A 55,460-nucleotide genomic window follows, 5' to 3' on the forward strand; every position below is an offset into this window, starting at 1 on the left:
AGTGGGCCGCTGTCGTTCATGGATATCTACGACAAGATGTGCTTCACCGTCAGCTCTGCCGGCGGGCGGCGCGGTGCGCAGATGGGCACCTTCGATGTCAGCCATCCGGACGTGCGCGAGTTCATCCGCGCCAAGCGCGAAGACGGCCGCCTGCGCCAGTTCAACCTCAGTCTGTTGATCACCGATGGTTTCATGAACGCCGTGGAGGACGACGAGGACTGGCCGCTGGTGTTCCCGATTCACCAGAAGGAACGCGACGAGGTCGACCTCAAGAACGCCGAGGAAGTGGTCTGGCGCGACTGGCCGCTGCACGACGACTACCTGGTGGGTGACGACGGCCGCGTGGCCTGCAAGGTCTACGGGCGGGTCAAGGCGCGGCACCTGTGGGACATGATCATGGTATCCACCTACGACTACGCCGAACCCGGCTTCATCCTCATCGACCGGGTCAACGAGATGAACAACAACTGGTGGTGCGAGGCGATCCGCGCCACCAATCCCTGCGGCGAGCAGCCGTTGCCGCCCTATGGTTCCTGCCTGCTGGGCTCGGTGAACCTGACCACCTTCGTGGTCGACGCCTTCGGCGACAATGCGCGCTTCGACTGGGAGCGCTACCGCGAAGTGGTCCGGGTGTTCACCCGCATGCTCGACAACGTGGTGGAGATCAACGGCCTGCCGCTGGAACAGCAGCGTGCGGAAATCCTCGGCAAGCGTCGCCACGGCATGGGCTTCCTTGGCCTGGGCTCGGCGCTGACCCTGCTCAAGCTGCGCTACGGCAGCCCGGAAGCCTGCGTGTTCACCGAGGAAGTGGCGCGCGAGATGGCCCTGGTCGGCTGGGAAGTGGCGCTGGAGCTGTCCCGCGAGAAAGGCCCGGCGCCGGCGCTGGTGAAGGACTATGAAGTCACCGCCGAGATGCTGCGCAAGCGCCCGGAAATGAAGGCCGATGGCCTCAAGGTCGGCGACAAGGTCGCGGGCCGCGTGCTGCACGCCAAGTACTCGCGCTACATGCAGCGCGTCGCCGAGCATGCACCGCAGCTGATCGAGGAACTGGCCGAGCACGGCGCGCGCTTCACCCACCACAGTTCCATCGCGCCCACCGGCACCATCAGCCTGAGCCTGGCGAACAATGCTTCCAACGGCATCGAGCCGAGCTTCGCCCACCACTATTCACGCAACCTGATCCGCCCCGGTCGCAAGACCAAGGAGAAGATCTCGGTCTTCAGCTACGAACTGCTGGCCTACCGCGACCAGGTGGACCATCACGCCGTACCGGGTGCCGAGGAAGAGAAGCACCGCCTGCCGGACTACTTCATCACCGCCGACGACATCACCCCGCAGCAGCACGTGGACATCCAGGCCGCCGCGCAGAAGTGGATCGACTCGTCGATCTCCAAGACCGCCAACGTCCCCACCGACTACCCGTTCGAGGACTTCAAGGACATCTACCTCTACGCCTGGCGCCAGGGCCTGAAGGGCTGCACCACCTTCCGCTTCAACCCGGCGGCCTTCCAGGGCGTGCTGGTGAAGGAATCGGACCTGGAAAAGACGGTGTACCGCTTCGAGTTGGAAGACGGCAGCGTGGTGGAACTCAAGGGCAACGAGGAAGTGGAGTACGACGGCGAGATCCATACCGCCGCCAACCTCTTCGACGCCTTGAAAGAAGGCTATTACGGCAAGTACTGATACCCCTGGAGAATGCTATGAGCGTCAAGATCAACCAGAAGATCAAAGGCTTCCAGGTGGTGGATGTGGCCGAGGAAAAGGCCCGCGTGGAAGCCGCTGCGGCCGCCGCCGTGGTGAAGATGGACGAGACCCTGCAGCGCCCCGAGCTGCTGGTGGGCGCCACCTACAAGATCAAGTCACCGCTGTTCGAGCACGCGCTGTACGTGACCATCAACGACGTGGTGCTCAACCCGGACACTCCGTACGAGCAGCGCCGGCCCTTCGAGATCTTCATCAACTCGAAGAACATGGACCACTTCCAGTGGATCGTTGCGCTCACCCGGATCATGTCCGCGGTGTTCCGCAAGGGCGGTGACTGCACCTTCCTGGTGGAAGAGATGAAGGCGGTGTTCGACCCGCGCGGTGGCTACCTGAAACGCGGCGGCATCTATATGCCGTCGATCGTCGCCGAGATCGGCGCCGTGGTGGAGCGCCACCTGGTCGCCATCGGTCTGATGGAAGGCCCGCAGCTGGACGAGGAGCAGCGCCTGTACCTCGCCGAAAAGCGCGCCGCCTACGAAGCCGCCCAGGGCACCAACAAGGCTGAACCCGGCGAAGGCTTCCCCGCCGGCGCCCAACTGTGCGGCAAGTGCAACACCATGGCGGTGGTGCAGATGGATGGCTGCGCCACCTGTCTGAACTGCGGGCATTCGAAGTGCGGGTGAGCCCGCTCAAAACGCATGCGTTTTGAAGGGCGAACGACCGGCCATGGATGGCCAGGCCGGGGCTGACCTTGAGTATAGGAGCACCGGCAGGGATGCCCGCTCCGAGTTAGATCTTTACGCCGCCCGCTTCATACCGGACTGTTCTTCTGTAGGAGCGAGCTTGCTCGCGAACCAACTCCGCTGCGGGGCTTGTTCGCGAGCAAGCTCGCTCCTACGAAGAGCCGTCGGAGCGTTTACAGCGCAAACGGCAAATGAATCCCCACCGTCTGCCGCAGGGCCAACCGTCGTTCGAACTCACTAGGGTCATGGATCAGCACATCCTGCCCGGCGAACGCCTCGGCGGCGATCAGCCGCGACAGCCAGAAGCGCACGCAAGCCACCCGCAGCATCTCCGGCCACAGCTCTGCCTCCAGTGCGGTGAACGGCCGCCTGGCCGCGTAGGCCGCCAGCAGAGCACGGGCGCGTGGGCCGTCGAGGGCGCCATCGTCGGTTGAGCACCAGTCGTTCACGGTGATCGCCAGGTCGTAGAGCATCCAGCCGGAGCTGGCGTTGTAGAAGTCGATTACTCCAGCCAGGTGCGGGCCGTCGAACAGCACGTTGTCGCGGAACAGGTCGGCGTGCAGGTTGGCGCGCGGCAGTGCCGGTTGTTCGGCGAGCAGGCGGGCAATTTCTTCCAGGGCATCGCCCAGCAGGGTCGCGGCGTTGCCGGAAAGGTGCGACTGCATCGTCTCGCCCTCATGCAGCATCCAGCTCAGGCCACGGTCGCTGGGGCGCTCGATGATCCGATCGCGGGTCGCCAGGTGCAGGCGAGCCAGCAGGTTGCCGACCTCCTGGCAGTGATGGTTGTTCGGTGAGCGTTCGTGACGGCCGGCCAGGCGCGGTTGCAGTAGCGCCGGCTTGCCTTCGAGCTGGCGCAGCGCCTCGCCGTCTTTCGTGCGCAGAGCGTAAGGCACCGGCAGGTCAGCTTCGTGCAGGACGTCGAGCAGTTCGATGAAGAACGGCATCTCCTGCACCGGGCCGCGCTCCACCAGGGTCAGGACGAATTCGCCCTGTTCCAGGCTGACGAAGAAGTTGCTGTTCTCCGACCCTTCCGCGATGCCGCGAAAGTCCCGCAGGCGGCCGAGACCGTAAGGGGCGAGGAAGTCTTCCAGGACCGGACGTTCCAGAGGCGTGAATACCGACATGCTCAATCCTCTGGAGCGTCGTGGAGGGGAGGGTTTACCAGCTGAAGATCTGCCACTGCGGAATCAGCTTGTCGGGCTGGTCCGAGCGGATGAAGTTGCCGTCGCTGCCGTCCTGGCGCACCAGGAAGTACGGCTTGCCGTGCTTGGGCACGACCTTGATGGCGTAGAGGAATCCGTTCACGCGGTATTCCTGGATGGTCTTGTCGCCTTCCTGGCGGATGGTCACATCCGGTTCCGGCGTCGGGGCATCGTCCGCCGCCATGACGGAAGTCGCGCCAAGACCCAGTAGAGCGGCGAGCAACAGGCGGTTCAACGTACGCATGATAACCTTGTCCCTTTGTCGAATTGGCTACGGACATTTTAGCCCGAGCCCTTCTGAAAAGGTTGATTCCCCTCATGAGCCAAGCACCCCTCGTCCTCGTGGACGGCTCGTCCTACCTGTATCGCGCCTTCCATGCCCTGCCGCCGTTGATGACCTCCACCGGCATGCCGACGGGAGCGGTGAAGGGCGTGCTGAACATGCTCAAGAGCCTGCGCAAGCAGTACCCGGACAGCCCCTTCGCGGTGGTCTTCGATGCCAAGGGCGGGACCTTCCGCGATGAGATGTTTGCCGAGTACAAGGCCAATCGCCCCTCGATGCCGGACGACCTGCGAGTGCAGGTGGAGCCTCTGCACGCCACGGTGCGCGCCCTCGGCCTGCCACTGCTCTGCGTGGAAGGCGTGGAAGCGGATGACGTGATCGGCACCCTGGCTCGGCAGAGCGCGGCCGGCGGTCGCGCAGTGGTGATCTCCACCGGCGACAAGGACATGGCGCAGCTGGTCGACGGGCACATTACGCTGGTCAACACGATGACCGGTAGCACGCTCGACGTGGATGGCGTTAAGGAGAAATTCGGTGTCGGTCCTGAGCTGATCATCGATTACCTCGCGCTGATGGGCGACAAGGTCGACAACATTCCCGGCGTGCCCGGTGTCGGCGAGAAGACCGCCCTCGGTCTGCTCACCGGCGTCGGTGGTGGCCTCGATGTGCTCTACGCCAGCCTGAACAAGGTGCCCGAATTGCCGATCCGCGGCGCCAAGGGCTTGCCAGCCAAGCTCGAAGAGCACAAGGACATGGCCTACCTGTCCTACAAGCTTGCCACCATCAAGTGCGACGTTGAGCTGAACATCGAGATCGATGCCCTGCACCCCGGCGAGCCGGACCGCGAGGCGCTGACCGAGCTGTACCGTACCCTGGAGTTCAAGACCGGGCTGGATGACCTGCAACGCCAGGCGGCCAAGGTCGGCAGCCCCCAGCTAACGCTGGAAGAAGCCCCGGCTGCTGCCGCGGAGAAGAGCTATGAGATCGTCCTGGAGCAGCCGCAGTTCGACGCCTGGCTGAAGAAGCTGGACGCCGCCGAGCTGATCGCCTTCGACACCGAGACCACCAGCCTCGACCCGCAGCAGGCGCAGGTGGTGGGTGTGTCATTTGCGGTGAAAGAGGGCGAGGCCGCCTATGTGCCGCTGGCCCACAGTTATATGGGTGTACCGGCACAACTCGACCGCGACGCCGTCCTCAAGGCGCTCAAGCCGCTGCTGGAAGACCCGAAGAAGCGCAAGGTCGGCCAGCACGCCAAATACGACATGAACGTCCTGGCCAACGCCTCGACGCCCATCACCGTGCAGGGCGTCGCCTTCGACACCATGCTCGAGTCCTATGTGCTGGACTCCACCGCGACCCGCCACGACATGGACAGCCTGGCGCTCAAGTACCTGGGCCACAGCACCATCCGCTTCGAGGACATCGCCGGCAAGGGCGCCAAGCAGCTGACCTTCGACCAGATCGCTCTGGAACAGGCCGGCCCCTACGCGGCCGAAGATGCCGACGTCACCCTGCGTCTGCACCAGACCCTGTGGCAGAAGCTGGAGGCCATCCCGTCGCTGGCCAAGGTCCTCACCGAGATCGAGATGCCGCTGGTGCCGGTGCTGGCGCGTATCGAACGCAACGGCGCGCTGGTCGATGCCAACCTGCTGGGCAAGCAGAGCGTCGAGCTGGGCGAGAAGATGGTCGAGTTGCAGCGCCAGGCCTATGACCTGGCGGGTGAAGAGTTCAACCTCGGCTCGCCCAAGCAACTGGGCGCCATCCTTTATGAAAAGCTGGGCCTGCCGGTGCTCTCCAAGACCGCCACCGGCCAACCGTCCACCGCCGAGAACGTTCTTGCCGAGCTGGCCGAGCAGGATTACGAGCTGCCCAAGGTGATCATGCAATACCGCTCCATGAGCAAGCTCAAGAGCACCTACACCGACAAGCTGCCGGAGCAGATCAACCCGCGCACCGGTCGCATCCACACCAGCTACCACCAGGCGGTGGCAGCGACTGGCCGGCTGTCCTCCAGCGACCCGAACCTGCAGAACATCCCGATCCGCACCGCCGAGGGCCGGCGCATCCGCCAGGCCTTCGTCGCGCCCAAGGGCTACAAACTGTTGGCGGCGGACTACTCGCAGATCGAGCTGCGCATCATGGCTCACCTGGCCAAGGACGAAGGTCTGCTGGATGCCTTCCGTCATGACCGCGACGTGCACCGCGCCACCGCCGCCGAAGTCTTCGGCGTGCCGCTGGACGAGGTGACGGGCGACCAGCGCCGCAGCGCCAAGGCGATCAACTTCGGCCTGATCTACGGCATGAGCGCCTTCGGCCTGGCCAAGCAGATCGGCGTCGAGCGCAAGGAGGCCCAGGCCTACATTGACCGCTACTTCGCTCGCTACCCTGGCGTGCTGGCGTACATGGAGCGCACCCGCGCCCAGGCCGCCGAGCAGGGCTTCGTCGAAACCCTGTTCGGCCGTCGCCTGTACCTGCCGGAAATCGCCTCGAAGAACGGCGCCATGCGCAAGGCCGCCGAGCGCACCGCGATCAACGCACCGATGCAGGGCACGGCGGCGGACATCATGAAGCGCGCGATGGTGGCTGTGGATAACTGGCTGCAGGAGAGCGGCATCGATGCCCGCGTCATCCTTCAGGTACACGACGAACTGGTGCTGGAAGTGCGCGAGGACCTGGTCGAGCAGGTGCGCGATGGCATTCGGCCGCTGATGAGCGGCGCAGCGGAACTGGACGTGCCGCTGGTCGTCGAAGCCGGTGTCGGGGCGAACTGGGACGAGGCCCACTGACGACTGGACGAACGGTCGTAAGGCCCGTCAGCCGGGCCTTCTGGCACGATTGTTCAGGCGCTTTCAGGCCAGCCCGAAAAAATCTTTTGTGACCCGCTGAACTTTCCCGCGAGGAGCCGAGTCAGAACTCGTGAATGGCTGGTGAAGCCCTTCGATGCTCCTTTGCAGTGTTTAGTGTTGGCAGATTACTGGACCCCGCCCTAGCGGTCCGGACTTAAACCCCGAACTTCCCCCTCCCCATACGAAGCTCGGGGTTTTTTTTGCCTGCGATTTGGCCTCAGGCCTCCTCGCCGGCTTCCTCTTCTTCCTCGTCCAGCAGCCCCAGCCAGCCGGCCAGGACCAGCTGCGCCTCTTCCACGCCCTGGCGCTTGGGTGCCGAGAACAGCTGCAGGGTGGCGACATCGCCCCAGCCGTCGAGAATTTCCTTGCGAGTCTTGAGCAGCGCGTTCTTCGCCGCGCCGTAGGCCAGCTTGTCAGCCTTGGTCAGCAGCACGTGGATCGGCAGCTGGCTGGCCTGCGCCCAGTCGAGCATCAGGCGGTCGAAGTCGGTCAGCGGGTGGCGGATATCCATCATCAGCACCACGCCGGCTAGCGCATTGCGGCTGGAGAGATAAGCTTCCAGGTGCTGCTGCCAGTGCAGCTTCAGCGGGATCGGTACCTTGGCGTAGCCGTAGCCGGGCAGGTCGACCAGGCGGCGTTCGTCATCCAGGCGGAAGAAGTTCAGCAACTGGGTGCGACCGGGGGTCTTGGAGGTCCGCGCCAGGTTCGCGTGGGTCAGCGCGTTCAGCGCGCTGGACTTGCCCGCGTTGGAGCGGCCGGCGAAGGCGACTTCCAGGCCGGAGTCTTCCGGGCACTGGTTCACCTTGGCGGCGGAGATGAGGAAGGTGGCCTGTTGGCAGAGGCCGAGAATCGGGTTTTTCGTAGCGTTATTCGAGGGCATGGGTAACTTCGCGGCGGGTGCGACGCGGTGTCGCGGGGGGCGGTTTCGTTTCCGTTTGGGCATCTGAAGTATATAATGCCGCGGATTTTGTGTGCGCTTTATCCCCCAGGGTCGAGCCACACGGGAACGTTGGAGTCCGCGCAATCAAGAACGCGGATGTTCCCTGCGATGAGGATAATCATGAAGAAACTGCTGTTCGCAGCCATCGTTGCCGCGCTGGCATCCAGCGCCCTGGCGGCCCAGGATCCGGAAGCCGTTTTCAACAGAGCCTGTGGCGCCTGCCACAATGGTCAGTTGCCAATGGCGCCGAAAAAGGGCGACGCCGCCGCTTGGAAGCCACGCCTGGACAAGGGCATGGACACGCTGGTGCAACATGTGACCAACGGTTTCAACGCGATGCCGCCTCGCGGCCTGTGCACCGACTGCAGCGCCGAGGATTACCAGACAATTATCCACTGGATGTCGAAGTAACTCCCAGGCCTTACTCTTTCACCCTTAGCCGTTATTGGATTAGCTGATGAACAAATTGATCGTGAGTCTGCTGTTGACCCTGGGTCTTGTCGGTGTGGCGAACGCCGCTGGCGATGCCAAGGCCGGTCAGGCGAAAGCTGCTGTCTGTGGTGCCTGCCACGGCGCCGATGGCAACAGCATGGCGCCCAACTTCCCGAAACTGGCCGGGCAGGGTGAGCGCTACCTGCTCAAGCAGATGCACGACATCAAGGACGGCAAGCGTACCGTGCTGGAAATGACTGGCCTGCTGACCAACCTCAGCGATGAGGACCTGGCAGACATCGCCGCCTACTTCTCCAGCCAGAACGGCAGCGTCGGCGCCGCCGATCCCAAGCTGGTCGCCCAGGGTGAAGCCCTGTTCCGTGGCGGCAAGCTCGCCGAAGGCATGCCGGCCTGCACCGGTTGCCACAACCCGGCTGGCCAGGGCAACGCCGAAGCCGGCTTCCCGCACCTGGGTGGCCAGCACGCCGCCTACACCGCCAAGCAGCTGACCGCCTTCCGCGAAGGCGAGCGCACTAACGACGGCGACGCGATGATCATGCGCAGCATCGCCGGCAAGCTGTCCAACAAGGACATCGCCGCGATCTCCAGCTACATCGAAGGCCTGCACTGACAGGCGGCTGGCGGAAACGCCAGATCGAAAAACTGCTTCGAAAAAAAGGGTGGCTTCGGCCACCCTTTTTTGCGTCCTCCGCCACTACAATGCTGGAACCGTGTCTGGCCCCTCCGGTCAAACCGCTTCATCCCGCCGCGCTGTAGCGTGGCGGTTCCGCTCAGCCAAGGAGTGAACCATGCGTAACCTGATTTTCACCGCCGCTCTTGCCTTCGCCGGCCTGTTCGCCGTCAACGCGAACGCCGCCGACTTCGAAGCTGGCAAGAACTACACCGAGCTGAACCAGGCCGTCCCGGTCTCCCAGCCCGGCAAGATCGAGGTGGTGGAGCTGTTCTGGTACGGCTGCCCGCACTGCTACGCGTTCGAACCGACCATCAACCCGTGGGTCGAGAAGCTGCCGGCCGACGTTCACTTCGTGCGCCTTCCGGCCATGTTCGGCGGCCTGTGGAACATCCACGGCCAGCTGTTCCTGACCCTGGAATCCATGGGCGTGGAGAAGAAGGTGCACCACTCGATCTTCGAGAAACTGCATAACAACCCGAAAGCCCTGACCACCCCGGAAGAAATGGCTGACTTCGTCGCCGAACAGGGCGTGGACAAGGACAAGTTCCTCAGCACCTACAACTCCTTCGCCATCAAGGGCCAGATCGAGAAGGCCAAGAAACTGGCGATGGCCTACCAGATCAGCGGCGTGCCGACCATGGTGGTCAATGGCAAGTACCGCTTCGACATCGGCTCGGCCGGTGGCCCGGACGAGGCGCTGCAGCTGGCTGACCAGCTGATCGCCAAGGAACGCGCCAGCGCCAAGGCTGCCCAGTAAGGGCTGATGACGATGCTGCGCCGGCGGACTCGTGAGCGTGTCGCGGGGGCCTGCGTCCCGCGGGAGAATCCCGCGCCCGGGGCATCCGCCGGCCTGCCCGACGACGGCCGGCTCCGCCTGCTCAGCTTCAACATCCAGGTCGGTATCAGTACCGAAAGGTACCGCCACTACCTGACCCGCGGCTGGCAGCACCTGCTGCCGGCCGCCGGGCGCGCCACCAACCTGCAGCGTATCGGCGAACTGCTCCACGACTACGACGTGGTCGCCCTGCAGGAAGCCGACGGCGGCAGCATCCGCTCCGGCAACATCAATCAGGTCGAACACCTGGCCCAGCTCGGTGCCTTCCCTTACTGGTACCAGCAGCTCAATCGCAATCTCGGGCGCATCGCCCAGCACAGCAACGGCCTGCTCAGCCGCCTGCAGCCCACCGCCCTGGAAGACCACCCGCTGCCCGGCCCGCCCGGACGCGGTGCGATCCTCATGCGCTTTGGTGAAGGCCAGGACGCGCTGGCCGTGGTGATGATGCACCTGGCCCTCGGCGCGCGGACCCGCACCCGTCAGCTCGCCTACATCCGCGAGTTGCTGCAGGACTACCGCCACCACGTGCTGATGGGCGACATGAACACCCATGCCACCGACCTGCTGGAAAGCTCGCCGCTACGCGACCTCCAGCTCATCGCCCCGCAGGTCGAGGCCACCTTCCCCAGCTGGCGCCCGCAGCGCTGCCTGGACCACATCCTGCTCAGTTCCGAGCTGGCGCTGGAACGCGTCAGTGTCCTCCCGCACCCGATTTCCGACCACCTGCCCGTGGCCGTGGAAATCCGCCTGCCGGATGCCCTGCGTTCGTCCTCGTCGCTCGCCTTGCGCGGCGAGGACCCTGAATGAGTCGCGACGACGACCAACGCTGGAAACAGAAGTACCTGGACAACCTCGAGCAGCAGGAAAAGCTCGAACGTCGCTGGGATGCCCGTCTCGACCTGCTGCGCCGTGGCCTGGTGCGCAGCAGCCTGGCCGCCGAGGGCAGTGACAAGGCGGTAGACGCCTGCATGAAGGAGCTGCGTGAAGTATTGCGCCGCGATGAGATGGACGCTGGTCTGTCGCGCCTGATCCCGCAGCTGGAAAAGGCCGTGCTCGACTCCGAGCAGCGCCGCCAGCAGCGCATCGAGCAGAACGTTGCGGCCCTGAGCCAGTTGTCGCAGCAACTGCTGTCCCTGGAGATGCCCGGCGACGTGCGCAAACCGCTCAAGCGCCTGGCCAAGGACATTCCCAGCCGCGGCAGTTCCTCCCGCGAACTCCCCGCCCTTCTGGCCGAGCTGAGCCGCCTGCAGCGCCAGGTGCTGGACCATTTCGGCAGCGCTGGTGGCGAACAGCGCCCCGGCTTCCTGCAGCGGCTGTTCGGCAGCCGGGACAACGACGACGCAGACTCGCCGGAATCGACACCCTCTGCACCCGCTGCAACGGCAGAAGCTGCGTTCATCGACGAAGCGAGGATGGCTGAGCCATTGCCCGTTGCAGTACAGCCTGCTGCACCTGCACCTGCACCTGCACCTGCTGAGTCGGTGGTCGCTGAAGCGGTTGCCGTGCCCGTCATGGAGCCAGCTGACGCCGTGGCGCTGGCCCCAGCACCAGAACCCGTCGCCAAGCCATCGCCGGCCGTGCCGCCCGAACCTGTCGTCTTAGCGGAGGCAATGGCCCCAGCGCCCGTGTTGGAGCCTGTCGCCCACGACGATTCCAAGCTGCTCGACAGCCTGCCGGTACCGCCCGGCCTGTTCGGTACACCGGAAGACGCGCGCCAGGCCAACGACCCCTACGCCCTGCCGCCGCGCCCGGAGCCTGGCTACAGCGCCGTGGCGCCGCACATCGAGGCGAGCCTGCTGCGCCTGCTGGACGAGATGCACCTGCCGGCCGCCCAGCAGATCCAGGCCGAGGAGCTGCGCTCGCGCATCCATGGCAGCCTCAACTGGTACGAACTGGTGCCGGTGCTGGATGATCTGGGCGTACTGGTTCTGTCGCTCAACGACGGCGGCCAGCGTGAGTTCGAAGGCTACCTGCACCAGCTCAATGAACGCCTGGGCACTTTCCTCGATGGCCTGCAGGCAGTCCAGGAGAACCACAGTGGCTCCAGCTCCAGCGCCCGCGACCTGGATGACACCCTGCGCGAACAGGTCAGCGGCCTGAAGGAAAGCGTGCTGGAAGCCACCGACCTGGAAGGCCTCAAGCGCAACGTCGAATCACGCCTGCAAGGGCTGGTCGGCACCATGGACCGCTTCCGCGAGGAGCGCGAAACCCGCGAGCGCGAAGTGGGCGAGCGCATCCAGTCGCTGGTGACCCGCGTTGCCAGCATGGAAGAGGAAGCCCGCACCTTCCAGGCGAACATCGAGGACCAGCGCCAGAAGGCCATGACCGACGCCCTGACCGGACTGCCCAACCGCGCCGCGCTGAGCGAGCGGCTGGAGCTGGAAGTCTCGCGCTGGCAGCGCTACGGCGGCGACCTGCTGCTGGCGGTGCTCGACGTCGACCACTTCAAGCGCATCAACGACGACTTCGGCCACCTCGCCGGTGACAAGGTGCTGAAGATCATCGCCAATGAACTGGCCAAGCGCGTGCGCAAGACCGACTTCATCGCCCGCTACGGCGGCGAGGAGTTCGTCGTGCTGCTGCCTGCCACGCCGCTGGAGGGCGGACAGCAACTGCTCGACGCGCTGCGCGGCGCCATCGAAGCCTGCCCGTTCCACTTCAAGGGCGAACGCCTGAGCATCACCTGCTCGGCAGGCCTGACGAACTTCCGCGAGGGCGAACGCGCCGAAGCCGTGTTCGAGCGCGCCGACCAGGCGCTGTACCGCGCCAAGCGCGGCGGGCGAAACCGTCTGGAAGTCGACTGACAACGTGCGCCGACCGGTAGGAGCAGGCCATGCACGCGAATGGCGGGCTTGGCCCGTTCCTACGGAAGAACATTTCATTTCGGCCGAAAATTCTTGACGAATGAAAGAACCTAGGTTTTGATTTGCACCATTATCTTTCGAATCGAAACTTGATCGTTCATGTCGAAACGCAATACGCCTCAACGCCGCCACGACATCCTGGCGCTGCTCGCCGAACAGGGCGAGGTCAGCGTGGACGACCTCGCACGCCGCTTCGCCACCTCCGAGGTGACCATCCGCAAGGACCTGGCCGCCCTGGAAGGCAACGGCCTGCTGCTGCGCCGCTACGGCGGTGCGGTGCCGATGCCCCATGAGCTGATCGCCGAGCCGAGTCAGCCGCTGTCGCGCTACAAGCAGGCCATCGGTCGCGCCGCGGCTGCCTGCATCCGTGAGCACGCGCGGATCATCATCGACAGCGGCAGCACCACCGCCGCGCTGATCCCGGAGCTGGGCCGCAAGCCGGGGCTGGTGGTGATGACCAACTCCCTGAGCGTGGCCAACGCCCTGCGCGAACTGGAGCGCGAGCCGGTGCTGTTGATGACGGGCGGCACCTGGGACCCACACTCCGAGTCGTTCCAGGGCCAGGTGGCCGAACAGGTGCTGCGCTCCTACGATTTCGATCAGCTGTTCATCGGCGCCACCGGACTGGACATCGAGCGTGGCACGACGACCTTCAACGAACTGCTGGGCCTGAGCCGGGTCATGGCCGAGGTCGCCCGCGAGGTGATCGTCATGGCCGAGGCCGACAAGCTGGGCCGGCGCATTCCCAACCTGGAGCTGCCCTGGAGCAGTGTCCAGACCCTGATTACCGACGAACGCCTGAGCGATGAAGCGTTCGAACTGATCCAGGCGCGTGGCGTGAAAGTGATCCGCGCGCGCTGCGAAGACTGACAGGAGACTCAAGCCATGTGTGGAATCGTAGGCGCCATCGCCGAGCGCAATATCACCCCGATCCTCGTCGAAGGCCTCAAGCGCCTGGAATACCGTGGTTACGACAGCGCCGGTGTGGCGGTCATCGACGGCAATGGCGTGCTGGATCGCCGTCGCCGTGCAGGCAAGGTTTCCAGCCTCGAGCAGGCCATCGCCGAGCAGCCGCTGCCTGGCCGCCTGGGCATCGCCCACGTCCGCTGGGCCACCCACGGCGCGCCTACCGAGGCCAACGCCCACCCGCATTTCTCCCGTGGCGAAGTGGCGGTGGTGCACAACGGCATCATCGAGAACTTCGAGCCGCTGCGCGAAATGCTCAAGGCGCGTGGCTACGAGTTCACTTCGCAGACCGACACCGAGGTCATCGCCCACCTGCTGCACCTGCGTCTGGGGGAACTGGGCGACCTGACCGTCGCGCTCAAGGCCGTGGTCAAGGAACTGCACGGCGCCTATGGCCTGGCGGTGATCAGCAGCAAGCAGCCCGACCGCATCCTTGCCGCCCGCAGCGGCAGCCCTCTGGTGGTGGGCCTGGGTCATGGCGAGAACTTCCTTGCCTCCGACCAGCTGGCGCTGCGCCAGGTCACCGACCGCTTCATCTACCTGGAAGAGGGCGACATCGCCGAAATCCGCCGCGACGGCCTGCAGCTGTGGGATGTCAACGGCAACCCGGTACAGCGCGAGGAAGTGCGCTACCACGAAGGCGCCGAGGCGGCCGACAAGGGCGGTTATCGCCACTTCATGCTCAAGGAGATTCACGAGCAGCCGGCCGTGGTGCAGCGCACCCTGGAAGGCCGACTGGGTAACGAGCAGGTGCTGGTGGACAATTTCGGCCCGCAGGCCCGCGAGCTGCTGGCCAAGGTGCGCACTGTGCAGATCGTCGCCTGTGGCACCAGCTACCATGCCGGCATGGTCGCCCGTTACTGGCTGGAGAGCCTGACCGGCATCCCCTGCCAGGTCGAAGTCGCCAGCGAGTTCCGCTACCGCAAGGTCGCGGTGCATCCGGATTCCCTGTTCGTCACCATTTCCCAGTCCGGTGAGACCGCCGACACCCTGGCCGCGCTGCGTTACGCCAAGGAGCTGGGCTTCCTGTCCAGCCTGGCGATCTGCAACGTCGCCACCAGCTCGCTGGTGCGCGAGTCGGACATGACCCTGCTGACCAACGCCGGCCCGGAAATCGGTGTGGCCTCCACCAAGGCCTTCACTACCCAGCTGGTCGCCCTGCTGCTGCTGACCCTAGGCATCGGCCAGGTGCAGAAGCGCCTGAACGACGGGGTCGAGGCCGAGCTGGTGAACGAGCTGCGCCGCCTGCCAACCCATCTGGAAGAAGCCCTGTCCATGGACAAGGTGGTGGAAAAGATCAGCGAGCTGTTCGCCGAGAAGCACCACACCCTGTTCCTCGGCCGTGGCGCGCAGTACCCGGTGGCGATGGAAGGTGCGCTGAAGCTCAAGGAAATCTCCTACATCCACGCCGAAGCCTACCCGGCCGGCGAGCTCAAGCACGGCCCGTTGGCGCTGGTCGACGCCGACATGCCGGTGGTCACCGTGGCGCCGAACAACGAGCTGCTGGAGAAGCTCAAGTCCAACCTGCAGGAGGTCCGCGCCCGTGGCGGCGAGCTGGTGGTCTTCGCCGAGGGTGGCAGCGGCATCGCCAATGGTGAGGGCACCCATGTGGTGGGGATGCCGGCGATCCACGATTGCCTGGCGCCGATCCTCTACACCGTGCCGCTGCAGCTGCTGTCCTACTACGTTGCCGTGCTCAAGGGCACCGACGTCGACCAGCCGCGCAACCTGGCCAAGTCAGTGACGGTGGAATAAGCGGAACAGCGCGCAGGCGCAGTGAGAAAGGTCCCTTCGGGGGCCTTTTTTCGTCTCAGGGCTGGGGAACTCGCGAGAGGTGGCAGGGGAGATCAACATTCCCCCGGTGCCTGCTCGTCCGGGGGTGTGGACGGGGCACCGAGGCCAGGCGGCAGAGGCCGCTACACGAGGGGAATGGAAATCGACCTTGTCTTGTGGACAAGGTCGGGCTCCGGCCCTGCGAGGGGTACCTGACAAGTCTCCCGCAGGGCCGGGAGCGGGCCAACGATAGAAGCTGGCTAGTGGCCGGTCAATCGGAAACGACAAACGCGCGTTCGCCAGTGTCCGATATTCGAACCAAAAGGGCCGGTCGACCCCGCGATTTCGTTAGCCGGCTATCGGAAGTGGCTATACTGTTTCTGATTGTGTCGGTGAAAAACGCCTGATGGCATTTCACTGGCAAGGGCGGCGAGGGAGTTCCGTCCTCCCGTCCGGGATGCAGTTAAACCGACAAGAGAATCCCCATGAACGCACCTGCCGCACCGCAGTATTCCGCCCACGAGCGCCGCTCGCGCATCCTCGCCATCGTCGGCGCCTCGTCGGGCAACCTGGTGGAGTGGTTCGACTTCTACGTCTACGCCTTCACCGCGCTGTACTTCGCCCATGCCTTCTTCCCGTCGGACGATCCGACGGTGCAACTGCTCAATACCGCCGGGGTCTTCGCCGCCGGCTTCCTGATGCGCCCGATCGGCGGCTGGCTGTTCGGCCGCATCGCCGACAAGAAGGGCCGCAAGACCGCGATGATGATCTCGGTACTGATGATGTGCGGCGGCTCGCTGGCGATTGCGGTGATGCCGACCTACGCCACTATCGGTGTCGCGGCGCCCGCGCTGCTGCTGCTTGCGCGGCTGTTCCAGGGCCTCTCCGTGGGCGGCGAGTACGGCACCAGCGCGACCTACATGAGCGAAGTGGCGCTCAAGGGGCAGCGCGGTTTCTTCGCTTCCTTCCAGTACGTGACCCTGATCGGCGGCCAGTTGCTGGCCGTGCTGGTAGTGGTGATCCTGCAGCAGTTGCTGACCACCGATGAGCTGAAGGACTGGGGCTGGCGCATTCCCTTCGTGGTGGGCGCGATTACCGCAGTCATCGCCTTCTACCTGCGCCGTTCGCTGAGCGAGACCGCCAAGGAGTCCAACCTCAACCGCAAGGAGTCGGGCACCCTCACCGAGCTGTTCACCCACCACAAGCGCGCCTTTTTCACCGTGCTGGGCTTCACCGCTGGGGGCTCGCTGATCTTCTACACCTTCACCACCTACATGCAGAAGTACCTGGTGAACACCGCCGGGATGGACCCGAAGGTGGCCAGCGGCGTGATGACCTTCGCCCTGTTCTGCTACATGTGCATGCAGCCGATCTTCGGTGCGCTGTCCGACCGTATCGGCCGCAAGACCTCGATGCTCTGGTTCGGTGCCCTGGGCATGCTGTGCACCTGGCCGATTCTCGCGGCGCTGAAGACCGTCAGCAGCCCTTACGCCGCGTTCGGCCTGATCATCCTGGCCATGGCCATCGTCAGCCTGTACACCTCGATCAGTGGCCTGATCAAGGCGGAGATGTTCCCGCCGCAGATCCGCGCGCTGGGGGTAGGCCTCTCCTACGCGGTGGGTAACGCGATCTTTGGCGGTTCGGCGGAGTACGCCGCGCTGGGCCTGAAGAGCATTGGCCAGGAAGAGGTCTTCTACATTTACGTTTCGGTCATGTGCGGCGTGGCGTTGCTGGTCTGCCTGCTGCTGCCGGACCTGCGCAAGGTCAGCTACCTCAACGACGAGGACTGACCCGGTCAGTCCTTTGCCCGGCCGCGCAAGGCGTGGTCGGGCAACGACAGCGCAATCAGCAGGGCGAGGGCACCGAAGCCGGCGTTGACCAGGAACAGGTGCCCGAAGACCCCATCCAGCGCCTGCCGCTGTGCCTCATGGCCGTCGCCGCTCAGGCTGGCCAGCAGCGCGCTGGCCGCCAGCCCGTGCCCGGCTTCGCCCGCCAACGGCTGCAGCATCGCCAGCAGCAGCGCGGACATCAGCGCAATGCCCACCGCGCCGCCCAGTGAGCGGAACAGCGTGATGTTGCTGGTGGCCACGCCCAGGTGCTTCATCTCCACCGCGCTCTGCGCCGCCACCAGGCTGGTGGGGAACTGCGTGCCAGCGGCGATGCCGGTGAACAGCATGCAGACGCCCGAGAAGAAATACGCGCTCGGTGGCGTCAGCGCCAGGCCAGCAATCGCCAGCGGCATCAGCAGCGCACCCCCGACGATCTGTGGCTTGTAGCGGCCGATGATCGCGGTAAGCCGACCGCAGCAGTAGGCACCGATCGGCACGCCCATGGCCAGCGGCAGCAGGTGCAGCGCCGCACTGTCCGCGCCGGCGCCGGTCACCGACTGAAAGCGCAGTGGCACCAGCACCGACAGCGAGATGACCTGGAAGCTGGCGAAGAAGCTGATCAGCCAGCTCAGGGTGGCCGCGCGAATACCGAACAGGTGCATGGGCACCAGCGGTTCCGGTGCGCGGCGCTCCTGCAGGACGAACAGGGCGATCAGCACCAGCGCGGCGACGAACAGCGCAAGCATCTGCGGGTCATTCCAGCGTGCGCCCTGGCCGACTTCGGTGATTGCCAGCAGCAGGCTGCCCAGGCCGGCAATCATCAGCATCGTGCCGAGGTAGTCGATCACCGGCTTGCGCCCCGGTACCGGCAGGCCGCGCAGGGTCTGGCGCGACACTGCGAGGGCCACCAGGCCCACCGGCAGGTTGATCAGGAACACCCAGCGCCACGACAGGTACTCGGTGAGCAGCCCGCCCAGCACCGGGCCGGCGATGCTCGCCACTGCGTACATGCTGCTGAAGTAGCCCTGGTAGCGACCGCGTTCGCGTGGCGGGACGATGTCGCCGATGATCGCCTGGCTCACCGACATCATGCCGCCGGCGCCGATGCCCTGCAGTACGCGGGCGAGCACCAGCTGCTCCATGCTCTGGGCCGCGCCGCAGAGCAGCGAGGCGAAGGTGAACAGGCCGATGGCGAAGAGCATCAGCCTGCGGCGGCCGTAGAGGTCACCGAGCTTGCCGTAGATCGGCATGGAGATGGTCATCGCCACCATGTAGCCGGAGATGACCCAGGCCAGCAGGTCGAAGTCGCCGAAGCCGGCGGAGATCGCCGGCAGGGACACGGCGACGATGGTCTGGTCGAGTGCACCGAGGAAGATCGCCAGCATCAGCCCGACCAGCACGGTGCGGACCGCCGGACGCGGCTCGGACAAAGTATTCAAGGAAGGCCCCCTTCACTGCAGAGGTGCTCCGGCCGGGATGGGCGCGGGCGAGCCCAGTGTAGTGCAAGGCAGCGACGAACTGTCACGCCGGCGCGATAGTTGCCAGGCAGGAAAGGCTCTATCTCAGGGCTGGCAAAGATAGCCAACGCAGCGGCTGCTACGCTTTACAGGCGAGCTATCTTGCCGTGCTGTCCTTTTTGGGAACGCAACCCGCCGGGGCGTACTCCACTGCAGAGATACTGTCAGGTTCACTGCAGGGATCGGCGCCCGATAGTTTTTCGCGGGCCAGGCCATAGGCGAAGACTATGGAGGTGCTGGTCTATAGTTCTTCAGCCCTGTGACCAGGAGGTTTGCATGAAAGCCAATCTGCCCTCTGAGTTGCTGTCCCTGCAGCTGCCGTTGCGTATCCGCATCGGCGAGGCCCAGGCTTTCGACCTGGGCCCCGACCCGCAGGTAACTCTGGTTGTCCGCGATCCCACGCTGCTGACCGAGATCACCCATCCCAACCTCGATATCCTCGGTCGCGCCTACGTAGAGGGCCGCATGGACATCGAGGGGCCGATGCAGGAAGTGATCGCCACTGCCGACGCCCTCAGCGCTGCGCTGGGCGATGCCGACGACGATGCCGACTACGTGCGCAAGAGTCACGACAAGGCCACCGACGCCGAAGCCATTCACTACCACTACGACCTGTCCAACACGTTCTACCAGCTCTGGCTCGATCCCGAGATGGTGTACTCCTGCGCCTACTACGAGACCGGCAACGAAAACCTGGCCACTGCCCAGTTGGCCAAGCTGCGCCACCTGTGCCGCAAGCTGCGCCTCAAGCCTGGCGAGAAGCTGCTCGATGTCGGTTGCGGCTGGGGCGGACTGGCGCGCCTGGCGGCGCGGGAGTTCGGCGTGGAAGTGCATGGCATCACCCTCAGCGAGGAGCAACTCAAGCTCGGCCGCGAGCGGGTCGAGGCGGACGGGTTGGAAGGTAAAGTGACCCTGGAATTGCGAGATTACCGCGACCTGCCGCGTGACGGCCGCTACGACAAGGTGGTCAGCGTCGGCATGTTCGAACACGTCGGCCACGCCAACCTGGGCCTCTACTTCCAGCACCTGTACGACGCGGTACGGCCGGGCGGTCTGGTGATGAACCACGGGATCACCTCCAGCAATACCGACGGCCGTCCGGTCGGGCGCGGCGCCGGTGATTTCATCGACCGCTACGTGTTCCCCCACGGCGAGCTGCCGCACCTGTCGCTGGCCGTCGCGCGCATGAGCGAGGCGGGGCTCGAAGTGGTCGACGTCGAAGGCCTGCGCATGCATTACGCGCGCACCCTGGACTTCTGGAGTGCCAATCTCGAAGCCAAACTGGCTGAAGCGGCGAAACTGGTGCCCGACCAGGCTCTGCGCATCTGGCGCCTATACCTCGCCGGTTGTGCATACGGGTTCAAGAAGGGCTGGATCAATCTGCACCAGATTCTCGCCAGCAAGCCGCATACGGACGGCGGCCACGAGGTGCCCTGGAGCCGCCGCGACCTCTACACCTGAGCCTGTTCAGGGACTGCCATCGGGCCCGGCTTGCCGGGCCCGATGCATTTCCGGCGTGGAGCAAAAGGCTTGCATCGAGGGGCTCGGGAGGCTAAACCCCCTTTCCCCACTGACTCTTTGGTAGACGAATCATGGTGAATTTCTTCCCGGACCTGTCCCTTGTCGAACTCTCGCCCGCGCAGGCGCCCTGGTCGCTGTTGCTCAAGGCCGATCCCAGCCGCGAACAGATCGAGAGCTACCTGCCTGACTCCCGCCTGCTGGCGCTGAACGAGGCGGACTCCGTCCGTGGCGTACTGACGCTGACGCCCCGCGAGCCTGGCGTCGCCGAGATCACCAGCCTCGCGGTGGAGGACGAATGGCAAGAGCGCGGCCTGGGCCGGCGTCTGCTGCTGGCGGCCATCGAGCAGGCACGCGAGGCCGGCTTGCAGCGCCTGACCATCGCCACCGGCAACTCCAGCCAGGCCCAACTCGGCCTGTACCAGCGCCTGGGCTTCCGCATCGTTGGCATCGAGACGGATCACTTCGTGCGGCATTATCCCGAGCCGATCTACGAGAATGGCATCCAGTGTCGCGACCAGATTCGTCTGGCGCTCGACCTCGGCGCCTAGTCGCGCCTCCAGCGACTCACCGCTACCGCATCGTGGGCGTGCAGGCTTTCCGCATGCACCACGCGCACCTCGAAACCTGACACTTCTTCGCGCTGCAGCAGCGCCCGGTGCAGCCGGCGTGCGGCGTCCTCGCAGAACATCAGGTTCTGCCCGTTGGCCAGGGCGAAGGCCTGTTCGTCGGCGCGTTTCACCGCCGTCTGCACGGCGGTGCCGAGGGCTTCTTCGGCTTGGTCGATCAGCTCGCTGAAGGCGAATGCCCGCGCGGTCGGACCGAGTTGCACCTTCAGCTGTGCCTCGCTGCGCTGGCTGTGCGGCGTGGCGACTATGCCCTGCGGGCTGCCTAGCCAGGCGCGGACCTCGCTGGCCTTCAGTGGTCGGCCGGCGAAGTCGCTGTCGAAGCGCTCCTGGATCAACTGGCGAGCGAGTGCCGCCGAGCACGGGCAGGTCGAGGAATAGGGCAGGCTCAGACGCAACTCCAGCTGCAGCGCATCGTCCTCAAGCTGCACATGGATCTCGCAGGGATAGCGCTTCCAACCGCTCAGCGGGCTGACCAGTGCCGGTCGTCGCAGCATCAGTTCGAAACGCAGTGCCAGGCTGGCGCGGCGGGAGAGCTGCGCGTGGCTGCGGAGAAACTGCTTGAGCAGGTCACGCAGCAGGGTGGGTGAAAGCTCCGCTTCCGCCAGTGCCTCCAGCGCCAGGTACAGCCGTGACATGTGGATGCCGCGCGCCTCCGCTTCGTCGAGGCTGACGCCGGCATCGGCATACGCGGCAACGCGCTCGCCCGCGATACGCAGCGGCGCGGCGATGCCTTGCATGCCGACCCAATCGAGCGGAATGGGCAGGCGGGTGGATTGGCAGGCGATGTCCGGGAGCAGGGAGGTCATGGGCGGGTCACGATCGGCAATTGTTATAATATAACGTATTTGCTTCCCGGCGATCCCGCAATGGTCTTTAGCGCGGCTGCTGCTTGCAGCCGCTGACCCGGCCGCAGGTCAGGCGCGCGCTGTCGCCCGAGGAACTGCTGAAGCGGCTGATGTTGGTCCAGCCGATACCGCGGCTGGTACCAACCCACACCTGGCCATCGCTGGTTACGCCGCTGAAGAAGGTCAGGCTGCCGTAGCGCGTGCCGGTCTGCGCCCAGCGCCGTCCGCTGCTCGCCTCGAAGCCACGCAGGTAGGTGTCGTGGCCCTGGGTGGCGACGCTGTAGAGATTCCCTGAATCGTCCATGCAGGCCAGCACCGAGGCTGACCAGGCGCAGCGCGCCGGCTTTTCGCCGGGAAACGGCAGCGGCGCGGTACCGCTGCCATGGGCGAAGGAAGCGAACAGGCAGAGAAGCAGGGTGCGGCGCAGCATCGAGGGTCTCGGCAGGCGGGTGGAGCGAAGCGTCGATATCGCACGTCGGCAGGCTATTGTCGAGCATGCATTGTTATAATATAACATAAAAGATCACTCCCTTCCGGAGACGGTCATGACCGAACAGGAACTGCTCGCCCAGCCCGGCGAGGCCTACATGAGCGAGGCGCAACAGGGCTATTTCCGCGCATTGCTGCTGGACCAGCGCGACGAGCTGCAGGTCCGCATCGAAGAAGAATTCCAGGCACTGCAGGACCCCGAGCGGGCCAGCGACGAAGCCGATGTCGCCAGTCGCGAGGAGTCGCGCCAGTGGCAACTGCGCCTGCTGGAACGTGAGAAGAAGCTGCTCGACAAGATCGACCAGGCGCTGGAGCGCCTGGCCCGGGGCGATTACGGCTGGTGCGAGGAAACCGGCGAACCGATCGGCTTGCGCCGCCTGCTGCTGCGCCCCACCGCCTCGCTGTGCATCGAGGCCAAGGAGCGCCAGGAACGGCGCGAACTGCACGTCCGCGAAGCCTGAATTTCCTGGAGAAGCCCACCGTGAACGCCCCACTTCCCGTTACCGTCCTGTCCGGCTTCCTCGGCGCCGGCAAGAGCACGCTGCTCAACCACGTGCTGAAGAACCGCGAAAACCTCAAGGTCGCGGTCATCGTCAACGACATGAGCGAAATCAACATCGACGGCCGCGAGGTACAGCGCGATGTCAGCCTCACCCGGGGCCAGGAGCGCCTGGTGGAGATGAGCAACGGCTGCATCTGCTGCACCCTGCGCGAAGACCTGCTGGAAGAGGTGAGCCGCCTCGCCGGCGAGGGCTGCTTCGACTACCTGCTGATCGAGTCCACCGGCATCTCCGAACCGCTGCCGGTGGCCGAGACCTTCACCTTCCGCGACGAGCAGGGCCGCAGCCTGTCGGACCTGGCGCGGCTGGACACGCTGGTCACGGTGGTCGACGGGCTGAACTTCCTCGCCGACTACCAGGGCGCCGACAGCCTTGCCGAGCGTGGTGAAACCCTGGGCGAGGACGACGAGCGCTCGCTCAGCGACCTGCTGGTGGAGCAGGTGGAGTTCGCCGACGTGATCCTGGTGAGCAAGATCGACCTGATCGGCAGCGCCGAGCGTGACGAGTTGCTGGCTATCCTGCGCCGACTCAACCCCGATGCCGACATCCAGCCCATGGTCATGGGCCAGGTGCCGCTGGCGCGCATCCTCGACACCGGCCGTTTCGACTTCCAGCGCGCCGAGCGGGCGCCGGGCTGGCTCAAGGAGCTGCGCGGCGAGCACCTGCCGGAGACCGAGGCCTATGGCATCTCCTCGGAGGTCTACCGGGCGCGCCGGCCTTTCCACCCGCAACGCTTCCATGACTTTCTCGCCCAGCCCTGGAGCAACGGCCGGCTGCTGCGTTCCAAGGGCTTCTTCTGGCTGGCCAGTCGCTACCGCGAGGCCGGCAGCTGGTCCCAGGCCGGCGGCCTGATGCGTCACGGCCTGGCCGGGCGCTGGTGGCGCTTCGTCCCGCGCGAGCACTGGCCGCAGGACACCACCGAGTTGCAGGGCGTGCTGCGCCACTGGCGCGAGGACAGCGGCGATTGCCGCCAGGAGCTGGTGTTCATCGGCCAGAACCTGGACTTCCCGCGGCTGTTCGGCGAACTGGACCATTGCCTGCTGGACGACGAGGAAATGGCCGCCGGCACCACCGCCTGGAAGCGTCTGCCCGACCCCTTCGAACCCTGGGAGGCCAGCGCCTGATGCTCGCCCTCCAAACCCCTGCCTGGCCGCGCCAGGTGCTTGGCGACGACCCCCAGGTGCTAGCCGAAGTGCTCAAGGAAGATGTCAATCTGGCGGTCTGGCAACGCACGCTGTACCCGGAAATCAGTACTTTCGCGGGTTGGTTGAGCACCCAGGGACTGGACCTCAGGCAAAGCCTGGAAGTGCTCGATGAGCGCGTCGAACTGGGCGACCTGCTGTGCCAGTACGCGATGCTCGATGGCTGCACGCTGTTTCGCAGTGACCTGCAATGGCTGGCCGAAGCCTTCGCCTGCCTGACCGGCGCAAGGCGTATCGGTTTGCGCCTGCGTAGCCTGGACAAGGCCATGTGTCCGCGCTTCCACGTCGATCACGTGCCGCTGCGCCTGGTCACTACCTATGCCGGGCCCGCCAGCCAGTGGCTGGAGGAGTGGGCCATGGCCCGTGCGCGGCTGGGCGATGCGGCGGCAGAACCGGTCAGCCGGGCCGAGATACGTCAGATGTCCGCCGGCGACGTGGGGCTGTTCAAGGGCGAGAAATGGGCCGGCAATCTGGGCGCAGGCATCGTCCACCGCTCGCCGCTGCCGGCGCCGGGTGAGCGCCGCCTGCTGCTGACGCTCGACTGGCTCGGCTGAGGTTTCCCGCGGGCAAAAAAATGGGCCACCCGGGGAGAGCGGCCCAATTCACCAAGATCATGTCCGGCGTGGGGTGCCGGGAGGGTGTGAGGTACCCGCCGACAGTAAGCCCGAGCCGTGTGACAGGGCGATGACCGCTACAGTGGTTTGCGCCAGTGGCCATTGCTCTGCTGCTCGCAGAATGGCTGGAGGACGCGCGCGTCGCTGGCTACGCCGTAGTAGTGGATGTCCTGGCGGTAGGGCACGCCCTGGGTCTGGGCGTTCTCGCAGACACCGAAGGCGCCGCTGGGACAATTTTCGGCGTAGGTCACCTCGACCTTCTGGTCTTTCAGCTGCGGCTGGCAGAAGCCCTCGCGGAAGAGTTTTTCCGGGATGGTGCGGTTCTGCTGGCAGACTTTCACGTCGACGTCCTTGCCCTGGGTGTGCACCACGCAGGCCTCGCCGTGGGCAAGCAGGGGCAGGCAGGCGAGGGCGAGGGGCAGCAACAGGCGCATGATCGATCCGGGGGTGGCGTGACGAAGCCGCGACTCTAGCGCTTTTCCCGGCGAGCGTCAGGCGGCACCATGGGCGAATGTTGAAGCAGATCCCGACTCATCTCATTGCCGGCCCCCTCGGGGCGGGCAAGACCAGCCTGCTGCAGGACTTGCTGGCGCAACGCCCGGCAGGCGAACGCTGGGCTGTGCTGGTCAACGAATTCGGCCAGGTTGGCTTGGACGCCGCGCTGTTATCCCGCGACGAGGATGGCATCGCCCTGGGCGAAGTCGCCGGTGGCTGCCTGTGCTGCGTGAATGGCGCGCCGTTCCAGGTCGGCCTCGGCCGGCTGCTGCGCAAGGCCCGGCCGCAACGTGTCTTCATCGAGCCGTCCGGCCTGGGTCATCCCGCGCAGCTGCTTGCGCAACTGCACGCCGCGCCCTGGCAGGGCGTGCTTGCCGTGCAGCCGCTGGTGATGGTGCTGGATGCCGCCGCACTGGCCGCCGGGCAACTCTTGCCCGAAGCGCAGCAACAGGCGCTGGGCGACGCAGCGCTGTTGCTGATGAACAAGTCCGAAGCCCTGGATGGTGCGGCGCGTGCGGCACTGGTGGCGCGCTTGCCGGAGCTGCCGTTGCGCTGGACGACTCAGGGCCGGCTGTCTCTGGATGAGCTGCCGAGTGCATCGATCGAAGCGGTGGGCGCTGATTTGCCGCAGGGCACTTCGCCAGGTGAACCGGCGATGCTATTGCGCCGTGAATCGCCGTTGCGCCAGGTCCGCGTCGAAGAGGGCCGACAGGCGGTCGGCTGGCGCTTCCACCGTGACTGGCGGTTCCGCACCGCCGAGCTGGATGCCTGGCTGGCCGGGCTTCCTGGCCTGTTGCGTGCCAAGGCGGTGCTGCACGGCGAGGACGCCTGGCTGGCCTGCAACCGTACCGTCGGTCCGGCGCCGTGGACGCCCAGCGCCTGGCGCAAAGACAGCCGGATAGAGCTGATCCTGGCCGCTGAGCTTGATCCACAGGCCTTGCAGGACGACCTTTTGCGCTGCGCCATCGCACCGATCTGACAGAGAAGGTTGCCCTCGCGTAACGAGTGAATGATAATAATTATCAGCAGATACTGCTTCGTGAACTCTTCCCGCAGGCTTTCTCATGTCGTTACCCCAACCGCGTAAGGCGGCGGACGCAAGTCCTGCCGTAGACGCTGAGGAACAGCTGTTCACTTCCGCCGCGGCGGATGACGGCGCCCATTTGCCCAGCGTGAACGCCCAGCGCGTCAATGAGGCCACCTTGCGACTCGTCAGTTGTGCGGGCCCCCGCCGCGACGAGGAAGTGGTTCCCGAAGAGGTCCTGATCCCCTATGCCGCGCCGGTTGAAGGGGTGGAAGAAGGCGACCAGCCGCCGCCCCCCGGTGGCTGGTGGAAGTCCTCGGGCCTGGCGATCGCCATGCACGTGGCCATCGTCGCCGCGCTGGTCTGGGTGATGCCCACTCCGGCCGAGCTGAACCTGGGCGCCGGCGAAATGCCCAAGGCCATGCAGGTGAGCGTCGTTACGCTGCCACCCAAGCCCGAAGTTCAGCAGCCTCCCGCCGCCGCACCGACCCCGCCGCCGCCGGAACCCGAGCCGCCCAAGCCGATCGAGCCGCCCAAGCCGGTAGAAAAGCCCAAGCCCAAACCCAAGCCGCCCGAGAAGGCTGTGCCCAAGGTGTCGCCCAAGCCCAAGCCGAAACCCAAGCCCGAGCCGGACCCGGAGCCCGCAGAGGAAGCCGCCGCGCCGCCGACCCCGGCCGCCCCGCCGCCGCCCGCCGCGCCGACCGTCGGCCAGTTCACCCAGGGCGCCCAGGCTGCGCCGACCGGCTCGCAAGGCCCTGCCGGCCTGCCCACTGGTAGCCTGAACGACAGCGACATCAAGCCGCTGCGCATGGACCCACCGGTTTACCCGCGCATGGCGCTGAACCGCAGTATCGAAGGCCGGGTGAAGGTGCTGTTCACCATCACCAGCGATGGTCGCATCGCCGATATCCAGGTGCTGGAGTCCTCGCCGCCGCGCATGTTCGACAACGCCGTGCGCGACGCCATGGACAAGTGGCGCTTCGAGCCGCGCGTCAGCGGTGGCCGGATCGTCGCCCGCCAGGCGACCAAGGTGTTCTTCTTCAAGCTCGAAGGGCGTCGCTGACGGCCCTTGCGAGCCCAACAAAAAACGCGCCCAAGGGCGCGTTTTTTGTTGTCAGGCGAACGGCTTCTACAGATGTGGCAGCTCCCTTCGAAGGAGTTGCAGCGCCTCGCGCGCCCCGCCCACGGCGATCTTCGCCGGCACGCCGAGCATCAGGTTCAGCGGCAGGCCGAAGCCCTCGATCTGGTTGCCGTCGCGGTCGCGACCCGGCTCTTCGCCTTGCCACTCACAGGGCAAGCGTTCCGCGCAGCTACCGCCTTCGTCGATGTAGCCGAACAGCGGTTTGCCCAGCGCGGCGGCGTAGCCCAGTTCGAAGGCCGTGCCGCTGTCCGGCTCGGCACCGCGGAAGGGGTTGAGGTTGGCCAGCACCGCATCCGCCTGGCGGATCAGCTCGAGGTTCGCCTGGTAGATCCAGCGAGCCTGTTCGACCGGCTCGACGACTCCCTCCGGCACCGAATGATCCAGCGGGTAGAGCCCCTGCACGCCGAATTCGGCGCACAGGGCCTTGAGCCGCTCGCCCTGCTCGAAGGCATCGGGAAGGAACACGTCGGGGCCGGCGAGGTACAGCTTGAGCATGGTCAGAGTCCCATGAACGACAGCATCAGGAAGGTGGCGAACAGCACGAAGTGGGTCATGCCCTCGATGGCGTTGGTCTTGCCATCATGCAGGTTGTAGCCGGCGACCATCAGGGTGATGAACATCATGCCGGTCTGCAGCGGGGTCATCGCCATCTGGATCGGCTGGCCCTTGAACAGCGCCAGGGCCTCGATCACCGGCACGGTGAGGATCACGGTCGACAGCGAGGCACCCAGGGCGATGTTGACCACCGGCTGCATGCGGTTGGCCATGGCCGCGCGCAGGGCGGTGAGGATTTCCGGGCTGGCGGAGATCGCCGCCACCAGCAGCGCCGGCACGATAGGCGGCACGCCGCTGCCTTCCAGGCCGACGTCGAGAGCCTTGGACATCACCTCCGCCAGCGCGCCGATCAGCACCACGCCGACTACCAGCAGGCCCATGGACTGCTTGCTGTTACCGGGGGCCTCGTGGCCTTCGCCGTGCTCGCCGTGGGTGGCGTAGTTGTAGCTGAAGAAGTAGCTGTGCTGGCCGGTCTGCATGCGCAGGAACAGCGCGTAGAGCATGACCATGCAGCCGATGGTGAAGAACGAGTAGAGCTTCCACTGCTCGGCCGGGATCAGCTCCGGCACCACCATGGAGATGCCCACGGCGGTGAGGATCATGGTCACGTAGGTCTTGCCCGAGTCGTCGTTGTACGACTGCTCGCCGTGCTTCAACCCGCCGAGCAGCGCGGCCAGGCCGAGGATGCCGTTCATGTCGAGCATCACCGCGGCGTAGATGGTGTCGCGCGCCAGGGTCGGCGAGTGGTTGTGGCCCATCATGATCGCCAGGATCACCACCTCCACCAGCACTGCCGCCAGGGTCAGGATCATGGTGCCGTAGGGCTCGCCGACCTTCTCCGCGAGGATCTCGGCGTGGTGCGCCACGCGCAGCGAGACGCCAATGATCACCGCCAGCAGCGCACTGGCGGTGATCCCCGCGAGCAGCTTGCCGCCGCCCAGCAGGCTGTGTTCCAGCGGGTACACCGCAATCGCCACCAGCAGGGCGAGGAGGAGGAATTTTTCTTCTTTGAGCGCGCGCAGCATCGAGGGGGATGTCCATTCCGTAAGAGGCGAGTGCGCCATCTTAGGCAATGCTCGGAAGCCGCACCAGCGGACGCCGGTGCGACAGGGCGGCAGCCCCTCAGTGAGGCAGGCTGGTGCGCTCCAGGAATTGCTTCTGCACGGCGAAGATCTGCTCCGGCAGTGCCCGCAGCGTCTGGTAAGCGCTCGCCAGGTCCTGCGCGAGGAGCTCCTTCTGCGCCTTGTCATCGGTCTCCACATAACGCTTGAGTTGCTGGTAGTAGCCGATCTGCAGTTCGTAGTAATGCGAGAGGCTGCTGGCAAACTTGCTGGCTTCTTCGCTGTGCTGGAGCTGCTGCACCCGGTTCAGGTTCTTCTCGAGTTCGACGATGTGGTCGCCGGGGTTCTTCACCGGTGGAGTGGAGGGCGTCGTGCGACGGGTGTCGAAGTCGCCGTTGATCAAGCCCTCCATGTCCCGGTCAATCCGCTGCAGGTCGCGCAGGAAAGCCGAGGTCACCGCCTCGTTGTACTCCAGGTCGCCAGGTTGCCCGCAGGCCGCCAGGGCCAGGGCCAGCAGCAGTGCCAAAAGAATCTTGTTCATCGGATGGGCCGGGTGAAGGAGGAAACGCGATTCTAAGAAGCGACCCGGTCGGAAGATTTCGCGGATATCTGTCTTTTGCGTCAGAATTATCCCTGTCCACAGCGTGATGGGGCTCGCCGCCCCGCTGCCAATTGCTTGCCGGGTCGGCCTGTGTGCCAATGGCGACGCCTGACCCACCCATAACGAGACCTCACCCATGTACGACTGGCTCAATGCCCTGCCCAAGGCCGAACTGCACCTGCACCTGGAGGGTTCGCTGGAGCCCGAGCTGCTGTTCGCCCTGGCCGAGCGCAACAAGGTCGCCCTGCCGTGGGGTGACGTCGAGAGCCTGCGCAAGGCCTATGCGTTCAACAACCTGCAGGAATTCCTCGACCTCTACTACGCCGGCGCCGATGTGCTGCGTACCGAGCAGGACTTCTACGACCTGACCTGGGCGTACCTGCAGAAGTGCAAGGCGCAGAACGTCATCCACGTCGAGCCGTTCTTCGACCCGCAGACCCACACCGACCGGGGCGTTCCCTTCGAGGTGGTGCTGCGCGGCATCCAGGGCGCGCTCAAGGACGGCGAGAAGCAACTGGGCATCAGCCATGGCCTGATCCTCAGCTTCCTGCGCCACCTGTCCGAGGAAGAGGCGTTCAAGACCCTTGACCAGGCCATGCCGTTCCGTGATGCCTTCATCGCCGTCGGCCTGGACAGCTCCGAGGTCGGCCACCCGCCGAGCAAGTTCCAGCGCGTGTTCGACCGTGCCCGTAGCGAAGGCTTCCTGACCGTCGCGCACGCCGGCGAGGAAGGCCCGCCCGAATACATCTGGGAAGCCCTGGACCTGCTCAAGATCGAACGCATCGACCACGGCGTGCGCGCCATCGAGGACGAGCGACTGATGCAGCGCATCATCGACGAACAGATCCCGCTGACCGTCTGCCCGCTGTCCAACACCAAGCTCTGCGTGTTCGACCACATGCGCGAGCACAACATCCTCGACATGCTCGAGCGCGGCGTGAAAGTGACGGTGAACTCGGATGACCCGGCTTATTTCGGCGGCTATGTCACCGAGAACTTCCATGCCCTTCACGAGCACCTGGGCATGACCCAGGACCAGGCCAAGCGCCTGGCGCAGAACAGCCTGGATGCGCGGTTGGTGAAGTAATGAGGTCCGGCGTCGGCCTGTAGGACCCTCTCCCTAGCCCTCTCCCTGAAGGGAGAGGGGACTGTCCGTGCCGAGTTCGAATACACCGCTCCCCTTCACTTCCTCAAAGCCGCTGGAGAATGTCCGGTGCATGCCGGCATTCCCAAGCACTCCGAACGGCCCCTCTCCCGTTAGGGAGAGGGGCGCGCAGCACCGAAACTCCCCGAGCTTCCTTCCAAAAGCTCCCGTCCCGATCCGTCCCCTCATCTGGCGCCCGCGACCTTTCGCGCAACCCCTGCTACCCCTATAAGAACGGCTCTCCCACCGTCACGAGGTAGCAGCATGAACAGGATCGTCGCCATCACCGGCGGCTTCGGCCATCTGGGTAGCGTGGTCGGCCAGGCGTTCGCCGAGGCCGGCTGGCAGGTCGCCCTGCTCGATCGCGCCGTCGGCCCGCGTTATCCACAGGCAGGTGCGCTGTCCATCGGCGGTATCGACCTCACTGACTCTGCCGCCGCACGCGCCGCGCTGGAGCAGGTCAACGAGCATTTCGGCGGCCTGGACGCGCTGATCAACGTGGCCGGCGGCTTCCACTGGGAAACCCTGGCTGACGGCGACGTCGACACCTGGGACCTGATGTACCGCGTCAACCTGCGCACCGCCGTGGTCTCCAGCCAGGCCGCGCTGGCTCACCTGAAGGAACGCGGGCACGGGCGTATTCTCAATATCGCCGCGGCAGCGGCGACACGCGCGGCGCTGGGCATGGGCGCCTATGCGGCGGCCAAGGCCGGCGTCATGCGCCTGACCGAGGCGCTGGCGGAGGAGCTGAAGGACGCGCGCATCACCGTCAACGCGCTGATGCCGAGCATCATCGATACCCCGCAGAACCGCGCCGATATGCCCGACGCCGAGTTCGACCGATGGGTGAAGCCGGAGCAGTTGGCGGCGACCTTGCTGTTCCTCGCGTCGGATGCGGCGGCAGCCATCACCGGCGCGTGCATACCGGTGACCGGACGGGTGTGATTGCCTGGTTCTACGCAGGGAGCAGCTCTTCGTAGGAGCGAGCTTGCTCGCGAACGGATTTCCCGGCGACTCCAGTGTGTCGGCGGTTCGCGAGCAAGCTCGCTCCTACAGGGGCCGCAGGGCCAGGATCAAACTGCCCCCACGCTACGCAGGAAAGCCGCCAGGCAAGGGTTGTCGTTGTGCGGGCTCCAGGCCGCGCCGTATTCCACCTGCGGCGATTGCGCGATGGCGCGGAAGGCCACGCCGGGCAACTGCATTCGGCGCATCGAGTCCGGTACCAGCGATACACCCAGCCCCTCGGCCACCAGGTTGACGATGGTCTGCTGCAGATGCGTCTCCATGCGCACCGCCGGGGCGAAGCCATGCAGGCGGCAGCAGCCCATCACCGACTCGTGCAGCGCTGGCGCAGTGGCCGGCGGGAAGGTGATGAAGGGTTCGCCGGACAGCTCCGCCACGTCCAGCTCCGCTTCCTGCGCCAGGCCATGATCGGCTGGCAGCACCGCGCACAGCGGTTCGCGCTGCAGCGTGCGATAGAGCCGCTGGCCCGGTTCGCGCTCGGGGAAGGTCAACGCTACGTCCACTTCGCCGCTATCCAGTGCCGGGCCCAGGTCGCGCGGGAGCATCTCGTTGAGCACCAGCTTCACCTCCGGGTGGCCGTCGGCGAAGGCTTTCAGCAGGCGCGGCAACAACGTCCACGCGGCCAGCATGGTGAAGCCGATGCGCAGCTCGCCGCGCTCTCCGCGTGCCGTGGCGCTCGCCGAACGCACGGCGAGGTCGAGGCCGGCGAGCAGCGCTCGGGCGTGCTGCTGGAAGTCGCGGCCGGCGGCGGTCAGCTCCACCGAGCGCGAATGCCGGGCGAACAGCGGCGTGCCCAGTTCTTCTTCCAGTGCGGCGATCTGCCGGCTCAGCGGTGGCTGGGTGATGTGCAGCGCCTCGGCGGCGCGGCCGAAGTGCAGGTGCTCGGCAAGGGCGATGAAATAGCGCAACTGGCGGAAGTCGATCATCGATACGGATTGGGTATGAATGGGCATTCTAGTAAGCATTGGACGGTATCGATTGGCAACCCTATTCTCGCCTGCCGCTCCCGCTCTCCAGGTTCCCTGCCATGCACACCGTGTTCGCCGTCGTCCTGCCGATCTTCGCGCTGATCCTGGTGGGCTGGCTGTGCCGGCGTACCAACCGACTCGGCCCGCAGGCGGCGTCGGAGGTGAACAAGCTGGTGGTCTGGCTGTGCCTGCCGGCGCTGCTTTTCAAGGTCACCGCCACAGCAACCTGGGCGGAAATCTGGCAGCCAGGTTTCCTTGCCGCTTTCACCGGCGGTTGCCTGCTGGTGTTCTTCGCCACATTGGTCTGGCGCCTGCTGCAGGGGCGACCGCTGCCGGCGGCCAGCATCGACGGCCTCAGCGCGTCCTACGCCAACACCGGCTACATGGGCATCCCGCTGTGCCTGCTGGTGTTCGGCCAGGACGGCCTGGAGCCGGCGCTGATCGCCTCGCTGCTGGTGGTCTGCGTGCTGTTCGCCATCTCGGTGGTGTGCATCGAGGTCGGCCTGCAGGAGGAAAAGCACATCGGCCGCGCCGTGTGGGTGGTGACCAAGGCGCTGGGCAAGAACCCGCTGGTGGTGTCGCCGATCATCGGCGGGTTTTGGGCGGTGGCGGGCATGGGTCTGCCTGCGCCGTTGCTGCACTTCCTCGACATGCTCGCCGCTGCCACCACACCCTGCGCGCTGGTCTCCCTCGGCCTGTTCCTGGCGCAGCGCCAGGAAGGCGGCGAGCAGGTCGGTGCCTGGCCGCTGGTGGCGATCAAGCTGATCGGCCAGCCGCTGCTCACGGGTTTCCTTGCCTACAAGGTCTTTGACCTGCCGCCGTTGTGGGCGGATTCGGCGCTGCTGCTCAGCGCACTGCCCACCGGCACCGGGCCGTTCATGCTCGCCGAGTACTACCAGCGCGAAGCGGCGGTGGTATCGCGGAGCATTCTGCTGTCCACCCTGGGCTCGTTGGTGACGCTCTCGCTGTGCCTGCTGTGGATTGCCCGCTGAGCCCTGGCGCAATCGTTCGGGAGGGGATTGATCGTAGGATGGGTGGAGCGCAGCGATACCCATCGATTCGGCGCGCGGACAACATGGGTATCGCAAGCTCCACCCATCCTGCAAAGCCGCGTCGCCGGGCATAAAAAAACGGACCGGCCATCGCGGGGATGGCGGTCCGTTGCGCAAACGCAGGGGACCGTCACCGGGGAAAGGTGACGATCCAGACGCAGCCCCTCAGGCGTATGGCCCGAATTGCGTCAACGTTGCGATCAAGCCGGTTCGGTCAGCGCGCCCGAAGCGCGCTCGGATCGTTGGCGGCCGGAGATCCGGTGGGCGTCGCCCGCCGGAGCTGTGCCCTTGTCGTAGGGCTTGGCCAGCAGCATGTAGAGCCAGCCCGCGCCCAGCACCACGACGGTGGTGAGGATCATCGAGTAGTTGATGTACCAAGGTGCATCCGGGCTGCGCGGCCAGACCATGTTGACGATGGCGCCCAGGCCGTAGATCAGCGCGCCGACGTTCACCAGCGTGCCCCACGGGCCGAGGGTGAACTGGCCGCCGGGCACCCAGCCCTTGGCACGGGCGATCAGCGCAGCGATCACGATCAGCTGGAAGGCCACGTAGATGCCGATGGCGGCGAAGCCGACGATGGTCGCGGTCGCATCGGCCATGAACAGGCCCAGGCAGACGATGGCCGCCGGCACGACGCCGCTGACCACCAGCGCGGTGGACGGCACATGATTGGCGGACAGGCGCTGCAGTACGCGGCTGCCGACGATCATCTCGTCGCGGGCATAGGCGAACAGCAGGCGGCTGGCGGCGGCCTGCAGGCTGAGCACGCAGGAGATGAACGACACCAGCACCACTGCCATCACCAGGCGCGAGCCCACCGGGCCGAACGCGTTGGCCAGGATCGTGGAGACCGGATCGGTATCCTCGCCGTTGAGCACCTTGTGCATATCCGGCACCGAGAGGATCAGCGCCAGGCAGGCGAACATTGCGGCGGCGCCACCGATGTAGATGGTCATGCGCATCGCCTTGGGAATGCGCTTGCCGGGGTTGGGGGTTTCCTCGGCGACGTCACCGCAGGCCTCGAAGCCGTAGTACTGGAACAGGCCGGCGAGGGAGGCGGCGAGGAACGCCGGCAAGTAGGAGCCGTTGCTGCCCAGATCGAAGGTATCGAACAGCACGCTGAAGCTCTGGTGGCGCTCGAAGATCAGCAGGTAGCCGCCGACCAGGATTGCGCCGATCAGCTCGCAGAGGAAGCCGAACATCGCGACCCGCGCCAGCAGCTTGGTGCCCACCAGGTTCAGGCCGGTGGAAACCAGGATTAGCACCAGGGCAATGTAGATGCTGACGTCGGCGCTCGGCTCGAAGCCCAGCAACGCGGCAAGGTACGGACCGGCGCCGACGGATACGCCGGCAATGGTCGCGCACAGCGCCCAGGCGTAGACCCAGCCGACCATCCACGCCCAACGCTTGCCCACCAGGCGTCGCGCCCAGGGGTAGACGCCACCGGAGATGGGGAACTGCGAGACGATCTCGCCGAAGATCAGGCACACCAGCAACTGGCCCAGGCCGATCAGCAGGTAGGACCAGAACATCGGCGGCCCACCGGCGGCCAGGCACAGGCCGAACAGGGTGTAGACGCCCACGACGGGCGACAGATAGGTGAAGCCCAGGGAGAAGTTCTCCCACAGGCTCATGCTGCGTTCGAAGTTGGAGCTGTAGCCGAGGGCGGCGAGCTGCTCGGCATCTTGATCGGTAACGCCAGCGGCACGCTTGGCAGGGGACCCACTCATCGTTGTTTCCTCTCAGGGGGTTGATGGGCAGAAGGCAATCGGCCGGCGGGCCTCACGACGCCCGCCGGTTCCCTTTTCGGGTTTGTAGTTGTGTGTTTTTGCTAGGCGCTTACTGGCCGTCGTCGTACTGCGAGAGCCACTCCACGGCCTGCTGGTGGTAGCGGGTGAAGCCCTTGTAGTCGACCAGCTGCTGGTCGAGGGACTTGAGCACGCGGTGCATGCGCTTGGCCCACGCCGGGTTGGTGGCGATGTCTTCCAGGCTCAGCAGGTAGGTGCGGATCGGGAACACGATGGCGTTGCTGCGCGGCAGACGGTGCAGCGGTTGCAGCTCGATGCGCAAGTAGACCTTCTGCCCTGCGTTCTCGGCGGTCACCGTGGTGCGGTCCGGCGCCCATTCGGGCAGGGACTCGGCGGACACATCCAGGCGCGGGTTGACGGTCAGCGACCAGTTCAGGCGGCGCACCGGGTGGCCGTTGCGCAGGCGCAGGAGGAACTTCAGCGCGCGGTCGAGCATGCCGGTTTCCTTTACCAGCGGCACCGGGCCGTGGAACTCGTGCCAGGCCATGCCCAGGTTGAAGCGCAGCGAATAGTCGGCGCGCTGGGTGGCGATGCCCGCGCCCCAGTACAGGGTGCCGTCGCGCTCTTCCTGCAGCACCCAGTCGCCCTGGGCCTGGCGGGTGACGTACTCCATCGGCTCGTAGGGCAGGGTCGACGGATCACCGAAGGTGAAGGTGTCGTCGATGTTCAGCAGCTTGTTGGTCCAGTGCCAGCGGGTGCCGTCCTTCTCCAGGGAGAAGTACTCCGGGTAGTCCTTGGCGTAGGCCTCCATGATCAGCTCGAGCAGGTCCCACTGCGCCTCCATCATGTGCGGCGCGGAGACGTAGTGCATGCCCGGGTCCTTCTCCAGGGTGATCGCACGGTCGCGGCACTCGCTGATGTAGTGCTCGTCGATGTCGAACACCGCGCGGAAGGCGTCATTGCCCACGCTGACGTGCGGCTCCAGGTTCATCGAGTACATGTACTCATCGTCCGGGAAGGGCCAGGGCGCGCGGTCGATGCAGGCCTGGCTGTTGGCGTAGGTGTAGTCGTCGCGGTAGGTTTCGTCGGGGCGGAATTGGATGGTCATGGTCGTTCTCCGGCTCAGCAGTCGATGACCAGCCGCGAGCACTTGGCACGCGACACGCAGGGCATGATCTTGTTGTTGGCGGCCTTGTCCTCGTCGGACAGCCAGTCGTCGGTGTGGAGGATTTCGCCATCCAGTTCGAGGACGTTGGTCTCGCACATGCCGCAGGCGCCGCCGCGACACAGGTAGGGGATTTCGTGGCCGGCGGCCTCGGCGGCCTCCAGCAGGCTCTGGTCGGGCGACACGTCGATGGTCGCGCCGCTGCGCGCCAGGGTGACCTGGAACGCCTCGCCGACACTGCCCTGTTCGAGGAAGCGCTCGTAGTGGATGTGGCTGTCGGTCCAGCCGTGGGCGTGGGCGGCATCGATGGTCGCCTGGATCATGCCCTCGGGGCCGCAGACATACACGTCGCTGCCCAGCGGCCGGTCGGCCAGTACTTCGGAAATGTTCAGGCGTTCGCCACGCTCGTCGCGGTACAGGCGTACGGCATCGCCGTATTCCTGCAGCAGCTCTTCACCCAGGCGTGCGTGGGCGTCGCCGCGCACTGCCAGGTGTACTTCGAAGGGCGTGCCACGCAGGCGCAGTTCGGCCAACTGCGAGCACACCGGGGTGATACCCACGCCGCCGGCGATGAACAGGTGCAGGCGCGCATGCTTGCTCAACGGGAACAGGTTCACCGGGCGGAGGATTTCCAGCTCGTCGCCTTCCTTCACCACGTCGTGCATGTGCTTCGAGCCGCCACGGCCTTCTTCCACGCGGCGCACGGCGATCTGGTAGGCGCTGGCGTCGTAGGGCGAACTCATCAGCGAGTAGGCGTTGCGGTAGGTGCCGCTGGCGTGGGGCATCAGCACCACGACGTTGCTGCCGCCGGAGAACGGGGTCAGGTGCGCGCCGTCGGTAGAGGCCAGGGTGAAGCGCTTGATCTCCGGGGTCACCTGCTCGATTCGGGTGACGCGGACATTCAGGGTTCCGTTGGACTGGCTCATGTGTCGAGCTCCTCGGCTTCCGGCAGCTCGCCGGGGACTTCGGCGTCGGCCTTCACGGCCTGGAAGGCGGCGAGGCGGCGGGAGTAGTGATCGCGGACCACCAGGGTGCGGGCGCAATGCGGGCAGTCGAATACGCGCTGGGTGACGTTCTCGGTGTAGCCGTCGCAATGCACGCACCAGACGCGACGCACGAAGGAGCCGGCGTGCTCGCGCAGCACTTCGTCCCTGTTCAGGTTGATCGCGTCGGCGGCCTGCATGGCGGTGCCGATGAAGCTCTCGGAGCCGGCCAGGTACAGGCGGGTACCCATGCGTGACTGGCCCAGCAGGGCGTGCAGGTCATCGACCAGCGCGCGGTTGCTCGGGTAGATCGACAGCTCGATGTCAGTGATGTCGCGCAGCGCGGCGAGGTGATCCTGGCCGGAGAACGATTCGCTGGAATACAGCACGCGGATGGGCGCGGTGCGCGGCATCTCGGCGAGCAGACGGAGCATGGCGCCGCCGCCGCTGCCCTGGCCGGCGATGATGTGGTGGTTGCCACCGTCGAGCGGGCGCAACTGGTCGTAGACCGGCCGGCTCTTGATACCTGTGATGAGCATTATTCTTGTGCCTCCAGAACTGCCGGCGCTCTGTGGTCAGAACGCCAGCGCGATTCGAGGACCCGTGCACGGTCACGGGTCGCAGGAGACAGGGCACAGACTGTGCCAAATAGTTAAGTTATTGAAATTAAAGGATAAAGTTAAAAATCCAATTCACAGGTGTAAGCAGAAATGACAACGCCTGTAGGCAGGCTTGCAGCGGTGGATTGTCGCAGGGGCACTTCTGCCGGACGCAGCAACGCGGCGTGACCGAATGGTCCAGCGCAGGTATTGAAGGGAGGCGTAACCGTAGGATGGCGTGGAGCGTAGCGATACCCATCGATTCGATGCGTAGACAGCATGGGTATCGCTCCGCTCCACCCATCCTACGGGAGCGGAGGACGTTCAGTCGTCGCGCTGCAACTTGCGAATCAGCGTGCCGACGTCGATGCCCAGGTGGATCGCTGCCTTGCGCTTGCTGCCGCACAGGCGCACCGCGCGCAGGATCACCTGGCGCTCGTAGCGTTGCACCTGGGTCTTGAGCGGCTGGTCGTCGATGGCCGCAGCCGGCTCGTCGAGCGCGACGGGGCTGCCGGCTGGCGGTGCGCCGAGCAGTTCCGGCGGCAGGTGCAGCTCTTCCGCCACGTCGTCGGCCAGCACGGCGAGGCGCTCGAAGATGTTCACCAGCTCGCGGATGTTGCCGGGGTAGTCGTAGCCCAGCAGGCGCTCGCGGCAGCCCGAGGCAAGTCGCAGCGGCGGCTGGCGGTCGCGGTTGATGCGGGCCAGGAGGATGTCCATCAGCACCGGCAGGTCGTCGCGGTGGGCGCGCAGCGGCGGAATCTCCACCGGCAGTACGGCCAGGCGGTAGTAGAGGTCGGCGCGGAATTCGCCGGCCGCCACCTGGGCGCGCAAGTCCTTGTTGGTGGCGGCGATCACCTGCACCTGGACCTGTTTCGACAGCGGCGAACCCACCGGCTGGATGGTGCCGTCTTCCAGGAACTTGAGCAGCTTGGCCTGCACCTGCAGCGGGATCTCGCCGATCTCGTCGAGGAACAGCGTGCCGCCCGAGGCGCTTTCGATATAGCCGCGCTTGCCCGACTGCAGCGCGCCGGTGAAGGCGCCGCGCTCGTAGCCGAACATCTCCGACTCGAACAGGGTTTCCGGGATGCTCGCGCAGTTCACGTCGATGAAGGGCCGGTCGCCCCAGCCGGCGGCGCGGTGGATGTGCCGGGCGATGGCGGTCTTGCCGACGCCGGGCTCGCCGAGCAGCAGCAGGCGCGCGCGGCGGCGGAAGGCGCGCACGCCCATGTCGGCGATGGAGGAGAGCAGCGGCGACATGTGCAGGGCATTGTCCTGCGGGTCGCCCAGGCCCTGCAGGTCGGTGGTCGAAGCGCGCCCGGAAGGGCTGCGCAGGCTGCCGGCGGTGCCCGGCTCGTATTCGCGCTGGATCAGCAGGCAGTAGGGCTTCTCATAGGCCGTCGTCGGCACCGCCTGGGCGCGGGTGAGGAACACCCGGCCATCGCGCGAGCGGGTCAGCGCGCTCTTGCCGCCACGGCGCAGGGCCTGCTGGAAGTCGTCGAACTGCAGCGCCGAGCGCTGGAAGAAGTCCACGTCCGGCAGGCCCAGTACATCGACGCGGGTGACGCGGTTGACGCGTTCTGCCGCGAGGTTGATGAAGCGCACCCGCGAGTCGCCGTCGCAGACGATCAGTGCCTCGCTGAAACTGTCGAGCAGGGCGTGCAGCGCGGGTGTTTCCAGCAGCGCGGAAAGCATCTCCGCCGACGCACTGACCGACGAGCGCATGCCCATGCGCAAGGGAGCGAAGAAGCCTTCTTCGCTCATGCTTCTTTGCTCATGGATGCAGCTCCGTCGCCTTGTTCGCCAAGCGCAGCACGAAGACGCGCCAGGCCACGCCCTCACGGATAAGGATGCGCGAGCAGTGGCTGTTGAAGGACTGGTAGTTGCCGAACTGGTCGGGCAGGTCGAGCACCTGCCAGGTGCGTTCGGGGAGCGGCATGCGGTTCAGCGTCGAGGCCAGCCCGGCCGCGCGAGTGATGCCGAAGGTCTGCTCGAAGGCGGCGTTGCGCCATTGCGGCTGGGCTGCCTCGTCGATCACCAGCACGGCGTCGGGCACCGCGTCGAACACCCGGCGCAGCGCTTCGATGCGCTGCTCGGCGTCGTGCTGCATGCGCAGCTCCTGGCTGACGTCGCGCAGGCTGCCCCACATGCGCAGCAGGCGGCCATTGTGGATGCTGGCGCGCACGTCGTTCTCCACGTAGGCCGGCGAGCCGTCGTGGCGGCGGTCCACCGACAGCGCGCCATCGACGTGGAATTCCGCTTCGATCAGGCGCCGCACGAACTCTTCGTTGGCCGGGCTGCGCGGCCAGTACAGGCGCACCGGTTGCTCGCTGAAATCGACGTCGGCGGGCATCTCGTAGATGTTGGCCATGGCGCGGTTGCACATGCGCCAGTAGGAGCGGTTTTCGAACACCTGGCGGACGATCTCATCGGGGGTCTCGCGCACGTCCACCGATTCGGCGAACTCGATGCACCAGTAGGCCACCCGTGCGCTGAAGAGCATCTGGCTCATCACTTCGTTGGCGCTCTGCAGTTCGCCCAGGCGGCGGCTGATCGGCCCCAGCGGCATCTTCACCAGGTGCAGGCGCGCCGGCTCGCCGTCGCGCCATTGCAGCACGCCGCTGGCGAGCACCGGCAGCAGGCCGCCGTTGTGGCGGATCAGCGTCAGCTCCAGGTCCTGCACGCGCTCGTCCGCCGGCGGGCTGGCGAACAGTTGCATCAGCGCGTTCAGCGAGTCGGCGGTGTAGATCAGCTCGGCGGCCTGGCCATCGAGCGAGCCGGGCGCGTAGCCGAGCTGGTCGGTCTGTTCGGCGGAAACTTCGATGAAGCGTCCCTGGGACGTCAGGCTGTCGGACAGCAGCAGGCCCCTGTCCAGCAGCAGTTTCAGCGGGTCCATTTGTCCCTCCAAGGCAGATCTCCGATGCAAATTTCCAACACGACGGTGCGGCCGCCAGGCGGTCCGCAGGATGAGCAAGGCATGTTGCATGCCAGCCGGAAACGCCCAGACGCCGTGGGGTGGCGTGGAGGGGTGTATGCAAAATCGCAGCACTCTGCGCATTCGCGCAGCGCATCGGGGCAGATTACCTGCTGCGTCATTGCAGCAGCGCGCCGGGCGATGGAAGGCGCGGTGGTTTCGCGCCAAATACTGGCCAGTTGATAGCTTTTGAGTTCGTTTGAGCCGCTGTCGCTGCTAGGATGCGCGCGCGTTTCGTTCCCCGAGGCGCCCGTCCCAGAGCCCGTTCCCTACAAGAGGCCGCCATGCGCAAGCACCGTCGTTTGACCTTCCGCCACATCGGCCAGATCAACGTGACCAACCGCCTGAGCGGCGACCCCATGGGGGTGGTCCTGGACGTCTCGATGGGTGGCCTGCGGCTGGTGACCGAGGAGCCGCTGGCGCCGGGCAGCTGCTACGACATGCGCCTGGAGATCCCGGTGCGCGAGGATCACACGCGCTCGGTGGACATCACCGCAATCTGCCAGTGGTCGAAGAAGGACGCGAAGAACGTGCGCTTCGAACAGGGCTTCAAGCTGGACCGGCCGAGCGCGGCGTTCACCGAGCTGGTGAGCTCGATGTCGGTGAGTTTCAACCGCAGTCTGCTGGGGCGGGCGCGGTTGTCTTGAAGGGGGTGGCCCGGCGCTCGGGCTGGCCCTCTCCCTAACCCTCTCCCTGAAGGGAGAGGGGACTGTCCCGAGCGGGCTGATGCTCTTGCGTTTGCCGGCTGACACCGATTTATCCGAGGATCGCCGAACAGCTCCCTCTCCCTTCAGGGAGAGGGCGGGGGAGAGGGCGGGGGAGAGGGTGCAAAGCCCCGCGCCGAACTCTCAGACAGACATCACCCCAGCGTCCCCAATATCTGCACCCCCACCCGCTCCGGAATCTCGTTCTGCGACAGCACGTGCAACCCCGGGCTGAACACCCGCGCATAACGGGCCAGCAGCGGCCGCAGTTGCGGCATCACGGTGAGGATCGGCGGGTGGCCTTCCTTGCGCAGTTTTTCCTTCACCACCGGCATGCTGTGCTGCAGCTGGTTGAGCAGGCTGGGCTCCACCGGAATGTTGTCCAGGCTCACCGGGCCGGCCTGCTGGGCGATGCTCAGGGCGCCGAGCAGGGTGTTCTCCAGGGCGTTCTCCAGGACGAACACGGTCAGCTCCGGGCGGTCGCCGGCAATCGAGGAAACGATGCTGCGGCGCAGCGCATAGCGCACGTCGGAAGCCAGCAGTACCGGGTCCTTGGTGGTTTCGCTGCCTTCGAGCAGGGCGCTGGCGATGGTGACGATGTCCTTCAGCGCGACCTCTTCCTGGAGCAGCTGGCGGAACACCCGGTGCTGCTGCGAATAGGTCAGTTGCGCCTTCAGCGATTCGGCCAGCTTGGGCGTCTGCAGGGTCAGGCGTTGCATCAGGTGCTCGACGTCGTCGTGCTTGAAGATGTCCGGCAGGTGCTCGCGCACCACCTTGTTCAGGTGTGTGGCGACCACGCTGGCACAGTCGATCACCTGGTAGCCCAGGTTCAGCGCACGTGACTTGTCCGCCGGGAGAATCCACACCACCTGCATGCGGTACGCCGGGTCGACGCCGAGGATGCCGTCGATCTCGCCGTAGAGCTCCGGCGAGGGTATCGCCATCAGCCGGTCGGCGTGGATTTCCGCGCCGTCGATACGCTCGCCGTTGATGTGGATGGCGTACTGCGAGGCCTTCAGGCGCAGGCTGTCGCGGATCTGCACTTCCGGCAGGAGGAAGCCGAGGTTCTCCGACAGCGTCTGGCGTACCCCGCGAATCCGTTGCGGCAGCGGCGCGCCGCTGGCTTCGTTGACCAGGCTGACCAGCTTGTAGCCCAGCGAGATCGACAGCCGCTCCACCAGCGGGATGTCTTCCCAGCCTAGCTGCTGGGCGCGCTCCTGGTCCATGGCGTGCGTCAGCGCTTGCGTCTGCTCCAGCGTCTGCGCCTCGGCCGGCGGGCCCGCCAGCGACAGGCGCCAGGCGATGAAGGCCACCAGTGCGGCGAAGGCGAAGAACGCGATGTGCGGCATGCCCGGCACCAGGCCGAGCACCACGAGGATGCCGGCGACGGTGTAGAGCAGCGACGGCGAGGCCAGCATCTGCCGGCGCACCAGGCTGGTGATTTCCGCCGATTCGTTGACCCGCGTGACGATGATCGCCGCCGCGGTGGACAGCAGCAGCGCCGGGATCTGCGCCACCAGGCCGTCGCCGATGGTCAGCAGGGCGTAGCGCTGGAAGGCTGCGCCCGCCGGCAGGTCGTAGACGAACACGCCGATGGCCAGGCCGCCGAACAGGTTGATCAGCAGGATCAGGATGCCGGCGATGGCGTCGCCCCGGACGAATTTGGAGGCTCCGTCCATCGCGCCGTAGAAGTCGGCTTCCTTGGCCACTTCCGAGCGCCGGCGCTTGGCTTCGTTCTGGTCGATCAGGCCGGCGTTGAGGTCGGCGTCGATGGCCATCTGCTTGCCGGGCAAGGCGTCCAGGGTGAAGCGTGCGGTCACCTCGGAGATGCGCTCGCCGCCCTTGGTGATGACCATGAAGTTGATGATCATCAGGATCACGAAGACGATCAGGCCGACGATGAAGTTGCCGCCGATCACCACGTGGCCGAAGGCTTCGATCACCTTGCCCGCCGCGCCCGTGCCGGTGTGGCCGTCGAGCAGCACCACGCGGGTGGAGGCGACGTTCAGGGTCAGGCGCAGCAGCGTGGTGACCAGGATCACCGTGGGCAGCAGCGAGAAGTCCAGCGGGCTCTTCGACGACACGCTGACCAGCAGCACCAGGATCGCCACCACGATGTTGAAGGTGAACAGGGCGTCCAGCACCAACGGCGGCAGCGGCAGGATGATCATCGAGAGGATCGACAGGATGATCAGCGGGATGCCGATGCGGCCGCTCTGGAAGGTCGGCAATAGTGACTGCAGTAGGCGCATGGTCAGACTCTGTTCAGCAGTTCATCGGGAATGGGGACGTTTCGGATCAGCTCCGGGCGTTCACGGCGCCCGGAGCGCCAGGCCTTGAGCTGGAGGATGTAGGTGAGGACGTGGGCCACGGCCTTGTACAGCTGCGCGGGGATCTGCTGGTTCACCTGGGTGGTGGCATAGATGGCGCGCGCCAGTGGCGGCAGTTCGAGCACTTCCAGCTCGTGGGCCTTGGCCATCTTGCGGATGTACAGCGCGGTCTCGTCCAGACCCTTGGCGACCACATAGGGCGCCTGGGCCTTCTTCGGGTCGTAGCGCAGCGCCACGGCGAAGTGCACCGGGTTCACGATCACCACGTCGGCGGTCTTGATCGTCTTGCTGATCTGCCGGTGCACCAGCTGGCGCTGCAACTGGCGGATGCGCGCCTTCACTTCCGGGCGACCTTCCTGGTTCTTGTGTTCTTCCTTGCGCTCCTGCTTGGTCATGCGCAGCTTCTTCTTGAAGAAGAAATACTGGATCGGGATATCGATGACCGAGAACAGAATGAACACCACCAGCAGTGAAAGCGTGATGTCGTAGAAAGTGCCGAAGGCGGCGGCGATGGCGCTGTGCACGTTGCTGCGCTGCAGGGCGAGCAGGCCGGGCAGGGCGCCATGCAATTGGTAGACGGCGACGACGATCAGCACGGCGATCTTCAGCAGCGACTTGGCCAGCTCGGTCCAGTTCTGCAGCGAGAAGATGCGCCCCAGCCCGGTGATGGGGTTGAGCTTGGACAGCCTGGGCATGAAGTTCTTGCTGGAGAAGATCCAGCCACCGGGGATCATCGAGAACAGCACCACCAGCAGCGGCGTGACCAGCAGCGGCAGCAGCGTGGTGATGAACAGCACCAGGTGATGGCCGAGTACGAGCGGCAGGTCGTCCAGGCCGATCTCGCTATTTCTGTGGTCGATGAAGGACAGCGCGAAGCCTTGCTTCAGGCCTTCATAGAAATGCTCGACGCAGAACTTCAGGGCAACCAGCGTGGCCAGCAAGGAGAGGGTGGTGGAGAGGTCCTTGGAGCGGCTGACCTGGCCATCCTCGCGGCTCTTTTTCAGCTTCTGCTGGGAGGCTTCTTCGGTTTTCTCCTGGGCGCTGTGCTGTTCAGCCATGGCGCCCCTCGCGGAAGATCACACCGATGGCGTCGAGCAGCTGGCGGGTGAGTTTCAGGTAGTTCTCGGGGATGTCCGGCAGGGTCAGCCAGATGCACGCAAGGCCCGCCAGGATCGCCATGGGAAACCCCAAGGAGAACAGGTTGAGCGCCGGCGAGATGCGGTTGAGCAGGCCGAAGCAGAACTGCACCAGGGTCATGCAGAACACCACCGGCAGGGTGATCAGCACCGCGGCGGAAAACACCCAGGCGAGGCTGCCGGCCACCGACTCCAGGCCCAGGTAGTGCAGCCCGCTGCCCACCGGCCAGTAGACGAAGCTCTGGTAGAGGATGCTCACCACCAGCAGGTGGCCGTCGATGGAGAGGAACAGGAACACCAGCAGGATGAAGTACAGCTGGTAGAAGATCGAGGACGACGACACGCCGTTCATGGGGTCGTTGTATACCGCCATGCTCAGGCCCAGCTGGGTGGAGATCATATCGCCCACCAGGGTGAACACGGTGAACACCAGCATCAGCGAAAGCCCCAGCATCAGACCGAAGGCGATCTGCTCCAGCGCCACCAGCAGGCCCTGTGCGGACAGCGGATCGATGGCCGGCGGGCGCGGTAGCGCGGCGCCCAGGGCGACGGTCAGCGCCAGGCCGAGGAGGATGCGCAGGCGCATGGGGATCGCCTTGTGGCTGAAGATCGGCGCCAGGGCGAACACCGCCATGATCCGGCAGAAGGGCCACCACCAGGCCTGCAATGTCTGCAGGGTGTCGAAGGCCTGCAGGAGGGATGCACCTTGCTGCATGGCATCAGCCGACCAGTCGGCCCGCCTGGTGGAAGGATTCGATGAACAGTTCCGAGAGCGTGCGCAGTATCCAGTGGCCGGCGAACACCAGCATTCCCAGGGTGATCAGCAGGCGCGGCAGGAAGCTGAGCATTTGCTCGTTGATTTGCGTAGCCGCCTGGAAAATGCTCACCAGCAGGCCGCCGATCAGGCTTGGCACGATCAGCACGCAGACGATCAGCGCAGTGATGTGCACGGCGTTGGAGACGATGTCGACGGCGCTTTCCGGAGTGAGCATGGCGTGGTTTCCGTCAGGGCCGCTAGAACGGCTGCACACTGCTGGTCAGCGTGCCCATCATCAGGGCCCAGCCGTCCACCAGCACGAAGATCATCAGCTTGAACGGCAGCGAGATCATCATTGGCGAGAGCATCATCATGCCCATCGCCATCAGCACGCTGGCCACCACCAGGTCGATCACCAGGAACGGGATGAAGATCATGAAGCCCAGCTGGAACGCCGTCTTCAGCTCGCTGAGCACGAACGACGGCAGCAGCAGGGAGAAGTCCAGGTCTTCCAGTTTCTCCGGCACGGTTTCGCCGGCCAGGGAAACCATGGTCTCCAGCGAGGTGCGGTTGGTCTGCGCCAGCATGAAGCGGCTCAGGGTCTGCTTGGCGTGCCCCAGGCCGTCTTCCAGGCTGATCTGGTCGGCCTCGAAGGGCTGGTAGGCGTTGCTGTAGATGTCCTGCCAGACCGGGCGCATCACCATCAGCGTCATGATCAGCGCGATGCCCACCAGCACGTTGTTCGGCGGGCTCTGCTGCAGGCCGATGGCCTGGCGCAGGATCGCCAGCACGATGACGAAGCGGGTGAAGCAGGTCATCAGCATGAGCATCGCCGGGAGGAAGCCCAGCAGGGTCATGACGATGAGAATCTGCAACTTGACGCTGAAGGCCTGGCCGTCCGCCGTGTCGTGCAGGTTGAACAGCGTGACCTCGCCGCCGGCCGCCTGCGCGTAGAGCGGGCAAAGCGCGGTGATGAGCAGGCCAAGCGCGGCCAGCGATCTGCCGGTCAGGGAGCGGCGCAACATCATCAGGCAGTCAGGGCGTCGAGGCTGGCGCCGCACAGTTCGAGCACGCGCAGGCCGTAGTTGCCGTTCATCACGACCACCTCGGCCTTGGCGAACAGCGCGCCGTTGACCTTCACGTCCAGCGGCTCGCCGGCAAGCTTGTCGAGGATGATCACGCTGTTGGCGTCCACGTCCATCAGCTCCTTCAGGGAGATCTCCACCGAGGCGACTTCCAGGGTGACGTTTACCGGGATCTTGCCGAAGAAGCTCAGGTCCTGCTGCGGCAGCGGCGCGCGTGCAGGCTCGGCGGGGATGTCGGTGACGTCCTGGGTGAGGCCCAGGTCGCCGTCGTTGATCAGCGACTCGAACTCGGAGTCGGAGAGAGAACCGGTCATGGGTTTTTCACGCTTTCCAGGGAGGAGAGGAAGAGGGTGCCGTCGTCTTCGAAGATGGCGCCGCGGAACAGCTTCTGCTGGTTGACCCGCACTTCGACGCGCTCCAGCGGGCGGATCGTCAGCACATCGCCTGGCTCGAGCCCGAGCACTTGCGAGAGCGGCATCCTGGCCGCAGCGATCACGCAGTCCAGGCGCAGGGGCAGGTGCTTGATGTGCTCCACCGGGTTGCCGGTGAGGCGCGGTGGCGGCGGGCCGGCGAGGCGGCGGGTCAGTTCGTCCGCCAGCGGGTTGTCCAGGTAGAGGTAGAGCGAGGATCGCTCGCCGGTCAGGTGGCTGACGTAACTGAATTCGGCGACGTACTCCCACTGCACTTCTTCATAAGTGGGGTCGATCTGCTGCAGGCGGCCGACCGATTCGCCCATCAGCAGGGCGCGGCCGAACAGGTCCACCACGTCCAGGCCGAGGCGGTCGAGCATGCGCTGCTCGGAGCTGCTGATCGGCGGCGTGTCGCGATTGGCGACCACGGTGCCGCCGTAATAGCACTCGATGACTTCGGTGAGCAGGGCACGGTCCATGGCGAAACCGAACTTGCCCAGGGGGGAATCGAATAAACATTCCAGATCACGAGGAAGTTCCTCGTGAATCGTCAGGTTATCCAGTTCCAGATTGATTCGATAATGCCGCAGGAAATAGTCGCTGATGATCCTCGGGTATTTACCGGAGATCTCTTTGATGTACTGCGGGATCTTGTGATAATGCCGGCCGAGTTTCTGTGGTTTCAGTCGAATCAGACTGTCGGCGGGCACGCCATGGTGGACTTTTGATTTACCAGTCATGCTCAGCGTCGTACTTCCAGGTTCGATCTGCCATCTGCCCAAGGACACGGGAGGTGTCATGACCGCCGGGATCGGCTGATCGTTGCTCGCGGCATGCTCTGTCTGTCAGGGGGCCCGTGACTGCTGCGTCACAGGCTGCTGACGTGGCGCAATGATAGCGATCTGAGGTCGTCCGATTAAATCAATAGATATCAAATGCTGTTTTTGACGGAACTTTTTGTCTATTGATTTAAATTAATCGGCGGGAAGCTATGGCGTAGTGCTGGCACTTGTTAGTGTGGGTGAGTTAGTTACAGGTTGCAGTGACTTCAGTTGTGGCGAAGTTGTTGCAATGCCCCCGTAAGAGAGCCAATCCGTAAACAAGTTCCGCAGTCGCCGATATTATTTTTCGGCCGATACTGGCGTTGAACGAGGGAGGGTTTTCGAACGCACTAGCGAATGGAAAGTTGCGGTGAACAGTGTAAGCCAGTCGATCGATCAATTATGTGAAACGCTGCTCGAAGAGCGGCCGGCGCAGAAAAAAGTTGCGATCATCGGGCCGTCCTCGGACGCCGCTCACGCCCTCCTTTTGCAGACGCTGCTGGCCGAAGGCTGCCGTGTCGAGCGCTTCTCCGGCTTCGCCGAACTGGCCCGCGCGCGCAGTGACGCCTCCCTGCTGTTCATTCTCGCCGGCGCCTTCCCCGCCCCTGACCTTTATGCCCAGGTCGGTGCGCTGCTCAGCGATGGCCGCGAGCGCGACGTGGTGCCCATCGTCGGCTATGAAGAGCAGGACAAGGCCGCCACCCTGCTCGACCTGGGTTGCGTCGACTACCTGCTGTCACCCTTTGGCGCTGGCCAGCTCGCCGCGCTGCTGCGTCGCCAGGAGGCTTCCAGCGCCGCCCAGGAACTGTTCGTCTCGCGCTCCCAGGCCGGCCGCCGCCTGCTGGCCATGGCGCAACGCGTCGCGCAGACCCGCGCGCCGATCCTGATCACCGGCGAGACCGGTACCGGCAAGGAACTGCTGGCCCGCTACATCCACGGCATCGCCAGCCCGGACGCGCCCTTCATCGCCGTGAACTGCGCGGCGATCCCCGAGGCCATGCTCGAATCCATCCTCTTCGGCCACGAACGCGGCGCCTTCACCGGCGCGGTGAACGCCCAGCCGGGCAAGTTCGAACTGGCCAACGGCGGCACCCTGCTGCTGGACGAAATCGGCGAGCTGCCGCTGGCCCTGCAGGCCAAGCTGCTGCGCGTGCTGCAGGAACAGCGCGTCGAGCGCCTGGGCGGCCGCCGCGAGATGGAACTGGACGTGCGCATCATCGCCGCTACCAACCGCGATTTGCAGGCCGAAGTCGGCGAAGGGCGCTTCCGCGCCGACCTGATGTTCCGTCTCGACGTGCTGCCGCTGCACATCTCGCCCCTGCGTGAGCGCAAGGAAGACGTATTGCCGCTGGCGCGTCGTTTCATCCGCCAGTACGCCCCGCTGGACGCCGAGCACGACCTGCTCACCGAGTCCGCCAGCCGCGCGCTGCTGCAACACGACTGGCCGGGCAACGTGCGTGAGCTGGAGAACACCCTGCAGCGCGCCCTGGTGCTCCGCAACGGCCTGTTCATCCAGCCCCGCGACCTCGGCCTGGCTGCGCCACAAGCTCCGGTGGCCACTGTCGCCGCCATCATTCCGCTTGCGGCTGAAGGCGGCCGTGCCGCGCTGCGCGCCAGCGGCAAGCTCGCCGAGTACCAGCACGTCATCGATACCATCCGCCGCTTCGGCGGGCACAAGACCAAGGCCGCCGAAAGCCTGGGCATGACCACCCGCGCGCTGCGCTACCGGCTCAACGCGATGCGTGAGCAGGGCGTGCAGGTGCAGTTCTGATTTTGTCTTCCGGGGGAGACCTTCCATGAGTTCCATCGTGCAGGTGCAGCAGGACATGCTGGACCGGATGAACCGATACGCCGACCTCGCCAGCGGCCCGGCCGTGCGGCCCGCCGCGCAGCTGTCGGGCAATGCGCCGGCGCAGGGCATCGGCGCCAGCTTCGAGCAGGCGTTGCGCTCGGTGGATGCCGAACAGCACAAGTCCAGCGCCGCCATGGCTGCGGTGGACAGCGGCCAGAGCGAAGACCTGGTGGGCGCCATGATCCAGAGCCAGAAGGCCAGCGTGTCGTTCTCCGCGCTGCTGCAGGTGCGCAACAAGCTCACCGGCGCCTTCGACGAAATCATCCGCATGCCGCTGTAAGGACTGACAGTGCTGCAGAATCTCAAAGGGCGCCTGCCGCTCGACAAACTCAAGCTCGACCCGCGTCTGGGGCTGCTCGGCATCGCCCTGGGCGCTGCCCTGCTGGCTGCCGCCGTGGTCTTCTACCTGTGGCGCGACCAGGGTGCCTATCGCCCGCTGTACGGTGCCGGCGAAGCCTACCCGGCCGCTGACGTGATGCAGGTGCTGGACGCCGAGGCCTTCGACTATCGCCTGCATCCGCAGAGCGGCCAGGTGCTGGTGCGCGAGGAAGACCTGGCGCGCGCTCGCATGCTGCTGGCGGCCAAGGGCGTGAAGGTGTCCCTGCCGGCCGGCTACGAGCTGTTCGACAAGGACGAGCCGCTGGGCACCAGTCACTTCCTCCAGGACGTGCGCCTGAAGCGCAGCCTGGAAGGCGAGCTGGCCCGCACCATCATGGGCCTGAAAGGCATCGAACAGGCGCGCGTGCACGTCGCCCGCGAAGACAGCAACTCCTTCGTGGTCGGCCGTCGTGATCCGGCCAAGGCCTCGGTGCTGCTGCAACTGGCGCCCGGCCAGCGACTGAGCCCGGAGCAGGTCGGCGCCATCGTCAACCTGGTGGCCGGCAGCGTGCCGCAATTGAAGCCCGAAGATGTCAGCGTGGTGGACCAGAACGGCGTGCTGCTGTCGCGCGGCATCAGCGGTGTGGGCGGGCCCTCGCAGAACTGGCAGGCGGTGGACGAGTACCAGCGCAAGGCGGTGGGCAATGTCGAGGAAGTGCTGGCGCCGGTGCTCGGCCTGGGTAACTACCGCATCAGCGTGTCCGCGGACATCGACTTCAGCCAGAAGGAAGAAACCCTGCAGGCCTACGGCGAAGCGCCACGCCTGCGCAGCGAAGTGCTGCGCAACGAGAGCACGCTGGACCAGCTCGCTCTCGGCGTGCCCGGCTCGCTGAGCAACCGCCCGCCGGAGCCGCCGCCGCAGCAACAGCAACAGGGTCAGAACAACGCGCAAGGCGGCAATCCGCCGGGCAACGGCAAGGTCGCCAGCACCGATAACAAGGCCGCAACCTCGACCCGTGAGGAAGCCACCCGGCAGAACGACTTCGACCAGAGCGTCACCCACATCAAGTACCCGGCCTTCGCCCTGCGCCAGCAGAGCGTCGCCGTGGTGATCAACGCGTCCACCGCGCCCGAGGGCGGCTGGACGGACAAGGCCCGCGCCGACCTCGAAGCCATGGTGAAGAGTGCCGTGGGCTTCAACGCCCAGCGCGGCGACCTGATCACCGTCAGCGTGTTCCCCTTCGCCGCCACGGCGGTGGAAGCGTCTTCCGCCAGCTGGTGGGAGAGCAGCGCCCTGCAGTCGCTGGTGCGTTACACCGTGCTCGGCCTGATTGCGCTGTTGTTCCTGCTGTTCGGCGTACGCCCGGCAGTGCGCAGCCTGACTCAGCGCGCGCAGCCGACAGCGATTGCCGAGCTGCCCGAAGGCGGCGCCGAGTACCCGTTGGCGCTGGACGCCGAGCGGCGCCTGGCGCTGGGCAGCGAAAGCGTCGGCGGGCTCAATGTGCTCGGCGAGCTGAACCCGCTCTCGGAAATCCGCCTGCCGGCGCCGGGCTCGGGCCTGGAACACCAGATCGAGCATCTGCAGATGCTGGCGAAGAACGACCCGGAACGGGTCTCGGAAGTGATCAAGCACTGGATTGGCCGCAATGACCGACACGAGCCTGCCTGAAGAAACGAAAAAGCGCGGCCCGCAGATGCGCGCCGTGAGCTCCCTGGAACAGGCGGCGATCCTCATGCTGAGCATGGGCGACGAAGCCTCTTCGGGCATCCTGCGCAACTTCAGCCGCGAGGAAATCGTCAGCATCAGCCAGGCGATGGCGCGGTTGTCCAACGTCAAGCAGAACACCGTTTCCGACGTGATCGGGCGCTTCTTCGACGACTACAAGCTGCAGTCCAGCATCAAGGGTGCCTCGCGCTCCTACCTCGCCGGCATGCTCGGCAAGGCGCTGGGCAGCGACATCACGCGCAACCTGCTGGACAGCATCTACGGCGAGGAGATCCGCGCCAAGATGGCGCGCATGGAGTGGATCGATCCCAAGCAGTTCGCCGCGCTGATCGCCAAGGAACACGCGCAGATGCAGGCGGTGTTCCTCGCCTTCCTGCCACCGGGCATGGCCACTGATGTGCTCGAAGCCATGCCGCCCGAGCGCCAGGACGAGCTGCTGTTCCGCATCGCCAACCTAAGCGAGGTGAACAGCGATGTGATCGCCGAACTTGAGCAGCTGATCGACCGTAGCCTGCGCGTGCTCTCCACCCAGGGCTCGCAGGTGCGCGGGGTCAAGCAGGCGGCGGACATCATGAACCGCTTCAAGGGCGACCGTAACCAGATGTTCGAACTGCTGCGCGCCCACAACGACGACCTGGTCGGCAAGATCGAAGACGAGATGTACGACTTCTTCATCCTCTCCCGGCAGAACCAGGAAGTGCTGCAGACCCTGCTGGAAGTCATCCCGCTGGATGAGTGGGTGGTCGCCCTCAAGGGCGCCGAGCCCGAGCTGGTGCGCGCCATCCAGGGTGCCATGCCCAAGCGCCAGGCGCAGCAGATGGAGTCCATCAACCGCCGCCAGGGCCCGGTGCCGTTGAGTCGTGTGGAGCAGGTGCGCAAGGACATCATGGGCGTGGTGCGCGAGCTGGCCGCCGAGGGCGACCTGCAGGTGCAGCTGTTCCGCGAGCAGACGGTGGAGTAACCGGGCATGGCGATCAAAGTCATCAAGGCTGACAGCCGCGCCTGGCGTCCGTACCGCTTCCCGCCGCGTTGCGCCACCGCCAGTGCCGACAACCATGGCTGGGACAGTGACCCGGCCGCGCGTCAGCGCGCCATCTCCGAAGGCTTCCAGGAAGGCCTGGAAAAGGGTTACCAGGATGGCGTCGGCGAAGGCCGTGAAGCTGGCCTGCGCGAAGGCTTCGAAGCCGGTCGCCAGGACGGCCTGCGCAAGGGCCGCGAGGAGGGCCGTGCCACCGGCCGCCAGGTGTTCGATGAGGCCAGCGCGCCGCTGCAGGCTGCCGTCGATGCCTTCGGCGAGTACCACCAGGCCTTCCAGCGCAGCCGCCAGAAGGAGCTGCTGGAGCTGGTACAGAAGGTCGCGAAGCAGGTGATTCGCGTCGAGCTGACACTCAACCCGACGCAACTGCTGACGCTGGCCGAGGAAGCCCTGGCCGCCATGCCGGGCGAGCAGGGCGACGTGCAGATCCTGCTCAACCCGGAAGAATGCGCGCGCATCCGCGAACTGAACCCCGAGCGCGCCGCCAAGTGGCGACTGGTGCCGGACGAGCGCCTGGCGCTGGGCGAGTGCCGCGTCGTCACCGCCCAGGCCGAAGCCGACATCGGCTGCCAGCAGCGCCTGGACAGTTGCATGGAAGCCCTGAGCGCGCACCTGCAGGACGCAGACTGAGATGGCCCTGGGCGACGGCTTCAAGCTCGAAGAAGCGCTGCGCTCGCTGGACTCGGTCCAGCTGGCGCGGGTCAGCGGTCGCCTGGTGCGGGTCTCCGGCCTGCTGCTGGAAAGCCTCGGCTGCCGGCGCATGACCGGCCAGCGCTGCTACGTGGAAGTCGCCGACGGCGAACGCCTGGAGGCGCAGGTCGTTGGCTTCAACCGTGACATCACCTACCTCATGCCCTTCAAGAAGCCCGTCGGCCTGACCTCCGGCTCGCGGGTCTTCCCGGCGCCGGACGAAGCCGTGCTGCATATCGATCATTCCTGGCTGGGGCGCGTGGTCAACGGCCTCGGCGAACCCCTGGACGGCCTCGGCAAGCTCGCCGGTCGCCACCCGTTGCCCACCGAGCTGCCACAGGTGAACCCGCTGCGCCGGCGCCCGGTGTCGGAGCCGCTGGATGTCGGCGTACGGGCCATCAACGGCCTGCTGACCCTGGGCAAGGGCCAGCGCGTAGGCCTGTTCGCCGGCAGCGGCGTGGGCAAGAGCGTGCTGCTGGGGATGATCACGCGGCAGACCAAGGCCGACGTGGTGGTGGTCGGGTTGATCGGCGAGCGTGGCCGCGAGGTCCAGGAATTCATCCTGCATTCCCTCGGCCCGGAAGGCTTGCAGAAAGCCGTGGTGGTGGTGGCGCCAGCCAACGAGTCGCCGCTGATGCGCCTGAAGGCTACCGAGCTCTGCCACAGCATCGCTGCGTATTTCCGCGACCAGGGCAAGGACGTGCTGCTGCTGGTGGATTCGCTGACCCGCTACGCCATGGCCCAGCGCGAGATCGCCCTGGCGCTGGGCGAGCCGCCGGCCACCAAGGGCTATCCGCCGTCGGTGTTCGGCATGCTCCCGGAACTGGTGGAAAGCGCCGGCAACGGTGAGGGCGAGACGGGCAGCCTGAGCGCCATCTACACCGTGCTGGCGGAAGGCGACGATCACCAGGACCCGATCGTCGACTGCGCCCGCGCCATCCTCGACGGGCACATCGTGCTGTCGCGCCGGCTGGCGGACGTGGGGCATTACCCTGCCATCGACATCGGCGCCTCGGTCAGCCGCTGCATGAGCCAGGTGGCGGAACCCACGCACCTCTCCGCGGCGCGGCAGTTCAAGGAATTCAGCGGCACCTATGAGCGCATCAAGGAGCTGATTCCGCTGGGCGGCTATACGCCGGGGATGGACGTGAAGACCGACCGCGCCGTGCAGCTGGCGCCCATGCTGGAGCGCTACCTGCGCCAGGAGACCGCTGACGGCGCCGAGCTGGGCAACAGCGTCGCCACCCTGCAAAGCATCGTCGGGGGCCGCTGATGAAGGCGCAGATCGACATGCTCGGGCGTCTGGCCGACGTGCGCGGCGGCAAGGTCCGTGAGTTGCTGGGGCGGGTGAACTACCAGCAGAACCTCTGCCAGCGCTACCGCAACAACATCACCGGGCTGGACCGCCTGTGCGGTTTCAGCGTGGCCACCAGCACGCCGCTGCAGCGCCACAACCAGCAGCAGTACAAGGCGACCCTGCACAAGATGCTGCAGTTGCAGCGCCGCGAGCTGGAGGTTGCCGAACAGACCCTGGCGCGTATCCAGGGCGAGCTTATGGCGGCCATGCGCAGCGAGAAGGT

General features: G+C 65.7%; 53 protein-coding genes (2 of these 53 only partly in view). 29 read left to right on the plus strand and 24 right to left on the minus strand.

The window, feature by feature from the left end; translation table 11 throughout:
- On the plus strand, nt 1-1,683 hold the 3' portion of the coding sequence (locus tag ACKI1H_RS05735) for an adenosylcobalamin-dependent ribonucleoside-diphosphate reductase (protein WP_440467873.1). It extends 465 nt beyond the left edge of the window; 1,683 of the gene's 2,148 nt are visible here — the last part of the coding sequence; its start codon lies off the left edge, out of view; the stop codon is at nt 1,681-1,683.
- Between the two features lie 17 nt (nt 1,684-1,700).
- Entirely contained in the window at nt 1,701-2,387 is a 687-nt protein-coding gene (locus tag ACKI1H_RS05740; RefSeq protein WP_017521239.1) for a TSCPD domain-containing protein, read from the plus strand.
- Nucleotides 2,388-2,620: 233 nt separating this feature from the next.
- Here ACKI1H_RS05740 and ACKI1H_RS05745 read toward each other — a convergent pair whose 3' ends face one another.
- Both ACKI1H_RS05745 and ACKI1H_RS05750 read right to left on the minus strand, forming a co-directional pair.
- On the minus strand, nt 2,621-3,571 hold the full coding sequence (locus tag ACKI1H_RS05745; protein WP_138519893.1) for a homoserine kinase: 951 nt from the start codon (nt 3,569-3,571) through the stop codon (nt 2,621-2,623).
- A 34-nt stretch (nt 3,572-3,605) separates the two neighbouring features.
- Nucleotides 3,606-3,893, minus strand: coding sequence for a DUF2782 domain-containing protein (locus tag ACKI1H_RS05750; RefSeq protein WP_024766803.1), 288 nt, complete (start codon nt 3,891-3,893; stop codon nt 3,606-3,608).
- Between the two features lie 74 nt (nt 3,894-3,967).
- Between ACKI1H_RS05750 and polA the strand changes: the two genes are divergently transcribed.
- Nucleotides 3,968-6,718 (plus strand): DNA polymerase I, encoded by a 2,751-nt coding sequence (gene polA, locus ACKI1H_RS05755; protein ID WP_138519892.1) that lies wholly within the window; start codon nt 3,968-3,970, stop codon nt 6,716-6,718.
- A gap of 277 nt (nt 6,719-6,995) precedes the next feature.
- Here the strand turns inward: polA and yihA are convergent, their stop codons facing one another.
- Nucleotides 6,996-7,658: a ribosome biogenesis GTP-binding protein YihA/YsxC gene (gene yihA / locus ACKI1H_RS05760; protein ID WP_138519891.1), complete on the minus strand. Its 663-nt coding sequence runs from the start codon at nt 7,656-7,658 to the stop codon at nt 6,996-6,998.
- Nucleotides 7,659-7,838: 180 nt separating this feature from the next.
- Here yihA and ACKI1H_RS05765 point away from each other — a divergent pair, with 180 nt between their 5' ends.
- The 8 genes from ACKI1H_RS05765 (at nt 7,839) to ACKI1H_RS05800 (ending at nt 17,072) form a co-directional block, all read left to right on the plus strand.
- Nucleotides 7,839-8,129 (plus strand): c-type cytochrome, encoded by a 291-nt coding sequence (locus ACKI1H_RS05765; RefSeq protein ID WP_138519890.1) that lies wholly within the window; start codon nt 7,839-7,841, stop codon nt 8,127-8,129.
- A 46-nt stretch (nt 8,130-8,175) separates the two neighbouring features.
- On the plus strand, nt 8,176-8,781 hold the full coding sequence (locus ACKI1H_RS05770) for a c-type cytochrome (RefSeq protein WP_045213406.1): 606 nt from the start codon (nt 8,176-8,178) through the stop codon (nt 8,779-8,781).
- 178 nt (nt 8,782-8,959) lie between these two features.
- The gene (locus tag ACKI1H_RS05775) at nt 8,960-9,601 is read left to right on the plus strand and encodes a thiol:disulfide interchange protein DsbA/DsbL (RefSeq protein ID WP_138519889.1); all 642 of its coding nucleotides are present in this window, start codon (nt 8,960-8,962) and stop codon (nt 9,599-9,601) included.
- 12 nt (nt 9,602-9,613) lie between these two features.
- The gene (locus ACKI1H_RS05780) at nt 9,614-10,486 is read left to right on the plus strand and encodes an endonuclease/exonuclease/phosphatase family protein (protein WP_138520031.1); all 873 of its coding nucleotides are present in this window, start codon (nt 9,614-9,616) and stop codon (nt 10,484-10,486) included.
- A complete protein-coding gene (locus ACKI1H_RS05785) occupies nt 10,483-12,483 on the plus strand; it encodes a diguanylate cyclase (RefSeq protein WP_440467874.1) in 2,001 nt (666 codons plus the stop codon). Before ACKI1H_RS05780 ends, ACKI1H_RS05785 begins: the two co-directional genes overlap by 4 nt.
- Before the next feature lie 159 nt (nt 12,484-12,642).
- Entirely contained in the window at nt 12,643-13,413 is a 771-nt protein-coding gene (locus tag ACKI1H_RS05790) for a DeoR/GlpR family DNA-binding transcription regulator (protein ID WP_045213398.1), read from the plus strand.
- Nucleotides 13,414-13,428: 15 nt separating this feature from the next.
- Nucleotides 13,429-15,264, plus strand: coding sequence for a glutamine--fructose-6-phosphate transaminase (isomerizing) (gene glmS / locus ACKI1H_RS05795; RefSeq protein WP_440467875.1), 1,836 nt, complete (start codon nt 13,429-13,431; stop codon nt 15,262-15,264).
- 503 nt (nt 15,265-15,767) lie between these two features.
- The gene (locus ACKI1H_RS05800; protein ID WP_138519886.1) at nt 15,768-17,072 is read left to right on the plus strand and encodes an MFS family transporter; all 1,305 of its coding nucleotides are present in this window, start codon (nt 15,768-15,770) and stop codon (nt 17,070-17,072) included.
- A 5-nt stretch (nt 17,073-17,077) separates the two neighbouring features.
- On the opposite strand, the gene ACKI1H_RS05805 is transcribed toward ACKI1H_RS05800, so the two are convergent.
- The gene (locus ACKI1H_RS05805) at nt 17,078-18,550 is read right to left on the minus strand and encodes an MDR family MFS transporter (protein WP_440467876.1); all 1,473 of its coding nucleotides are present in this window, start codon (nt 18,548-18,550) and stop codon (nt 17,078-17,080) included.
- 354 nt (nt 18,551-18,904) lie between these two features.
- On the opposite strand from ACKI1H_RS05805, the gene cfaB reads away from it, so the two are divergent.
- Both cfaB and ACKI1H_RS05815 read left to right on the plus strand, forming a co-directional pair.
- Nucleotides 18,905-20,089, plus strand: a complete 1,185-nt coding sequence (gene cfaB, locus ACKI1H_RS05810; RefSeq protein WP_440467877.1) for a C17 cyclopropane fatty acid synthase CfaB — start codon at nt 18,905-18,907, stop codon at nt 20,087-20,089.
- Nucleotides 20,090-20,220: 131 nt separating this feature from the next.
- Complete coding sequence (locus tag ACKI1H_RS05815; RefSeq protein ID WP_440467878.1) at nt 20,221-20,697, plus strand: GNAT family N-acetyltransferase; 477 nt, start codon at nt 20,221-20,223, stop codon at nt 20,695-20,697.
- On the opposite strand, the gene folE2 is transcribed toward ACKI1H_RS05815, so the two are convergent.
- Nucleotides 20,694-21,581, minus strand: coding sequence for a GTP cyclohydrolase FolE2 (folE2, locus tag ACKI1H_RS05820; protein ID WP_138519882.1), 888 nt, complete (start codon nt 21,579-21,581; stop codon nt 20,694-20,696). The genes ACKI1H_RS05815 and folE2 overlap by 4 nt on opposite strands.
- Nucleotides 21,582-21,648: 67 nt before the next feature.
- Nucleotides 21,649-22,050: a hypothetical protein gene (locus tag ACKI1H_RS05825; protein WP_440467879.1), complete on the minus strand. Its 402-nt coding sequence runs from the start codon at nt 22,048-22,050 to the stop codon at nt 21,649-21,651.
- 115 nt (nt 22,051-22,165) lie between these two features.
- Here ACKI1H_RS05825 and dksA point away from each other — a divergent pair, with 115 nt between their 5' ends.
- From dksA to ACKI1H_RS05840, 3 genes are read left to right on the plus strand one after another with little or no spacing between them, the layout of a single operon-like run.
- Entirely contained in the window at nt 22,166-22,570 is a 405-nt protein-coding gene (gene dksA / locus ACKI1H_RS05830) for an RNA polymerase-binding protein DksA (protein WP_138519880.1), read from the plus strand.
- A 20-nt stretch (nt 22,571-22,590) separates the two neighbouring features.
- Nucleotides 22,591-23,793 carry a zinc metallochaperone GTPase ZigA gene (gene zigA, locus ACKI1H_RS05835; protein WP_440467880.1) on the plus strand — a complete coding sequence of 401 codons (1,203 nt, stop codon included), beginning with the start codon at nt 22,591-22,593 and terminating at the stop codon, nt 23,791-23,793.
- The gene (locus ACKI1H_RS05840) at nt 23,793-24,425 is read left to right on the plus strand and encodes a DUF1826 domain-containing protein (protein ID WP_138519878.1); all 633 of its coding nucleotides are present in this window, start codon (nt 23,793-23,795) and stop codon (nt 24,423-24,425) included. The genes zigA and ACKI1H_RS05840 overlap by 1 nt, the downstream gene beginning before the upstream one ends.
- 137 nt (nt 24,426-24,562) lie before the next feature.
- Here the strand turns inward: ACKI1H_RS05840 and ACKI1H_RS05845 are convergent, their stop codons facing one another.
- Entirely contained in the window at nt 24,563-24,919 is a 357-nt protein-coding gene (locus ACKI1H_RS05845) for an NADH:ubiquinone oxidoreductase (protein ID WP_138519877.1), read from the minus strand.
- A 77-nt stretch (nt 24,920-24,996) separates the two neighbouring features.
- On the opposite strand from ACKI1H_RS05845, the gene ACKI1H_RS05850 reads away from it, so the two are divergent.
- Entirely contained in the window at nt 24,997-25,959 is a 963-nt protein-coding gene (locus ACKI1H_RS05850; RefSeq protein WP_440467881.1) for a CobW family GTP-binding protein, read from the plus strand.
- 85 nt (nt 25,960-26,044) lie between these two features.
- A complete protein-coding gene (locus ACKI1H_RS05855) occupies nt 26,045-27,067 on the plus strand; it encodes an energy transducer TonB (protein ID WP_138519875.1) in 1,023 nt (340 codons plus the stop codon).
- A gap of 66 nt (nt 27,068-27,133) precedes the next feature.
- Here the strand turns inward: ACKI1H_RS05855 and ACKI1H_RS05860 are convergent, their stop codons facing one another.
- The 3 genes from ACKI1H_RS05860 to lptM all read right to left on the minus strand — a co-directional run bounded on the left by ACKI1H_RS05860 (nt 27,134) and on the right by lptM (nt 29,302).
- On the minus strand, nt 27,134-27,640 hold the full coding sequence (locus ACKI1H_RS05860) for a nucleoside 2-deoxyribosyltransferase (protein WP_440467882.1): 507 nt from the start codon (nt 27,638-27,640) through the stop codon (nt 27,134-27,136).
- A 2-nt stretch (nt 27,641-27,642) separates the two neighbouring features.
- Nucleotides 27,643-28,725, minus strand: coding sequence for a calcium:proton antiporter (locus ACKI1H_RS05865; protein ID WP_138519873.1), 1,083 nt, complete (start codon nt 28,723-28,725; stop codon nt 27,643-27,645).
- 97 nt (nt 28,726-28,822) lie between these two features.
- Nucleotides 28,823-29,302 (minus strand): LPS translocon maturation chaperone LptM, encoded by a 480-nt coding sequence (lptM, locus tag ACKI1H_RS05870; protein ID WP_138519872.1) that lies wholly within the window; start codon nt 29,300-29,302, stop codon nt 28,823-28,825.
- Nucleotides 29,303-29,498: 196 nt separating this feature from the next.
- Here lptM and ACKI1H_RS05875 point away from each other — a divergent pair, with 196 nt between their 5' ends.
- Together ACKI1H_RS05875 and ACKI1H_RS05880 are read left to right on the plus strand one after the other, a co-directional pair.
- On the plus strand, nt 29,499-30,449 hold the full coding sequence (locus ACKI1H_RS05875) for an adenosine deaminase (RefSeq protein WP_440467883.1): 951 nt from the start codon (nt 29,499-29,501) through the stop codon (nt 30,447-30,449).
- Nucleotides 30,450-30,770: 321 nt separating this feature from the next.
- The gene (locus ACKI1H_RS05880; protein WP_440467884.1) at nt 30,771-31,451 is read left to right on the plus strand and encodes an SDR family NAD(P)-dependent oxidoreductase; all 681 of its coding nucleotides are present in this window, start codon (nt 30,771-30,773) and stop codon (nt 31,449-31,451) included.
- Nucleotides 31,452-31,579: 128 nt separating this feature from the next.
- Here ACKI1H_RS05880 and ACKI1H_RS05885 read toward each other — a convergent pair whose 3' ends face one another.
- Nucleotides 31,580-32,482 (minus strand): LysR substrate-binding domain-containing protein, encoded by a 903-nt coding sequence (locus tag ACKI1H_RS05885; RefSeq protein WP_440467885.1) that lies wholly within the window; start codon nt 32,480-32,482, stop codon nt 31,580-31,582.
- A gap of 74 nt (nt 32,483-32,556) precedes the next feature.
- Here ACKI1H_RS05885 and ACKI1H_RS05890 point away from each other — a divergent pair, with 74 nt between their 5' ends.
- Nucleotides 32,557-33,489: an AEC family transporter gene (locus ACKI1H_RS05890; protein WP_440467886.1), complete on the plus strand. Its 933-nt coding sequence runs from the start codon at nt 32,557-32,559 to the stop codon at nt 33,487-33,489.
- A gap of 260 nt (nt 33,490-33,749) precedes the next feature.
- On the opposite strand, the gene ACKI1H_RS05895 is transcribed toward ACKI1H_RS05890, so the two are convergent.
- From ACKI1H_RS05895 to ACKI1H_RS05920, 6 genes are all read right to left on the minus strand, one after another.
- Nucleotides 33,750-35,279, minus strand: a complete 1,530-nt coding sequence (locus ACKI1H_RS05895) for an APC family permease (protein WP_440467887.1) — start codon at nt 35,277-35,279, stop codon at nt 33,750-33,752.
- Between the two features lie 109 nt (nt 35,280-35,388).
- Nucleotides 35,389-36,405 carry a heme-dependent oxidative N-demethylase family protein gene (locus tag ACKI1H_RS05900; protein ID WP_138519867.1) on the minus strand — a complete coding sequence of 339 codons (1,017 nt, stop codon included), beginning with the start codon at nt 36,403-36,405 and terminating at the stop codon, nt 35,389-35,391.
- Between the two features lie 14 nt (nt 36,406-36,419).
- Nucleotides 36,420-37,388: a PDR/VanB family oxidoreductase gene (locus ACKI1H_RS05905; RefSeq protein ID WP_440467888.1), complete on the minus strand. Its 969-nt coding sequence runs from the start codon at nt 37,386-37,388 to the stop codon at nt 36,420-36,422.
- Entirely contained in the window at nt 37,385-37,984 is a 600-nt protein-coding gene (locus tag ACKI1H_RS05910; protein WP_440467889.1) for a dimethylamine monooxygenase subunit DmmA family protein, read from the minus strand. Before ACKI1H_RS05910 ends, ACKI1H_RS05905 begins: the two co-directional genes overlap by 4 nt.
- A gap of 384 nt (nt 37,985-38,368) precedes the next feature.
- On the minus strand, nt 38,369-39,805 hold the full coding sequence (locus ACKI1H_RS05915) for a sigma-54 interaction domain-containing protein (RefSeq protein WP_440467890.1): 1,437 nt from the start codon (nt 39,803-39,805) through the stop codon (nt 38,369-38,371).
- A gap of 10 nt (nt 39,806-39,815) precedes the next feature.
- On the minus strand, nt 39,816-40,937 hold the full coding sequence (locus ACKI1H_RS05920; protein ID WP_138519863.1) for a PAS domain-containing protein: 1,122 nt from the start codon (nt 40,935-40,937) through the stop codon (nt 39,816-39,818).
- A gap of 362 nt (nt 40,938-41,299) precedes the next feature.
- On the opposite strand from ACKI1H_RS05920, the gene ACKI1H_RS05925 reads away from it, so the two are divergent.
- Nucleotides 41,300-41,662 (plus strand): PilZ domain-containing protein, encoded by a 363-nt coding sequence (locus tag ACKI1H_RS05925; protein WP_440467891.1) that lies wholly within the window; start codon nt 41,300-41,302, stop codon nt 41,660-41,662.
- Nucleotides 41,663-41,874: 212 nt separating this feature from the next.
- On the opposite strand, the gene ACKI1H_RS05930 is transcribed toward ACKI1H_RS05925, so the two are convergent.
- Genes ACKI1H_RS05930 through ACKI1H_RS05960 form a run of 7 tightly spaced genes read right to left on the minus strand, consistent with a single transcriptional unit; the run spans nt 41,875 to nt 48,177 of the window.
- On the minus strand, nt 41,875-43,971 hold the full coding sequence (locus ACKI1H_RS05930; RefSeq protein ID WP_440467892.1) for a flagellar biosynthesis protein FlhA: 2,097 nt from the start codon (nt 43,969-43,971) through the stop codon (nt 41,875-41,877).
- Nucleotides 43,972-43,973: 2 nt separating this feature from the next.
- Nucleotides 43,974-45,107: a flagellar biosynthesis protein FlhB gene (gene flhB, locus ACKI1H_RS05935; RefSeq protein WP_440467893.1), complete on the minus strand. Its 1,134-nt coding sequence runs from the start codon at nt 45,105-45,107 to the stop codon at nt 43,974-43,976.
- Nucleotides 45,100-45,900: a flagellar biosynthetic protein FliR gene (gene fliR / locus ACKI1H_RS05940; protein ID WP_440467894.1), complete on the minus strand. Its 801-nt coding sequence runs from the start codon at nt 45,898-45,900 to the stop codon at nt 45,100-45,102. Before fliR ends, flhB begins: the two co-directional genes overlap by 8 nt.
- Nucleotides 45,901-45,904: 4 nt before the next feature.
- Entirely contained in the window at nt 45,905-46,177 is a 273-nt protein-coding gene (locus ACKI1H_RS05945) for a flagellar biosynthetic protein FliQ (RefSeq protein ID WP_045213351.1), read from the minus strand.
- A gap of 22 nt (nt 46,178-46,199) precedes the next feature.
- Complete coding sequence (gene fliP / locus ACKI1H_RS05950; protein WP_440468828.1) at nt 46,200-46,967, minus strand: flagellar type III secretion system pore protein FliP; 768 nt, start codon at nt 46,965-46,967, stop codon at nt 46,200-46,202.
- Nucleotides 46,968-46,969: 2 nt separating this feature from the next.
- A complete protein-coding gene (locus ACKI1H_RS05955) occupies nt 46,970-47,341 on the minus strand; it encodes a flagellar motor switch protein FliN (RefSeq protein WP_440467895.1) in 372 nt (123 codons plus the stop codon).
- Nucleotides 47,338-48,177, minus strand: coding sequence for a FliM/FliN family flagellar motor switch protein (locus tag ACKI1H_RS05960; RefSeq protein ID WP_440467896.1), 840 nt, complete (start codon nt 48,175-48,177; stop codon nt 47,338-47,340). Before ACKI1H_RS05960 ends, ACKI1H_RS05955 begins: the two co-directional genes overlap by 4 nt.
- A gap of 472 nt (nt 48,178-48,649) precedes the next feature.
- Between ACKI1H_RS05960 and ACKI1H_RS05965 the strand changes: the two genes are divergently transcribed.
- The 7 genes in view from ACKI1H_RS05965 to ACKI1H_RS05995 are tightly spaced (at most 25 nt apart) and all read left to right on the plus strand, a layout consistent with a single transcriptional unit that may run on beyond the window.
- A complete protein-coding gene (locus ACKI1H_RS05965) occupies nt 48,650-50,029 on the plus strand; it encodes a sigma 54-interacting transcriptional regulator (RefSeq protein ID WP_440468829.1) in 1,380 nt (459 codons plus the stop codon).
- 25 nt (nt 50,030-50,054) lie between these two features.
- Nucleotides 50,055-50,390 carry a flagellar hook-basal body complex protein FliE gene (locus ACKI1H_RS05970; protein WP_138519855.1) on the plus strand — a complete coding sequence of 112 codons (336 nt, stop codon included), beginning with the start codon at nt 50,055-50,057 and terminating at the stop codon, nt 50,388-50,390.
- A gap of 9 nt (nt 50,391-50,399) precedes the next feature.
- On the plus strand, nt 50,400-52,097 hold the full coding sequence (gene fliF, locus ACKI1H_RS05975; protein WP_440467897.1) for a flagellar basal-body MS-ring/collar protein FliF: 1,698 nt from the start codon (nt 50,400-50,402) through the stop codon (nt 52,095-52,097).
- Nucleotides 52,075-53,115, plus strand: coding sequence for a FliG C-terminal domain-containing protein (locus ACKI1H_RS05980; RefSeq protein ID WP_045213334.1), 1,041 nt, complete (start codon nt 52,075-52,077; stop codon nt 53,113-53,115). Before fliF ends, ACKI1H_RS05980 begins: the two co-directional genes overlap by 23 nt.
- Before the next feature lie 6 nt (nt 53,116-53,121).
- Entirely contained in the window at nt 53,122-53,820 is a 699-nt protein-coding gene (gene fliH / locus ACKI1H_RS05985; protein ID WP_440467898.1) for a flagellar assembly protein FliH, read from the plus strand.
- A gap of 1 nt (nt 53,821) precedes the next feature.
- Entirely contained in the window at nt 53,822-55,153 is a 1,332-nt protein-coding gene (gene fliI / locus ACKI1H_RS05990) for a flagellar protein export ATPase FliI (protein ID WP_440467899.1), read from the plus strand.
- Nucleotides 55,153-55,460, plus strand: partial view of a flagellar FliJ family protein gene (locus tag ACKI1H_RS05995; protein WP_017521288.1) — the 5' portion only. Its footprint extends 115 nt past the window's final position; only the first 308 of its 423 coding nucleotides appear in the window; its start codon is at nt 55,153-55,155; its stop codon lies beyond the right edge, outside the window. The genes fliI and ACKI1H_RS05995 overlap by 1 nt, the downstream gene beginning before the upstream one ends.

The organism is Pseudomonas sp. YH-1 (assembly GCF_051990045.1).
Taxonomy (GTDB): Bacteria; Pseudomonadota; Gammaproteobacteria; order Pseudomonadales; family Pseudomonadaceae; genus Pseudomonas; species Pseudomonas nicosulfuronedens.

Bases quoted from the DNA above. Each gene is read 5' to 3' on its own strand.
- ACKI1H_RS05740 (WP_017521239.1), top strand. From the start codon at position 1,701: ATGAGCGTCAAGATCAACCAGAAGATCAAAGGCTTCCAGGTGGTGGAT.
- ACKI1H_RS05745 (WP_138519893.1), bottom strand. From the start codon at position 3,571: ATGTCGGTATTCACGCCTCTGGAACGTCCGGTCCTGGAAGACTTCCTC.
- ACKI1H_RS05750 (WP_024766803.1), bottom strand. From the start codon at position 3,893: ATGCGTACGTTGAACCGCCTGTTGCTCGCCGCTCTACTGGGTCTTGGC.
- polA (WP_138519892.1), top strand. From the start codon at position 3,968: ATGAGCCAAGCACCCCTCGTCCTCGTGGACGGCTCGTCCTACCTGTAT.
- yihA (WP_138519891.1), bottom strand. From the start codon at position 7,658: ATGCCCTCGAATAACGCTACGAAAAACCCGATTCTCGGCCTCTGCCAA.
- ACKI1H_RS05765 (WP_138519890.1), top strand. From the start codon at position 7,839: ATGAAGAAACTGCTGTTCGCAGCCATCGTTGCCGCGCTGGCATCCAGC.
- ACKI1H_RS05770 (WP_045213406.1), top strand. From the start codon at position 8,176: ATGAACAAATTGATCGTGAGTCTGCTGTTGACCCTGGGTCTTGTCGGT.
- ACKI1H_RS05775 (WP_138519889.1), top strand. From the start codon at position 8,960: ATGCGTAACCTGATTTTCACCGCCGCTCTTGCCTTCGCCGGCCTGTTC.
- ACKI1H_RS05780 (WP_138520031.1), top strand. From the start codon at position 9,614: ATGCTGCGCCGGCGGACTCGTGAGCGTGTCGCGGGGGCCTGCGTCCCG.
- ACKI1H_RS05785 (WP_440467874.1), top strand. From the start codon at position 10,483: ATGAGTCGCGACGACGACCAACGCTGGAAACAGAAGTACCTGGACAAC.
- ACKI1H_RS05790 (WP_045213398.1), top strand. From the start codon at position 12,643: ATGTCGAAACGCAATACGCCTCAACGCCGCCACGACATCCTGGCGCTG.
- glmS (WP_440467875.1), top strand. From the start codon at position 13,429: ATGTGTGGAATCGTAGGCGCCATCGCCGAGCGCAATATCACCCCGATC.
- ACKI1H_RS05800 (WP_138519886.1), top strand. From the start codon at position 15,768: ATGAACGCACCTGCCGCACCGCAGTATTCCGCCCACGAGCGCCGCTCG.
- cfaB (WP_440467877.1), top strand. From the start codon at position 18,905: ATGAAAGCCAATCTGCCCTCTGAGTTGCTGTCCCTGCAGCTGCCGTTG.
- ACKI1H_RS05815 (WP_440467878.1), top strand. From the start codon at position 20,221: ATGGTGAATTTCTTCCCGGACCTGTCCCTTGTCGAACTCTCGCCCGCG.
- folE2 (WP_138519882.1), bottom strand. From the start codon at position 21,581: ATGACCTCCCTGCTCCCGGACATCGCCTGCCAATCCACCCGCCTGCCC.
- ACKI1H_RS05825 (WP_440467879.1), bottom strand. From the start codon at position 22,050: ATGCTGCGCCGCACCCTGCTTCTCTGCCTGTTCGCTTCCTTCGCCCAT.
- dksA (WP_138519880.1), top strand. From the start codon at position 22,166: ATGACCGAACAGGAACTGCTCGCCCAGCCCGGCGAGGCCTACATGAGC.
- ACKI1H_RS05840 (WP_138519878.1), top strand. From the start codon at position 23,793: ATGCTCGCCCTCCAAACCCCTGCCTGGCCGCGCCAGGTGCTTGGCGAC.
- ACKI1H_RS05845 (WP_138519877.1), bottom strand. From the start codon at position 24,919: ATGCGCCTGTTGCTGCCCCTCGCCCTCGCCTGCCTGCCCCTGCTTGCC.
- ACKI1H_RS05850 (WP_440467881.1), top strand. From the start codon at position 24,997: ATGTTGAAGCAGATCCCGACTCATCTCATTGCCGGCCCCCTCGGGGCG.
- ACKI1H_RS05855 (WP_138519875.1), top strand. From the start codon at position 26,045: ATGTCGTTACCCCAACCGCGTAAGGCGGCGGACGCAAGTCCTGCCGTA.
- ACKI1H_RS05860 (WP_440467882.1), bottom strand. From the start codon at position 27,640: ATGCTCAAGCTGTACCTCGCCGGCCCCGACGTGTTCCTTCCCGATGCC.
- ACKI1H_RS05865 (WP_138519873.1), bottom strand. From the start codon at position 28,725: ATGCTGCGCGCGCTCAAAGAAGAAAAATTCCTCCTCCTCGCCCTGCTG.
- lptM (WP_138519872.1), bottom strand. From the start codon at position 29,302: ATGAACAAGATTCTTTTGGCACTGCTGCTGGCCCTGGCCCTGGCGGCC.
- ACKI1H_RS05875 (WP_440467883.1), top strand. From the start codon at position 29,499: ATGTACGACTGGCTCAATGCCCTGCCCAAGGCCGAACTGCACCTGCAC.
- ACKI1H_RS05880 (WP_440467884.1), top strand. From the start codon at position 30,771: ATGAACAGGATCGTCGCCATCACCGGCGGCTTCGGCCATCTGGGTAGC.
- ACKI1H_RS05885 (WP_440467885.1), bottom strand. From the start codon at position 32,482: ATGCCCATTCATACCCAATCCGTATCGATGATCGACTTCCGCCAGTTG.
- ACKI1H_RS05890 (WP_440467886.1), top strand. From the start codon at position 32,557: ATGCACACCGTGTTCGCCGTCGTCCTGCCGATCTTCGCGCTGATCCTG.
- ACKI1H_RS05895 (WP_440467887.1), bottom strand. From the start codon at position 35,279: ATGAGTGGGTCCCCTGCCAAGCGTGCCGCTGGCGTTACCGATCAAGAT.
- ACKI1H_RS05900 (WP_138519867.1), bottom strand. From the start codon at position 36,405: ATGACCATCCAATTCCGCCCCGACGAAACCTACCGCGACGACTACACC.
- ACKI1H_RS05905 (WP_440467888.1), bottom strand. From the start codon at position 37,388: ATGAGCCAGTCCAACGGAACCCTGAATGTCCGCGTCACCCGAATCGAG.
- ACKI1H_RS05910 (WP_440467889.1), bottom strand. From the start codon at position 37,984: ATGCTCATCACAGGTATCAAGAGCCGGCCGGTCTACGACCAGTTGCGC.
- ACKI1H_RS05915 (WP_440467890.1), bottom strand. From the start codon at position 39,805: ATGAGCGAAGAAGGCTTCTTCGCTCCCTTGCGCATGGGCATGCGCTCG.
- ACKI1H_RS05920 (WP_138519863.1), bottom strand. From the start codon at position 40,937: ATGGACCCGCTGAAACTGCTGCTGGACAGGGGCCTGCTGCTGTCCGAC.
- ACKI1H_RS05925 (WP_440467891.1), top strand. From the start codon at position 41,300: ATGCGCAAGCACCGTCGTTTGACCTTCCGCCACATCGGCCAGATCAAC.
- ACKI1H_RS05930 (WP_440467892.1), bottom strand. From the start codon at position 43,971: ATGCGCCTACTGCAGTCACTATTGCCGACCTTCCAGAGCGGCCGCATC.
- flhB (WP_440467893.1), bottom strand. From the start codon at position 45,107: ATGGCTGAACAGCACAGCGCCCAGGAGAAAACCGAAGAAGCCTCCCAG.
- fliR (WP_440467894.1), bottom strand. From the start codon at position 45,900: ATGCAGCAAGGTGCATCCCTCCTGCAGGCCTTCGACACCCTGCAGACA.
- ACKI1H_RS05945 (WP_045213351.1), bottom strand. From the start codon at position 46,177: ATGCTCACTCCGGAAAGCGCCGTCGACATCGTCTCCAACGCCGTGCAC.
- fliP (WP_440468828.1), bottom strand. From the start codon at position 46,967: ATGTTGCGCCGCTCCCTGACCGGCAGATCGCTGGCCGCGCTTGGCCTG.
- ACKI1H_RS05955 (WP_440467895.1), bottom strand. From the start codon at position 47,341: ATGACCGGTTCTCTCTCCGACTCCGAGTTCGAGTCGCTGATCAACGAC.
- ACKI1H_RS05960 (WP_440467896.1), bottom strand. From the start codon at position 48,177: ATGACTGGTAAATCAAAAGTCCACCATGGCGTGCCCGCCGACAGTCTG.
- ACKI1H_RS05970 (WP_138519855.1), top strand. From the start codon at position 50,055: ATGAGTTCCATCGTGCAGGTGCAGCAGGACATGCTGGACCGGATGAAC.
- ACKI1H_RS05980 (WP_045213334.1), top strand. From the start codon at position 52,075: ATGACCGACACGAGCCTGCCTGAAGAAACGAAAAAGCGCGGCCCGCAG.
- fliH (WP_440467898.1), top strand. From the start codon at position 53,122: ATGGCGATCAAAGTCATCAAGGCTGACAGCCGCGCCTGGCGTCCGTAC.
- fliI (WP_440467899.1), top strand. From the start codon at position 53,822: ATGGCCCTGGGCGACGGCTTCAAGCTCGAAGAAGCGCTGCGCTCGCTG.